The 56,339-nt window shown below is 71.0% G+C and carries 53 protein-coding genes and 1 pseudogene; 20 read left to right on the top strand and 34 right to left on the bottom strand.

The window, feature by feature from the left end:
- Together EF387_RS00265 and EF387_RS00260 are read left to right on the top strand one after the other, a co-directional pair.
- Complete coding sequence (locus tag EF387_RS00265; protein ID WP_128374405.1) at positions 1-474, top strand: ATP-binding protein; 474 nt, start codon at positions 1-3, stop codon at positions 472-474.
- Between the two features lie 116 nt (positions 475-590).
- Entirely contained in the window at positions 591-1,082 is a 492-nt protein-coding gene (locus EF387_RS00260) for an ATP-binding protein (RefSeq protein ID WP_238431263.1), read from the top strand.
- A 179-nt stretch (positions 1,083-1,261) separates the two neighbouring features.
- Here EF387_RS00260 and EF387_RS00255 read toward each other — a convergent pair whose 3' ends face one another.
- Positions 1,262-2,155, bottom strand: a complete 894-nt coding sequence (locus tag EF387_RS00255; protein ID WP_128374404.1) for an RNA polymerase sigma factor SigF — start codon at positions 2,153-2,155, stop codon at positions 1,262-1,264.
- Between the two features lie 246 nt (positions 2,156-2,401).
- On the opposite strand from EF387_RS00255, the gene EF387_RS00250 reads away from it, so the two are divergent.
- A complete protein-coding gene (locus EF387_RS00250; protein WP_128374403.1) occupies positions 2,402-3,286 on the top strand; it encodes a GAF and ANTAR domain-containing protein in 885 nt (294 codons plus the stop codon).
- A 37-nt stretch (positions 3,287-3,323) separates the two neighbouring features.
- Here the strand turns inward: EF387_RS00250 and EF387_RS00245 are convergent, their stop codons facing one another.
- The 3 genes from EF387_RS00245 to EF387_RS00235 all read right to left on the bottom strand — a co-directional run bounded on the left by EF387_RS00245 (position 3,324) and on the right by EF387_RS00235 (position 6,557).
- Positions 3,324-3,551: a DUF5133 domain-containing protein gene (locus tag EF387_RS00245; RefSeq protein WP_128374402.1), complete on the bottom strand. Its 228-nt coding sequence runs from the start codon at positions 3,549-3,551 to the stop codon at positions 3,324-3,326.
- Between the two features lie 27 nt (positions 3,552-3,578).
- Positions 3,579-3,899, bottom strand: coding sequence for a YkvA family protein (locus tag EF387_RS00240; RefSeq protein WP_128374401.1), 321 nt, complete (start codon positions 3,897-3,899; stop codon positions 3,579-3,581).
- Between the two features lie 63 nt (positions 3,900-3,962).
- Complete coding sequence (locus tag EF387_RS00235; protein WP_238431262.1) at positions 3,963-6,557, bottom strand: SpoIIE family protein phosphatase; 2,595 nt, start codon at positions 6,555-6,557, stop codon at positions 3,963-3,965.
- A gap of 459 nt (positions 6,558-7,016) precedes the next feature.
- Between EF387_RS00235 and EF387_RS00230 the strand changes: the two genes are divergently transcribed.
- Complete coding sequence (locus EF387_RS00230) at positions 7,017-7,682, top strand: TerC family protein (protein WP_338058072.1); 666 nt, start codon at positions 7,017-7,019, stop codon at positions 7,680-7,682.
- Here EF387_RS00230 and EF387_RS00225 read toward each other — a convergent pair.
- Both EF387_RS00225 and EF387_RS00220 read right to left on the bottom strand, forming a co-directional pair.
- Positions 7,676-8,065, bottom strand: coding sequence for a hypothetical protein (locus EF387_RS00225; RefSeq protein WP_128374400.1), 390 nt, complete (start codon positions 8,063-8,065; stop codon positions 7,676-7,678). The two genes, EF387_RS00230 and EF387_RS00225, sit on opposite strands and share 7 nt — an antisense overlap.
- A gap of 509 nt (positions 8,066-8,574) precedes the next feature.
- Complete coding sequence (locus tag EF387_RS00220; RefSeq protein ID WP_128374399.1) at positions 8,575-9,498, bottom strand: MurR/RpiR family transcriptional regulator; 924 nt, start codon at positions 9,496-9,498, stop codon at positions 8,575-8,577.
- A gap of 182 nt (positions 9,499-9,680) precedes the next feature.
- Here EF387_RS00220 and EF387_RS47330 point away from each other — a divergent pair, with 182 nt between their 5' ends.
- From EF387_RS47330 to EF387_RS00210, 3 genes are all read left to right on the top strand, one after another.
- Complete coding sequence (locus EF387_RS47330; protein WP_202918100.1) at positions 9,681-9,851, top strand: hypothetical protein; 171 nt, start codon at positions 9,681-9,683, stop codon at positions 9,849-9,851.
- A 6-nt stretch (positions 9,852-9,857) separates the two neighbouring features.
- Positions 9,858-10,259: a DUF3662 domain-containing protein gene (locus EF387_RS00215; RefSeq protein WP_128374398.1), complete on the top strand. Its 402-nt coding sequence runs from the start codon at positions 9,858-9,860 to the stop codon at positions 10,257-10,259.
- A gap of 263 nt (positions 10,260-10,522) precedes the next feature.
- The gene (locus tag EF387_RS00210) at positions 10,523-11,842 is read left to right on the top strand and encodes an MFS transporter (protein ID WP_238431261.1); all 1,320 of its coding nucleotides are present in this window, start codon (positions 10,523-10,525) and stop codon (positions 11,840-11,842) included.
- Between the two features lie 343 nt (positions 11,843-12,185).
- On the opposite strand, the gene EF387_RS00205 is transcribed toward EF387_RS00210, so the two are convergent.
- Positions 12,186-12,974, bottom strand: coding sequence for an IclR family transcriptional regulator (locus tag EF387_RS00205; protein ID WP_128374397.1), 789 nt, complete (start codon positions 12,972-12,974; stop codon positions 12,186-12,188).
- Positions 12,975-13,158: 184 nt separating this feature from the next.
- Here EF387_RS00205 and EF387_RS00200 point away from each other — a divergent pair, with 184 nt between their 5' ends.
- From EF387_RS00200 to EF387_RS00190, 3 genes are all read left to right on the top strand, one after another.
- Positions 13,159-14,496: a gluconate:H+ symporter gene (locus EF387_RS00200; protein WP_128374396.1), complete on the top strand. Its 1,338-nt coding sequence runs from the start codon at positions 13,159-13,161 to the stop codon at positions 14,494-14,496.
- A gap of 40 nt (positions 14,497-14,536) precedes the next feature.
- Positions 14,537-15,865, top strand: a complete 1,329-nt coding sequence (locus EF387_RS00195; protein WP_128374395.1) for an enolase C-terminal domain-like protein — start codon at positions 14,537-14,539, stop codon at positions 15,863-15,865.
- 105 nt (positions 15,866-15,970) lie between these two features.
- Positions 15,971-17,455, top strand: a complete 1,485-nt coding sequence (locus EF387_RS00190; protein ID WP_238431260.1) for a glycoside hydrolase family 3 N-terminal domain-containing protein — start codon at positions 15,971-15,973, stop codon at positions 17,453-17,455.
- A 15-nt stretch (positions 17,456-17,470) separates the two neighbouring features.
- Here EF387_RS00190 and EF387_RS00185 read toward each other — a convergent pair whose 3' ends face one another.
- Entirely contained in the window at positions 17,471-18,487 is a 1,017-nt protein-coding gene (locus EF387_RS00185; protein ID WP_338058068.1) for a glycoside hydrolase 5 family protein, read from the bottom strand.
- A 295-nt stretch (positions 18,488-18,782) separates the two neighbouring features.
- On the opposite strand from EF387_RS00185, the gene EF387_RS00180 reads away from it, so the two are divergent.
- Together EF387_RS00180 and EF387_RS00175 are read left to right on the top strand one after the other, a co-directional pair.
- Positions 18,783-19,772, top strand: coding sequence for an N-acetylglucosamine kinase (locus tag EF387_RS00180; protein WP_128374392.1), 990 nt, complete (start codon positions 18,783-18,785; stop codon positions 19,770-19,772).
- A 203-nt stretch (positions 19,773-19,975) separates the two neighbouring features.
- A complete protein-coding gene (locus EF387_RS00175; protein ID WP_238431283.1) occupies positions 19,976-22,258 on the top strand; it encodes a glycoside hydrolase family 3 N-terminal domain-containing protein in 2,283 nt (760 codons plus the stop codon).
- Here the strand turns inward: EF387_RS00175 and EF387_RS00170 are convergent.
- The 6 genes from EF387_RS00170 to EF387_RS00145 all read right to left on the bottom strand — a co-directional run bounded on the left by EF387_RS00170 (position 22,222) and on the right by EF387_RS00145 (position 31,760).
- Positions 22,222-23,163, bottom strand: coding sequence for a carbohydrate ABC transporter permease (locus EF387_RS00170; RefSeq protein ID WP_128374390.1), 942 nt, complete (start codon positions 23,161-23,163; stop codon positions 22,222-22,224). The genes EF387_RS00175 and EF387_RS00170 overlap by 37 nt on opposite strands.
- Positions 23,160-24,164, bottom strand: a complete 1,005-nt coding sequence (locus EF387_RS00165) for a carbohydrate ABC transporter permease (RefSeq protein ID WP_128374389.1) — start codon at positions 24,162-24,164, stop codon at positions 23,160-23,162. The genes EF387_RS00170 and EF387_RS00165 overlap by 4 nt, the downstream gene beginning before the upstream one ends.
- A 14-nt stretch (positions 24,165-24,178) precedes the next feature.
- A complete protein-coding gene (locus tag EF387_RS00160; RefSeq protein WP_128374388.1) occupies positions 24,179-25,555 on the bottom strand; it encodes an extracellular solute-binding protein in 1,377 nt (458 codons plus the stop codon).
- Between the two features lie 180 nt (positions 25,556-25,735).
- Positions 25,736-26,344, bottom strand: coding sequence for a peptidyl-prolyl cis-trans isomerase (locus EF387_RS00155; protein ID WP_128374693.1), 609 nt, complete (start codon positions 26,342-26,344; stop codon positions 25,736-25,738).
- Between the two features lie 62 nt (positions 26,345-26,406).
- Entirely contained in the window at positions 26,407-30,732 is a 4,326-nt protein-coding gene (locus tag EF387_RS00150; RefSeq protein ID WP_128374387.1) for a glycoside hydrolase family 38 N-terminal domain-containing protein, read from the bottom strand.
- A gap of 143 nt (positions 30,733-30,875) precedes the next feature.
- Positions 30,876-31,760 (bottom strand): MurR/RpiR family transcriptional regulator, encoded by an 885-nt coding sequence (locus EF387_RS00145; protein ID WP_128374386.1) that lies wholly within the window; start codon positions 31,758-31,760, stop codon positions 30,876-30,878.
- 161 nt (positions 31,761-31,921) lie between these two features.
- On the opposite strand from EF387_RS00145, the gene EF387_RS00140 reads away from it, so the two are divergent.
- The 3 genes from EF387_RS00140 to EF387_RS00130 all read left to right on the top strand — a co-directional run bounded on the left by EF387_RS00140 (position 31,922) and on the right by EF387_RS00130 (position 33,966).
- Positions 31,922-32,686 carry a sugar isomerase domain-containing protein gene (locus tag EF387_RS00140; protein WP_128374385.1) on the top strand — a complete coding sequence of 255 codons (765 nt, stop codon included), beginning with the start codon at positions 31,922-31,924 and terminating at the stop codon, positions 32,684-32,686.
- Between the two features lie 74 nt (positions 32,687-32,760).
- Positions 32,761-33,180 (top strand): hypothetical protein, encoded by a 420-nt coding sequence (locus tag EF387_RS00135; RefSeq protein ID WP_128374384.1) that lies wholly within the window; start codon positions 32,761-32,763, stop codon positions 33,178-33,180.
- Positions 33,181-33,249: 69 nt separating this feature from the next.
- Positions 33,250-33,966, top strand: coding sequence for a DUF3105 domain-containing protein (locus tag EF387_RS00130; protein ID WP_128374383.1), 717 nt, complete (start codon positions 33,250-33,252; stop codon positions 33,964-33,966).
- 302 nt (positions 33,967-34,268) lie between these two features.
- Here the strand turns inward: EF387_RS00130 and gndA are convergent, their stop codons facing one another.
- The 3 genes from gndA to EF387_RS00115 form a co-directional block, all read right to left on the bottom strand.
- Positions 34,269-35,708 (bottom strand): NADP-dependent phosphogluconate dehydrogenase, encoded by a 1,440-nt coding sequence (gndA, locus tag EF387_RS00125; RefSeq protein ID WP_128374382.1) that lies wholly within the window; start codon positions 35,706-35,708, stop codon positions 34,269-34,271.
- 282 nt (positions 35,709-35,990) lie between these two features.
- Positions 35,991-36,200 carry a heavy-metal-associated domain-containing protein gene (locus EF387_RS00120; RefSeq protein ID WP_128374381.1) on the bottom strand — a complete coding sequence of 70 codons (210 nt, stop codon included), beginning with the start codon at positions 36,198-36,200 and terminating at the stop codon, positions 35,991-35,993.
- Positions 36,201-36,324: 124 nt separating this feature from the next.
- Positions 36,325-37,662 carry a jacalin-like lectin gene (locus tag EF387_RS00115; protein ID WP_128374692.1) on the bottom strand — a complete coding sequence of 446 codons (1,338 nt, stop codon included), beginning with the start codon at positions 37,660-37,662 and terminating at the stop codon, positions 36,325-36,327.
- A 670-nt stretch (positions 37,663-38,332) separates the two neighbouring features.
- Here EF387_RS00115 and EF387_RS00110 point away from each other — a divergent pair.
- Entirely contained in the window at positions 38,333-38,800 is a 468-nt protein-coding gene (locus EF387_RS00110; protein ID WP_128374380.1) for a hypothetical protein, read from the top strand.
- 96 nt (positions 38,801-38,896) lie between these two features.
- On the opposite strand, the gene EF387_RS00105 is transcribed toward EF387_RS00110, so the two are convergent.
- The 11 genes from EF387_RS00105 to EF387_RS47895 form a co-directional block, all read right to left on the bottom strand.
- Positions 38,897-39,310: a DUF2267 domain-containing protein gene (locus EF387_RS00105; RefSeq protein WP_128374379.1), complete on the bottom strand. Its 414-nt coding sequence runs from the start codon at positions 39,308-39,310 to the stop codon at positions 38,897-38,899.
- A 102-nt stretch (positions 39,311-39,412) separates the two neighbouring features.
- Positions 39,413-39,997: a nucleotide exchange factor GrpE gene (gene grpE, locus EF387_RS00095; RefSeq protein WP_128374377.1), complete on the bottom strand. Its 585-nt coding sequence runs from the start codon at positions 39,995-39,997 to the stop codon at positions 39,413-39,415.
- A complete protein-coding gene (gene dnaK, locus EF387_RS00090; RefSeq protein WP_128374376.1) occupies positions 39,994-41,907 on the bottom strand; it encodes a molecular chaperone DnaK in 1,914 nt (637 codons plus the stop codon). The genes grpE and dnaK overlap by 4 nt, the downstream gene beginning before the upstream one ends.
- Before the next feature lie 195 nt (positions 41,908-42,102).
- The gene (locus EF387_RS00085) at positions 42,103-42,351 is read right to left on the bottom strand and encodes a hypothetical protein (protein ID WP_128374375.1); all 249 of its coding nucleotides are present in this window, start codon (positions 42,349-42,351) and stop codon (positions 42,103-42,105) included.
- A 220-nt stretch (positions 42,352-42,571) separates the two neighbouring features.
- Positions 42,572-42,727, bottom strand: a complete 156-nt coding sequence (locus EF387_RS47325; protein ID WP_202918099.1) for a hypothetical protein — start codon at positions 42,725-42,727, stop codon at positions 42,572-42,574.
- Between the two features lie 47 nt (positions 42,728-42,774).
- Positions 42,775-43,167, bottom strand: coding sequence for a hypothetical protein (locus EF387_RS00080; protein WP_128374374.1), 393 nt, complete (start codon positions 43,165-43,167; stop codon positions 42,775-42,777).
- A gap of 121 nt (positions 43,168-43,288) precedes the next feature.
- Positions 43,289-44,020: a YqjF family protein gene (locus tag EF387_RS00075; RefSeq protein WP_128374373.1), complete on the bottom strand. Its 732-nt coding sequence runs from the start codon at positions 44,018-44,020 to the stop codon at positions 43,289-43,291.
- A 279-nt stretch (positions 44,021-44,299) separates the two neighbouring features.
- Positions 44,300-45,001 (bottom strand): DUF3618 domain-containing protein, encoded by a 702-nt coding sequence (locus EF387_RS00070; RefSeq protein WP_128374372.1) that lies wholly within the window; start codon positions 44,999-45,001, stop codon positions 44,300-44,302.
- Entirely contained in the window at positions 44,977-45,402 is a 426-nt protein-coding gene (locus EF387_RS00065; RefSeq protein ID WP_128374371.1) for a phage holin family protein, read from the bottom strand. The genes EF387_RS00070 and EF387_RS00065 overlap by 25 nt, the downstream gene beginning before the upstream one ends.
- Before the next feature lies 1 nt (position 45,403).
- Positions 45,404-46,015, bottom strand: coding sequence for a hypothetical protein (locus tag EF387_RS00060; protein ID WP_128374370.1), 612 nt, complete (start codon positions 46,013-46,015; stop codon positions 45,404-45,406).
- 404 nt (positions 46,016-46,419) lie between these two features.
- Positions 46,420-46,725: a hypothetical protein gene (locus EF387_RS47895; protein WP_128374369.1), complete on the bottom strand. Its 306-nt coding sequence runs from the start codon at positions 46,723-46,725 to the stop codon at positions 46,420-46,422.
- 169 nt (positions 46,726-46,894) lie between these two features.
- Here EF387_RS47895 and EF387_RS00050 point away from each other — a divergent pair, with 169 nt between their 5' ends.
- The 3 genes from EF387_RS00050 to EF387_RS00040 all read left to right on the top strand — a co-directional run bounded on the left by EF387_RS00050 (position 46,895) and on the right by EF387_RS00040 (position 49,463).
- Entirely contained in the window at positions 46,895-47,599 is a 705-nt protein-coding gene (locus tag EF387_RS00050; RefSeq protein ID WP_162467055.1) for an acetoacetate decarboxylase family protein, read from the top strand.
- A gap of 157 nt (positions 47,600-47,756) precedes the next feature.
- Positions 47,757-48,311 (top strand): TetR/AcrR family transcriptional regulator, encoded by a 555-nt coding sequence (locus EF387_RS00045; RefSeq protein WP_128374367.1) that lies wholly within the window; start codon positions 47,757-47,759, stop codon positions 48,309-48,311.
- Between the two features lie 132 nt (positions 48,312-48,443).
- Positions 48,444-49,463, top strand: a complete 1,020-nt coding sequence (locus tag EF387_RS00040; protein ID WP_238431259.1) for a CoA transferase — start codon at positions 48,444-48,446, stop codon at positions 49,461-49,463.
- 114 nt (positions 49,464-49,577) lie between these two features.
- On the opposite strand, the gene EF387_RS00035 is transcribed toward EF387_RS00040, so the two are convergent.
- The 6 genes from EF387_RS00035 to EF387_RS49900 all read right to left on the bottom strand — a co-directional run bounded on the left by EF387_RS00035 (position 49,578) and on the right by EF387_RS49900 (position 55,947).
- A complete protein-coding gene (locus tag EF387_RS00035) occupies positions 49,578-50,618 on the bottom strand; it encodes a LacI family DNA-binding transcriptional regulator (protein ID WP_128374366.1) in 1,041 nt (346 codons plus the stop codon).
- 191 nt (positions 50,619-50,809) lie between these two features.
- Positions 50,810-51,394, bottom strand: coding sequence for a Gfo/Idh/MocA family protein (locus EF387_RS00030; protein ID WP_128374365.1), 585 nt, complete (start codon positions 51,392-51,394; stop codon positions 50,810-50,812).
- Positions 51,395-51,519: 125 nt separating this feature from the next.
- Positions 51,520-52,314 (bottom strand): TIM barrel protein, encoded by a 795-nt coding sequence (locus EF387_RS00025; protein ID WP_238431258.1) that lies wholly within the window; start codon positions 52,312-52,314, stop codon positions 51,520-51,522.
- A gap of 235 nt (positions 52,315-52,549) precedes the next feature.
- Positions 52,550-53,914 (bottom strand): pyridoxal phosphate-dependent decarboxylase family protein, encoded by a 1,365-nt coding sequence (locus EF387_RS00020; RefSeq protein ID WP_128374364.1) that lies wholly within the window; start codon positions 53,912-53,914, stop codon positions 52,550-52,552.
- Between the two features lie 73 nt (positions 53,915-53,987).
- Positions 53,988-55,694: an aldehyde dehydrogenase family protein gene (locus EF387_RS00015; RefSeq protein WP_128374363.1), complete on the bottom strand. Its 1,707-nt coding sequence runs from the start codon at positions 55,692-55,694 to the stop codon at positions 53,988-53,990.
- Between the two features lie 4 nt (positions 55,695-55,698).
- Positions 55,699-55,947, bottom strand: a complete 249-nt coding sequence (locus tag EF387_RS49900; RefSeq protein ID WP_420802502.1) for a hypothetical protein — start codon at positions 55,945-55,947, stop codon at positions 55,699-55,701.
- 166 nt (positions 55,948-56,113) lie between these two features.
- Here EF387_RS49900 and EF387_RS00005 point away from each other — a divergent pair.
- Positions 56,114-56,339 (top strand): annotated as a pseudogene (locus EF387_RS00005) (oxidoreductase); the annotation flags it as partial.

The following is a 56,339-nucleotide window of genomic DNA, read 5'->3' as shown; positions in this document are numbered from 1 at the left end:
ATGATCAAAGACCTGGACGGGGCAGTGATCTCAGCCGGCTATGACGTACCCGTGGACCCCCTTCGCCGCACCACGCACTACACGGGTGAGCCGGGCTGCATCGCCGACGCCCGCTCCTTCGCCGAGGCCTTCCTGGAACAGTTGCGCTCCGAGTGGTGCGCGGCGATCAGCCGCCGGACCACGGGGGATCTCCTCCTGCTGGTCAGCGAGCTGGTCACGAACGCGGACCGGCACAGCCACGGCCCCTACATATTGGAGCTGGAGGGCACGGACGCCTCGGTGAGCGTCACCGTGTACGACAGCAGTTCCTCGCTGCCCCGCCGTTTCCCCAAGGACCCGCAGCGCATCGGCCGGCACGGACTGGAGATCGTCCACGCCGTGGCGGCCTCGGTGACGGCCGAGCTGGTGCCCGTGGGCAAGCGGGTCCGGGCGGTGCTCGACCTCGGGCGAGGGGAAATCGCGGCGAATCCCTGACGGCGGGAGATAGCCGTACGAATTCGGTGAAATCCGGCTTGCGTCCGGCGGACCCGGGGCACCCGTACACAAGGGGACAGAAAGGGAATTAGCGGTACGAGTGGGGAGTGCAAGGCGTGCCTGTGTCACCGTCCAAGCCACCGCATCACGCGACGGATGTGCACCGTCACCGAGCAACGGGACCGACCCGCCAGCTCGCGACGGAGGCGCACCATCACAACGGAGCGAAGGCGCACCCCCTGCCACGCAGCGCCGCCGAGGCCCGCGCCGTGGTGACGGCGGTCCTGGCCTCCTCCTCCCGGCCCCGGGACGACGAGGTGGCCATGGACGCCCTGCTGGCCACCTCCGAGCTCGCCACCAACGCCATCCTGCACGGCGGCGGCATCACCGCCTTCGACGCGACGATCACCGCCGAGGGGCTGGACGTCACCATCGCGGACAAGAGCGAGGAACTTCCGGCACTGTCCGGTGAGCCGGGCGACGATTTCCCCCGCCTCGGCGGGTACGGCTGGGCGGTCATCCGACGCCTCGCCAAGATCATTCAGATCACGGTACGCCCGGGCGGCGGCAAGACACTGAGTGTGCTGCTCCCGCTGTGCACCCGGTGAAACGCGGCCTCCGCGAGTCGGGGCCCGGGAAGCCCCGCCGAGGACAGCGCGGCCCATGAAGCACGGCCAGGGCAGCACGGCCGGCCCCGCCGTCACGGCGGGGCCGGCCCGTGCTGCGGTGGCTCGGCGGGAGCTTTCGGCTCAGCAGTGGGAGCGTTCGGCCCGGCGGGAACGTCGGCTCAGCCGGAAGCAGCCCGGGTATCCTCCAGCATTCCGCTGCGCAGCCGCGTCAGAATGCGCTTGATCAGGCGTGACACATGCATCTGCGAGCAACCGAGCTGCTCGCCGATCTCCGCCTGGGTCAGCTCCTCGACGAACCGCATATGAATGATCTGCCGGTCGCGCTCGTTCAGTTCCGCGACCAGCGGAGCGAGGGTGTGGTAGTCCTCGACCAGCTGGATCGCCTCGTCCTCCACGCCGATGAAGTCGGCCAGCACCGTCTCGCCGTCCTGCCGGTCGTCCCCGGTCAGCGCGGCGTCCAGGGACGCGGAGTTGTAGCCGTTGGCGGCCAGCTGCGCCTCGACCACCTCGTCCTCGGACAGGTTCATCAGCGTGGCCAGCTCAGCGACGGTCGGCTCCCGGTCCAGCCGTCCGGCCAGCTCCTCCCGCGCCCGGGCCAGCTCGACCCGCCGCTCCTGCAGACGCCGGGGAACGTGGACGGCCCAGGTGGTGTCCCGGAAGAAACGCTTGATCTCACCGACGATGTACGGCAGCGCGAACGACGTGAACTCCACCTCGCGCGACAGCTCGAACCGGTCGATCGCCTTGATCAGGCCGATCATGCCGACCTGGACGATGTCCTCCATGTCGTCGCCGCGGTTGCGGAACCGGCCCGCCGCGAACCGCACCAGCGACATGTTCATCTCGATCAGCGTGTTGCGCGCGTACTGATACTCGTGCGTTCCTTCCTCGAGTTCGGTGAGGCGCTGGAAGAACTGCCGCGACAGTTCCCGCGCGTCCCGGGGAGCGACCTTCATCGGCTCCTCGATCCCGGGCAGCTCCTCAACCTCCGCACCCGTCGTGGCCTCCGCAGTCTCACTGAGGTTCTGCGACCAGCTCATGGCGGTGCTCATGACCCCTCCCTCGCAACGCACGGTCCGTCCGGTCAAAGCTTCGTGCTCCTGCGGCTACCCCGGAAGCCGCGCTTCATGTTCCCCAATTCGTACGAGCGGCCGAAGCACGTCACGCGGACGATTTCCCCGGTGCGGGGGCTGTGCGGGCGGAATGTGGGCAGGAGCGCGGCGACGGCGAACTGATCGCCCGAGCGGCGGACCGAGATCGTCGACCGGTCGGCCGAACATGAGAGAGGCAGAAACAGCGTGGCAGAGAACCCGGCCCGGCATGACGAGAACGACCCCACCTCCTCGGGCGGAGCGCTCCACCCGTCCGAGAGAGACGACCTGCGCCGGGAGATCGAGCGGTTACGGCGCGAGGTACGCGAACTGCGCGGCAAGGCGCGCTCCCACCCGCTGATCTCCCAGGCCCAGGGCATCCTCCAGGAGCGCTACCGGCTGCCGGACGCGGACGTCGCGTTCCTGCTCATGAGGGGCAGTTCGCAACGGCACAACGTGAAGCTGCGGAGCCTCGCCGCGGCGGTGGTGTCCGCACCGCGCCCCGAGGCCGGCGCCCAGCAGTGGTTCCCGCGCCGGGCGCGCCGGCCGTCGCCGACGCTCCGGTTCCTGCCCGGCACGCGGCCGGACCGCCTCCACCGCAGTACCGTGCTGCGCACCGTCCTGGCCAGTGCCCTGGCCGTCACCGACACCGAGATGGGCAACCTGCAACTGGTCGACCAGGGCCTGGGCGGTCTGCGCCTCGAGGAACAACGCGGGTTCAGCGCCGAGTTCCTGGACTTCTTCGCCCTCGTCGACGACAAGCGGACGACCTGCGCCCTCGCGGCCGAGCGGGGCGTCCGGGTCACCTCGGAGATCGCCACCGAGCCGGTGTTCAGCGAACCGGCCCGCGAGGTCATCCTCGCGACGGGCAGCCGGGTGGCGCACAGCGTCCCCATGATGGGCGGTTCCGGTCACTGCGTGGGTGTCTTCTCCCTCCACCAGCCCGGGCCCCTACGCGATTTGACGGACAGCCAGGCCCGGCAGCTCGAAGGCATCGCTGCGCAGGCCGGCCGGTGGCTGGAGTGGCACCAGCGCACCGTAGTCCTGGACGCCCTGGAGGACCTGCACCGGGAGGCGTCGGCACCGCGCTGAGCGCCGCACCAGAGATTGTGCGGAACCCCGCTGGACGTCAGGGCGCCACCACGGAGTCGTCGAACGTGCGTGCCCCGGGCAGCCGGTGACGGGCCGCGATGAGCGCGGCGTCCACGTCGTGCGTACCGGTCGCGACGCACAGGCTGTACGCCACGTCGTCCAGGCGCTGCCGGACCTCCGTGTCCCCGTTCTCGGCGTGCAGGGTGCGCAGGGTCTCGTACTGCTCGACGAGCTGCTGCAGGAGTACGGGGTGGGCCATCAACACGGTTTCCTCCCAAGTAGCCTGACGCTGTCACACGGTTCGGTCCCGGCTGCGGGTACCCGAACCGTCATCGCGTACGCCCGGCAACCCGGCGGAAGATCGCATCGACCTCAGGGCCAGCAGCAGAACGCCGATGTCGTCGAGATAGACGGGGTCGGGCAGCAGGTCGGCGGGCAGCACCAGATAGAGGACGGCACCCCAGAACACCCAGCGCGGTCCCGACGGCAGCCCGGCGCGGCGCAGTTCACGACGGGTACGGACCAGCCGTATCAGCACCGTCACCGCCACCGCGAGCACCGCCGCGGCGAGAGCGGCGACCACGAGGACGACCACCCATGTCCCGGAATCCATCTGTCATGTCCTCCCCGCCGCAGAACCGGTCGTCTCAGTTTCGGATTCCCACGGGAGCGGTTCTCATGGACGGCCCCCTGCGTCGTCCGCCGGGAGATGGAGGCCGAGGACGCACACGTCGTCGCGGCGCTCGCCCTCCAGCATCCGGTCCAGCAGCACGTGGAGCGGCTCCGTCCCGGCGGTGCGGAGGCTCCCCGCGGCTTCCGCGAGACGTTCGAAGCCCCGGTCGATGCCCTCGGAGGGCCGCTCGACCAGACCGTCGGTGTAGAACAGCAGACGGTCGCCGGGTTCCAGGCGGCACTCGGCCTCCGCGAAGGAGGGCGCGGCCGTCGCGCCGAGCAGCATGCCGCTGGGGCGCGGCAGATAGCGGACCTCGCCGTCCCGCAGCAGCAGCGGCGGCGGGTGTCCTGCCTGCGCCCAGACCAGACGCCGCTCCTCGGGCGTGTAACGGGCCAGGACCATGGTCGCCGTGGCGTTGGTGTCACGGGTGTGCAGCAGCAGCGAATTGAGCCGTGCCAGCGCCCCCGTGAGCGACGAGCCGGTGATGACCATGCCCTTCGCGGTGAACCGGAGCTGGGCCATGGTGGCGACCGCGTCGATCCCGTGCCCGGCGACGTCACCCACCACGAACAGCGCCGAGCCGTCGGGCAGTTCGATGGCGCTGAACCAGTCCCCGCCCACGTGGATGCCCGACTGGGCGGGCAGATAGGCGATGTCGACGCGCAGTCCCGCCAGCAGTTGCGGTCTGCGGGGCAGCGGAAGCAGCGCGTGCTGCAGCCGGGCGGCGAGCGTCCGTTCGGCCTGCAGCACTCCGTGCTGGGTGAGCATGGCGCGTTCGCTTTCGATCAGTGCGAGTTCCGCGCTGCGCTGCGCCGTGAGGTCCTGCACGAACCCGTGCACCTCGACGGGTGTGCCGTCTGCGTCGGTGACGGTCTCGGCGACGAACCGCAGGTGCCGGGTCCCGGTGGTGGACCTGATGCGGAACGGAACGTCGACGGGCCGTCCTTCGCGCAGCAGCGCTTGGAGGGCGCGGCCGACCAGGGCGGCGTCCTCGGGCAGCAGATGGTCGGGCAATCCGGTGAGAGGTATTGGACCGAGTTCGGTGGGACGGCCGAAGATGGTGAAGACCTGCGGCGACCAGTTGATCCGCCCGGTCACCAGGTTCCAGTCCGCCCAGCCGAGGTTGCCCAGCCGCTGCACGTCGGCCAGCCGCTGCTCCTGGCGGTCGGAGGGGTCGTGGCGGACCCAGGTGACCACGAGCGCGTCGCCCAACCGGACGGCGCGCACCGAGTACGTCGAGGACTCCGGCACGCCGGAGACGACCTCCTGGTACTCGAAGGGTTCAGCCTCGTAAGGTTCGCCGGTGCGCAGGGTGTCCAGATATCCCTGCCACAGCGGCTCGCCCGCGACCGTGGGGTAGCACTCCAGGACGCGCAGGCCCACCAGCTCCCGGCCGCGGCGCCCGGCGATGTCCACGGACCGCGGCGCCGCCGCGTCGATCCGGAAGTCCTCCACCGCCCCGGACGGCGAACGCAGCGGGGTGAGCAGGACCGCCGGCTCCGCGAGCGTCTCGAACACCGACTGGACGAGCTCCGCGACTTGGCCGGCGGCCCGCTCGTAGGAGGTGTCGAATGACTGGATCCGGCCCGCGCACAGCCGGGCCACTTCGAGCAGCAGGCTCCGGACGGACGGTGTGAACGGTTCGTCCCGCGTGCGCAGGATCCCGAACGACGTGGTGACCGCGTCGCCGGTGACCACGGGCAGCCACGCCCGGGAACGCCAGCGCTCGGGCGGATCGCCGATCAGCAGGTACTGCTTCCGGTCCCGCTCGAGGTTCTCCAGCCAGCACGGGGCCTGCGTCCGGATGACCTCCAGTGCCGCGATACCGCTCAGCGGCGGCACCTGCGCCCACTGCGTGGCGAGCGTCTCGCCGATACCCGCGTGCCCGACGAGCTCCAGGCCCCCGGAGCGCCCGGCCGAGAACACCATGACCGCGTCGGCGCCCACCGGATCCGCCAGCAGCTCCAGCAGACACCCCGCAAGGTCCTGGGGCGTACGCACCCTCAGCAGGGCCTCGCCGATCCGGCGCAGCACCTCCGCGTGCCCGTCGCCACGAGCCCCCTCCGCGGCCGTGCCCGGCCCACCGGGTGCGGACTCGGGTGTCGCCGAGGAGCCGCCCTCCCGGAGAGAGCCGCTGCGGGAGCCACCGGACGCCGTCCGCGCACCGGCCACGCCGGAGGTGGAGGACGCGGTACTTGCGTCGCCCGCGGGGGTGCGGACGGTGGAAGGCGCGGTGCTCGCGCCGGCCGAGGAGGATGCGGTGCTCGCGTCGCCCGCGGGGGTGCGGGCGTTGGAGGGCGCGGTGCTCGCGGCGCCCGCCGGGGTGCCGACGCGGATGCTCCCGAGCGTGACCCAGCACTCCTCGATCAGGCTTCGACCCTGTGCCGCGGCCCGGCGCGCAAGTTCCTCCTGGGCAGTGTCCGCCGGACACCCGGTCAGTGCCATCAGGGCGCCCTTGGCCCGCTCCACCACGGCCGATGCGGCCACTTGGTCACGCAGGACAGCCAGCTCGGCGCGCTGTTTGGCCACTACCTTGGCCAACGCGACCACGTCGGGCAAGGGGCCCGGCCCCCCGGGGATGGCGGACTCGCTCGTCACGCGACGAGCATGTCACAAACCGATGTGTCCGATCACAGCTCGTCATCCGGAATTTACGCTGGAAGGCTCGACCGGTGGCGACGGCCAGGGCGGTGGGGACTCCTGTCGCCGGAAGCGCACCGTTACCTGAACCTGATCCCTGGTTTACCCGCAGGGGGTGGAAGCGCCCACGCTCGGTGACAACGCTGTCGACTGGTCGCACTGCCCCAGGAGGAACAGTGAACGTGTCCTTGGGCGTCTGGGCGCTGACGGTCACCGGACTGTGCGCGCTCATCGCCGTGGATTTCTTCATCGGACGCAAGCCCCCATGAGGTCTCCCTCAGGAAGGCGGGCATCTGGAGTTCCGTCTGGGTCGCCCTGGCCGTCGCCTTCGGACTCGGTCTGCTGGGCCTCTCCGGCGCGCAGCCCGCGGGGGAGTTCTTCGCGGGATTCGCGCCCGAGTACCAGCAGCGCGTGCTCATGGTCGGCGTACTGGTCGCCCTGGTGTTGCGCACGGTGTTCATCGCGGCCGGCGCCGCGATCATCTCGGCCTTCTCGTGGGTCTGCTACCTCTTCGGCGCCTTCCTCATCTGGACCGCGTGGAAGCTGATCCAGGACGCCCGGGCGGGTGCGCAGGAGGAGTACCAGGAGAACAAGCTGCTGAAGGCGGTCGAACGGCCGTTCGGGGTCGCCGACCCGCTATCACGGCACCAAGCTGTGGATCAAGCAGAACGGCAAGCGCGTCATCACGCCGATGCTGGTGGTGATGCTCGCGGTCGGCTCGACGGACGTGCTGTTCGCGTCGACTCCATCCCCGCGATCTACGGCCTGACCGAGGACCCGTACCTCGTCTTCACCGCCAACGCCTTCGCCCTGATGGGCCTGCGCCAGCTGTACTTCCTCATCGGCGGCCTGCTGGAGCGGCTGGTGGACCTCGGCCACGGACTGTCGGTCATCCTCGGTTTCATCGGCGTCAAGCTGGTGCTGCACGCGCTGCACGAATCAGGAGTGCACGTACCGGAGATCAGCATCCCGTTCTCGCTCGGCTTCATCGTGCTGGTCCTCGCAGTGACCACCGCGACCGGTCTGTGGACCTCCCGGCGCCGTGCCGGGACGGAGGCGCCCGGGGAGGCCGCCGCTCAGTGAGGTGTGCGTGCCGTGTTGCTGTCCACCAGCGCCTGCGACACCGCCCTGATGCTGCGGGCGATGTGCTGCAGTTGGAGGACCTCGGCCGCGTAGAGCTTCACGGTGTGCTCGATGACGGACTCCGGCATGCCGATCCTCGGCAGCTCGGCCCGTGCCGTCTGCAGGGCCGTACGGGCCACGCGGATCTCGTGCTGCACCTGGATCTGGGCGTGCCGGGCGAGCAGTACCGGGTGGCGCAGGAACGCCGGATAGCTGGCGTAGCGCGCCGGCACGAGCTCGCGCAGCCACTTGACCGCCGACCGCTCCCAGTCGTAGCTGCCGGGGGTCTTGACCTGGCACGGCCAGTCGGAGCTGATCGGGGAGTACGTCGTCGTCAGAGCCATGGTGATCGCTTCCGGGGAGCTACGGTGCAGCGGCAACGGACAGGGCATCGCGACGGCCCCGGCCTAGGGGATGGCCGGGGCCGTCACCACGGGCGCCCGCACAGGACGGGACCCGTCCGAGCGCCCGGAACGCCAGTGGGTAGGAGCTGACGAGGCCGGATGCCCGTGATTCGCAAGAAGTATTTATATATACCGTCGAGTAGGCAAGGACATGAAAACATTCATGAGTGATGTGGGATGAATCGTCCTGTGTTGGGGTGGTGGCGGGGGTAGCAGTAAGCGATTGTGCCGACCTGCGGCAAAGGCGCGTTCCTGGGGGTGGCGAGGTCTGGTCCGGCGCCGACCGGCCGTTTTCCCGGCCGCTTCCGGTCGGGCCGTGGGGTGCCCGGGAGGATCTGGTCGCCGCTCGATGGTCGCCGCTCGAGGTTGATGTGGGAAGTTCTCGGGGAGGGGCGGGTCGGTTGTTGACAGGGCGGGCGAACGCGTTCCGCGGTCAACGGCCCCGCCGTTCAGTCCTTGAAGAAGAAGTGGTGCTGCTCGGCCACCTGTTCGTACTCCTCCAGGCGTGCCTGCGTACGCTCCGGGTCGGCGTCCGTCATGGCCTGGAGCAGCGCCGCGCACATCACCACGGGTGCGGCGTAGGAGTCGAAGACCAGCCGGGAGCCGGTGCCGGTGGCGAAGGTGACGTCGGCCTCGTCGGCCAGCGGGCCCAGCGCCAGATCGGTCACCAGGGCCACCTTCAGCCCCGCCTCCCGCGCGACCTGGATGGCCCTGAGGGTCTCCTGCGCGTGCCGGGGCATCCCGAAGGCCAGCAGCCAGGTGCCGCCCGCCGCGCGTGACTGCAGCAGCGCGTCGAAGGCGACGCTCCCGCCCCGGGTCACCAGCCGCACGTCCGGGTGGATGCGCCGCGCGGCGTAGGCGAAGTACTCGGCGAGCGAACCGGAGATGCGCAGCCCCAGTACGGTCAGCGGCGTCGACTCGGACAGCGCGCGGCCGACGGCGATCACCTGGTCCGGGTCGGCGAAGTCCCGCCTCAGGTTCTCCAGGTTCTCGATCTCCGCGTCCACCGCGGCCTGCAGTTCGTTGCTGCGGTGCTCCGCGGCGGTGCCCGGGGTGCTGCCGAGCGTGCTGAGCGCGATGGCCTGGAGCCTCTCCCGCAGTGCGGGGTAGCCGCTGAAGCCGATGGCGGCGGCGAACCGGGTCACCGACGGCTGGCTCACCCCGACCCGGTCGGCGAGATCGGTGATCGACAGGAACGCGGCCTCGGTGATGTGCTCGATCAGATACTGGGCGATACGACGCTGGCCGGGGGAGAGCCGGGGTCCGTCGAAGAGTTCCCTGAGCTGTGAGGTGGGAGCGGCGCCGGCGTCCGGGGCGGTCTTGCCCGAGGTGATCGTGGAAGCCTGTGCGCGTGCCTGCTGCGGCGATGCCACGGACCGCCTCCTTCCTCCCTCTCCCGCAAGGGTTCAACATAGCCCACAGTCAATGCTGGTCAGGGCCGTTACAAAACGATCACCGGACGGGTACGGCTGCCGGGAGTGCGTCCCCGTCTTACGGGAACCCGGCCGCGGAAACCGCACGACACGCGATACGACAGGCAAGGATCCGTTTCGCCATGACCGTTCCCGAAGAGAACCGGCCGAAGACCGGCACTACCGACGAGGTCCTGCAGGAGCCCGGCTCCGGCACGGACCAGAAGCCGCAGTCGCAGGGCGCCAGCGGGCGCACGCTGCGTGAGGCGCTGGAGGAGGCGCATCTGCACCCGGACGATTTCGAGGAGAAGTGACCGCCGATGAGCACGCTCACCGTGTGGGAACAGGCCCTCGAACGTATGGAAGGGGCACTACTGGCACAGTTCTTCACCAGGGAACCCGTCGAACTCCTCCAGGCGCTGCGGCGTGAATGCGACGGCAACGCCGTGGTGTGCAGCGAGAGCCGGGTCGTGGTTCCCAACGCCTACGAGGTCGAACTCGCCGAATCCGTCCACGACGAACTGACCCGCAAGGGCAGCCGCGTCGGACAGGAACTCACCGACAGCCTCGTCCGGCACGGTGAGAAGCAGGGCTATGAGTGGGCCGGCCCGCCGGCCGTGCACATCACCAGGTCCCACCACGTTCCCAACGGCCGTTACCGGGTGACGAGCACGGTGATGCCGAACGTGAGCGCCGTCGGGTTCCAGCAGGCGGGGCACTGACGAGGGCCGCGGAGCGGGCGGGGGCCACGCGCGCCACGGCCTACGCATGCCACGGGCTACGCGCGTCACGGGCTCGCGCGCCTGGGGGCCACCTGGCCGGGGGTTCGCGGGCGCCCCTCCCCGCACTCTTCCCCTCTCCGGTCCGGCGTTCGGCGCCACTCCGCGGCCCGGCTGTCCACGCAACGGGCAACAGAACGGGATCACGGCCGGATGGGGGATAGTGGGCCGGTCCTGATAGATGTAATCAGCAACCAGGAAGCCCGTTGGACAGCAGCAGGAGCGGCACCGACCACGACGAAGAGGCGCACGGCACCGGCGGGCAGTCCGCGGACGCGCCGGCCGACAGACCCCGGGGCTGGCGGCGGTGGGCGATGGACACGCGCCCGCTGCGGCGCCCGGCCTACCGCCGGCTGTGGTCCTCGACCATCGTCACCGCCGTCGGCAGCCAGCTCACCGCCGTGGCGGTGCCCAAGCAGATCTACGACATAACCCAGTCCTCGGCCTGGGTCGGCTACGCCTCCCTCGCGGGCCTGCTCCCGCTGGTGGTCTTCGCACTGTGGGGCGGAGCGGTCGCCGACAGCATGGACCGGCGGAAACTGCTCCTGATCACCAACGCCGGGATCGCCGTCACCTCGCTGCTCTTCTGGGTCCAGGCCGCCGCCGGGCTCGACTCCGTGGCGCTGCTGATGACCCTGCTCGCCCTGCAGCAGGCGTTCTTCGGCCTCAACTCCCCGGCCCGCAACGCCTCCATCGCCCGGCTGGTCCCGGCGGAAGAACTGGCGGCGGCGAACGCGCTCGGCTCCACCGTGATGCAGACGGGGCTGGTGGCCGGGCCGCTGCTCGCCGGCGCGCTGATCCCCGTCGTGGGTCTGCCGGAGCTGTATCTGATCGACGCACTGGCGCTGTGCCTCACGCTGTGGGCGGTGGCGCGGCTGCCCGCCCTGCCACCGCTGACCAACGCCGCTTCCCGGCGTGCCGGTCTGCGGGAGATCGCCGCCGGTTTCCGCTACATCGCGGTGCACAAGGTGCTGCTGCTGTCCTTCCTCGCCGACATCATCGCCATGGTCCTGGGCATGCCCCGGGCCCTGTTCCCGCAACTCGCGGCCGAGACGTACGCGCCCTACGGCGAAGGCCTCGCGCTCGGCCTGCTGTTCGCGGCGATCCCCATCGGTGCGGTCGTCGGTGGGCTGGTGTCAGGCGTGTTCTCCCGTGCCCGCCGCCACGGCCTGATGGTGCTCGCGGCGGTGGCTGCCTGGGGCGCTGCGATCACGGGCTTCGGCCTGAGCGGCAGCCTCTGGGTGGCCGTGGTCTTCCTGGCCGCCGCGGGGGTCGCCGACATGGTCTCCATGGTGTTCCGCGGGGCGATCCTGCTGTCGGCAGCGACGGACGAGATGCGTGGCCGGATGCAGGGCGTCTTCACGGTGGTCGTCGTGGGCGGACCGCGGCTGGCCGACGTCCTGCACGGTACCGCGGGCTCGGTGTTCGGGCCGCGCGCGGCCGTCGCGGGCGGTGGCGCCCTCGTCGTCGCCACCACGCTGGTCCTGGCCGCGGCGACCCCGGCCCTGCGCCGCTACCGGGTCTGACCGGCGGGCTCCCGCATCAGCCGCCGACGGTTGGCAGCGGAACGCCGGGGCGTGGTGCGGAAGGGCCCCCGCACGCGACCGCCGATGGTTGGTGGGGAACCGCCGGGGCGCGGCGCGGACAGAATCACCGCACGCGACCGCCGTCGGGCGTCGACGTGGGCGCTCCCGCTCCGGCGCTCGTGCCCGCGTACCGCCTCCGCGAGCCCGTTGTCGAGCGGCTCGAGCAGCGCAACGGAGCCCCCGCCGGCGGAGGACCGGCCGGGCGGTAGGTCTGCGGCGCGGAGACCGCCGGGCACCCTGACGGAACCTCCCTGTGGCGGCGCCTGCCCCGTGTTCGGGCCCGTCAGCGCCAGTCGGGTTCGCGGGAGCCGGGCGGCGGCAGTGACTCGATCTTCGTCCGGATCTCCCGCATGACCGAGACGATCCGTTGCTCGTGCGCGGCGGTCAGTCGCGTCACCGGCACCGAGCAGCTGATGGCGTCCACGGCGGGTGTGTCGTAACGCAGGGCGAAGCCGAAGCCGGCGATGCCGGGCACCGTTTCCTCGCGGTCGATCGAATGGCCGCGTTCGCGCACTGCGCCCAGATCGGCGATGAGGCCGGCGCGATCGGTGTGGGTGTTCTCCGTGAGTGCGGGCAACGGGCCGTCCGGCAGCGGCAGTTCGTCGTCGTCGCGTTCCGCGAGCAGGGCCTTGCCCAGCGCGCCGGCGTGGGCCGGAACCCGGCGTCCGACCCGGCTGATGGTGCGCAGGTACTCGTGGGACTCCCGGGTGGCCAGGTAGACCACGTCCGAACCGTCGAGCCGGGCCAGATGGATGGTCTCGCCGGACGCGTCCGACGCCTCGTCGAGATACGGGCGGACCATCCGCACCCGCCGGTCGCCGTCCAGATAGCTGGTACCGGTCAGCAGCGCTCGGATCCCGATGCCGTAGAGGGACCCGGTCGCGTCGGTGCGCACCCAGCCGTGGTCGACGAGCGTCTGCAGCAGCGCGTACATGCTGCTGCGCGGTACGCCCAACTCCTCGGAGATCTCCCGCAGTCGCGCGGGCCGGTCGCCGCGTGCGGCGAGCAGTTCGAGCACGGCGACGGTACGGACCGCCGACTTCACCTCGGGAACGCCCCCACTTAGCGCCATGGGCCGAATCGTAGAGCCAGTGCCGCGGCCCCGCCCGCCGGCCTGGTCCTCAACAATCCCTCCCCGCACACCCATTGACCCCGATCGTCCACAACCATAGTCTCCATCCTCATACATAGACGTTGTCTTCATATGAAGACAGTTCATCTTCTTGGGGGAGCACAGTTCGAAGGGGAACTGACACATGCCGCTCGTGGTGGTCGGGATCAGCGTGCTGATCCTGCTCTTCCTCATGACGAAGCTGAAGCTCAACGGCTTCGCCGCCCTCCTCCTGGTGGCCGTGGGCGTGGCCCTGGTCCAGGGCATCCCGGTGGCCGAGATACCGGACGTCCTCTCGGAGGGCATCGGGGGACAGATCGGCGACACGATGCTCACCATCGGACTGGGCGCCATGGTCGGCCGGGTGATGGGAGACTCCGGCGCCGCACAACGGGTGGCCGGCCGGCTCGTCGAGATCTGCGGCCCACGCTGGGTCCAGGTCGCCATGGTGCTGACGGCCATGCTCATCGGCGTCACGATGTTCTACGAGGTCGCCTTCGTCATCATCGTGCCCGTCGCGTTCACCATCGTGCGGGTCACCGGCGCGAACCTGCTGTGGGTCGGGCTCCCGATGTCGATCGCGCTGTCCACCATGCACAGTTTCCTGCCGCCCCACCCCGGCCCCACCGCGGTGGCCGCCACCTTCAACGCCTCCGTCGGACTCACCCTGTTCTACGGCCTGTTCATCGCCGTCCCCATCGGGGCGCTGATCGCCCTGGTGTGGCCGCGGCTCCCGTTCGTGCGGGAGATGAGCCCCTCCATCCCCAAGGGCCTGGTGAGCGAACGCGTCTTCACCGACGAGGAGATGCCGGGCATGGGCTGGTCGCTCTCCGTCGCCCTGCTGCCCGTCGTACTGATCGCCGGAGCCGCGGTCACCGACATGGCCGCCTCGTCGGACGGCCCCGCGCTGCACTTCGTCGCCTTCATCGGCTCCGCACCGATCGCCCTGCTGCTGACCCTGCTCGTCGCGATCTGGGCCTTCGGCCCCCGGATCGGCCGAAGCCTGGAGGACGTCAGCGCGTCGTGCCGGTCGGCCGCCCAGGCGATGGCGATGATCCTGCTCGTGATCGGTGCCGGCGGAGCCTTCAAACAGGTTCTCGTCGACGGCGGGATCTCCGACTACATCAAGGACGCCACCGACGGCTGGTCCATCTCACCCATCGTCCTCGCCTGGCTCATCGCGGTCATCCTCCGCGTCGCCCTGGGCTCCGCGACCGTCGCCGTCGTCACGGCCTCCGGCGTGGTGCTGCCGCTGCTCGTGGGCAGCGGAGTCCACCCGGAAGTCATGGTGCTCGCCGTCTCCTGCGGTTCGATCGCCCTCTCGCACGTCAACGACCCGGGCTTCTGGATGTTCAAGGAGTACTTCAACCTGTCCGTCGTCGAGGCGATCAAGGCGCGCACCTCCTACACGACGGTGCTCGCGATCCTCGGCCTCGGCGGCGTACTGGCCCTGGAATGGACGCTCGACGCCCTCAGCCTGTGACCACTCCCAGCCCCTGGCCTTACTCAGAAGGAGACCTGTCTTGAGCCAGCCCACCGTCACCGCGTTCTCCGTCTATCCGGTCGCCGGCCGGGACTCCATGCTCCTCAACCTCTCCGGCGCGCACGGCCCGTACTTCACCCGGAACGTCGTCGTCGTCGAGGACTCCGAAGGGCGCACGGGACTGGGCGAGGTACCCGGCGGGGAGAAGATCACCCGGACGCTCCAGGACGCGGAGTCGCTCGTCGTCGGCGCCCGCGTCGGTGACTACAAGCGCGTCCTGCGCGCCATCGGGGACAGGTTCGCCGACCGGGACTCCGGCGGCCGGGGCGAGCAGACCTTCGACCTGCGGACCACGGTGCACGCGGTCACCGCCGTGGAGTCGGCCCTCCTGGACCTGCTGGGGCAGCACCTTGAGGTCCCCGTCACCGCCCTCCTCGGTGACGGAAAGCAGCGCGACACGGTACGGGTCCTCGGTTACCTCTTCTACGTCGGCGACCCCGACCGGACGGACCTGGAGTACACCCGCGAAGCCGACTCGGCCGTCGACTGGTACCGGATCCGGCACGAGGAGGCGCTGACCCCCGAGACGATCGTCCGCCAGGCCGAGGCCACCTACGACCGCTATGGCTTCCGTGACTTCAAACTCAAGGGCGGCGTCCTGACGGGCGCCGAGGAGGTCGAGGCGGTACGGGCGCTCAAGGAGCGCTTTCCGCAGGCCCGGATCACGCTCGACCCGAACGGCGCGTGGTCGCTCGGCGAAGCCGTCGAACTGTGCCGGCCGCTCCTCGGGACGCTCGCCTACGCCGAGGACCCGTGCGGGGCGGAGGCCGGCTACTCGGGCCGGGAGATCCTCGCGGAGTTCCGCCGGGCCACCGGGCTGCCCACCGCCACCAACATGATCGCGACGGACTGGCGGCAGCTGACCCACGCGCTCGCGCTGCAGTCGGTCTCCATCCCGCTCGCCGACCCCCACTTCTGGACCATGCAGGGCTCGGTGCGGGTGGCCCAGCTCTGCAACGCGATGGGGCTCACCTGGGGCTGCCACTCCAACAACCACTTCGACATCTCGCTCGCGATGATGGCCCACTGCGGGGCAGCCGCCCCGGGCGAGTACAACGCCCTGGACACGCACTGGATCTGGCAGGAGGGCCTGGAACGCCTCACCACCGAACCGCCCGTGATCAGCGGCGGCGAGGTCGCCGTCCCGGACACCCCGGGCCTCGGCATCCAGCTCGACCGGGACCGGCTCCTCGCCGCCCATGAGCTCTACCGGGAGAAGAAGCTGTCGGAGCGTGACGACACCGTGGCCATGCGGTACCTCGTCGAGGACTGGACCTTCGACAGCAAACGCCCCTGCCTCGTGCGCTGACGAACCCGCCCGGGGGCCGCCGGCGGGTCTTCGAATCGACGATCCATGAATCAACGATCCATCTCCTTATTGACTTCCGGCTTGTCGAGCCAGAGGATTCCGGAGGTGATCCCCTCCGCGCACGCACCCGCCGGCCCCGCTCTTCCCGCCGACCTGGACGAAGCCGCCCACCGCTGCCTGGTCGCCGGGTTCCACGGCACCACGGCCGTACCCGACACCCTGAAGCGGCTGATCGAGCGCGGGCTGGGCGGGGTCATCCTGTTCACGCGCAACGTGCGCGACGCGGAACAGGTCCGCGCCCTCACCGACTCCCTGCGCTCGATCCGGCCCGATCTGCTGGTGGCCATCGACAACGAGGGCGGCGGCATCGGCCACCTGGTGAGCGCGGGCGCCCCCGAGGTCCCCGGCTGCGGGGCGCTCGGCGTCGCCGACGACCCCCGGCTCACCGCCCGCTGCGCCGACGCCCTGGCCGGACACCTGGCCTCCCTCGGCATCACCGCCTCCTACGCCCCCGTCGCCGACCTCCAGCACCACCCCGACAACCCGATCGTGCGCACCCGCTCCTTCGGCGCCGACCCCGAGCTGGTCTCCCGCCATCTGCGCGCCTGGATCGCCGCCACCGAGGCGCGCGGCATCGCCTCCTGCGCCAAGCACTTCCCCGGTCACGGCGGCACCGTCACCGACAGCCATCACGAGACGGCCGTCGACCCACGGCCCTACGGCGCCATCGACCGCGACCTCGACCCCTTCCGGGCGGCCGTCGACGCGGGCGTGCCCATGCTGATGAGCGCCCACGTCGTCTTCCCGGCACTGGACCCCGACCACCCCGCCACCCTGAGCCCCCGCGTGCTGAGCGGACTGCTCCGGGACGAACTCGGCTTCGACGGCGTCCTGGTCAGCGACGCCCTGGAGATGAAGGCGATCGCCGACCACTACGGCGAGGCCGCGGGCGCGCGCCTCGCCCTGGCCGCGGGCGCCGACCAAATCATCGTCGCCGTACCCGACCTCGACACCACGCTGGCCTGCCGCGACGCGGTGCTCGACGCGCTGGCCGGCGGCGCGTTGTCGGGGGAACGCGTGACCCAGGCCGCGGGGCGGGTGCGGCGGCTGGCCCAGCGGTACGCGACCGCGGCGGTCGACGTCCCCGGATGGGATGCCTCGGCCGGGCTGGAGGCGGCACGTCGGGCAGTGCGGAGCCGTCCCGTGCCGCCGCCCGCACGCGGTGCCCATGTCGTCGACCTGTTCCCGCCGCCGCACCCCGCGCTCAACTGGGGCGGCGAGGACCTGCTGACCGAACTGGCCGCCGTGGACCCCTCGGCCACCGGTACGGCGGTCCCCGGGCCGCCCGCCGACCTCGCGGGACTCGTCACCACCGTCGTGGGCCGCGCCGAGGGCCTGCCGCTGGTCGTGGCCACGTACGACGCGCGGCTGCACCCCTGGCAGTCGGCGGTGCGGGACGCCGTGCTGGCGGGACGGCCGGACGCGGTACGCGTGTCCACCGGGATGCCGGAGGAGGGCGACGCACTCTGCTCGTACGGGCGAGGACGGGTGAACCTGCGCGCGCTGGCGGAGGTGCTGGCCGGGGACTGACCCGGCACGCTCCGCTCAGGACGCCCGAACGACCTCGGTGATGCCCCGTGCCGTCAGATGGGCGGCGTCCTCCCCCTGTTCGGCCAGGACGACCGCCGGACGCACACCCTTCTCGCGCAGCCGCATCCACGCCTCGAAGAAGGTGCCGCCGGGACCGGACACCGAGCGGGTGGCCGGCGTGCACTCCAGCACCAGGGCCGTCTCCCGCGCCGGCACGGCACGCGGCTCGGCCCGCAGTTCGGCGACGGTGCCGGCGAGGGCGTCGGCGATCGGCTTGGCGCGACCCGAGGAGTCGAACAGGCCCAGGGTGTACTCGAGTTCGGGGTAGTCGGCCAGGGAGCGGTCCACGTCGTGGGAGCACCACCAGGTCACCCCCCACAGCCCCGCGCACCCCGCCGCGTTCAGCAGGGTGGCGCGGGCGAATTCAGGGGCGTCGGCCGCCGGGATGTGCGGCTCGGGCGCTCCGGTCTCCTGGACCCAGACCGGCCGTCCCGGGTCCTGGGCGTACGCCTTCGCCAACTCGACGCCGTACTCCGCGAGATGCAGCACCTGCGGGGAGCGCGGGCCGTAACGGCGGGCGCAGTCGCCCGAGAACACCCACGGGTGGACGGTGGTCAGGTCGCCCTTGCGGGCCGAGGCCCCGGGAGTGAAGGGGTGGTCGTCGCCGTACCAGGCCGCGTCGAAGGCGGAGTGCGTGACCAGACCGCCGGTGCCGAGGCCCTCCCGGGCGGCGGCGAGCAGCGTGTCGAGGTAGTGGTCCACTTCGCGCACCGTCACCGGGTTGTGCTCGACCAGGTTGTTGAGCTCGTTGCCGAGTTGGAGCCCGATGAGGTTCGGGCGGCCCGCGAGCGCGCGGCCGAGCGTGCGCAGCAGCTCCGACTGTGCCTCGATCGCCTCGGGGTCGGTGAACACGTTGCGGTGGTGCCAGCTGCGGGTCCACTCCGGGTAGAAGTCGAAGCTGGACAGATGGCCTTGGACGCCGTCCACGAGGACGTCGAGACCGGTTTCGGCGGCGAGATCGACCAGACGCACCAGCTGGTCGACCGCGGTGGAGCGGATGAGGGTGCGGTTGGGCTGGAGGAGCGGCCAGAGGTGGAAGACCCGGACGTGGTCGAGGCCGAGCCCGGCGATCTGCGCCAGGTCCTCGCGGGCGTGTCCCGCGTCGAAGTCGTGCCAGGAGTGGAACCAGCCGCGGCGCGGTGTGTAGTTGACGCCGAAGCGGAGCGGGGGAGGGGTGGACGCGGGGGGAGCGCTGATGGTGTCCTCCTCGGAGCGTCGGGCCGTCGGGCCTTGTCTTGGGCGAATGTATCAACCACCATGGCCATCGATGAATAGTGATTTGAACCAGGATCGCGGTGACTATGTGCTGGGCCTCGACGCCGGTGGCACCCGCACCCGCGCCGTGCTGGCCACCCACGACGGAAGCGTGGCGGGCGAGGGCACCTCGGGTCCTGGTAACGCTCTGACGGTCGCGGAGCCCGGACTCACCGACCACCTCGCCGAAGCCGTCGCCCGGGCCGTGCCGGAGCGGCTGCGCGGCCGGGTGGCGGCGGTGGCGGGCGGATTCGCGGGCGCGTCGGGGACCGCCGACGAGCCCGGCCGGCTCCGGGCGCGGTCCGCCCTGACCGCCGCACTGCGCCGACTGGGCTTTCCCCCCGTGCCCGTCGCCGTCTGGAGCGACATCGAGGTGGCGTTCGCGTCCGCGCCCGGTCACCCCGCCGACGGCCTCGCGCTGGTGGCGGGCACCGGCGCGGTCGCGGCCCGTATCTCCGGTCGAGGCTGCACGGCGGTCGCGGACGGCGACGGCTGGCTGCTGGGCGACGACGGCAGCGGCTTCTGGATCGGGCGCGCCGCGGTCCGGGCGGCCCTCCGCGCGGCGGACGGGCGCGGCGCCCCGACGGCGCTGACCGTCTCCGTGGGGCGGGCCCTGGGCGTGCCGGAGGACGTCCTCCCCTACGAGGGCACGGCCTGGACCCGTTCGCGGCGGGAGGCCTACCGCAGACACGTCCTCCCCGCCGTCATGGCCGAGGAACCCATTCGCCTGGCCCGGCTCGCGCCCCTGGTGGCCGAAGCCGCCCGCGACATGGACCCCCCGGCCGAGGCGATCCTCGTCGAAGCCGTCGGCCAACTGACCGAGACCGTAAGGGCGTTGCAGCCTCATCCGGGGGAGCGGGTGGTCGCCACCGGAGGACTGCTCGGACCGGACGGCCCGCTGACCGTGCTCCTCACCGCCCGTCTGGACGCCCTGGGGCTCACCCTCGACTGGGTGGCCGACGGCTCCGCGGGCGCCGTGGCGCTCGCCCGACTCGGTATCTGACCGGGCGACCCGACCGCGGTGTCCGGACGACCGCGGCAAGCATCCGTACGCACACGAAAGGGACCGGACGCATGCCGACTCCGGAAAACGCGGCCGCCACCGCCGCCCCGGCCGGACATCCGGCTCGCGCCGAGGACGACCACCCGCTGTACCGCGACCGCACCGCACCCGTCGACGCCCGGGTTCGCGACCTGCTCTCCCGCATGACCCTCAAGGAGAAGACGGGACAGCTCAACCAGCGGATGTACGGCTGGGACGCCTACCGCCGAACCCCCGACGGCGGCTTCGAACTCACCGAGGCGCTGTACGCCGAGACCGAGCGGTTCGCCGGACTCGGCGCTCTCTACGGACTGCTGCGCGCCGACGCCTGGTCGGGCGTCGACCACTCCACCGGACCGGACGCGGGGCACGGCGCGGCCCTCGCCGACCTCGTCCAGCGGCATGTCGTCGAACGAAGTCGGCTCGGCATCCCGGCGCTGTTCGTCGAGGAGGTGCCGCACGGGCTCATGGCCCTCGACGGCACCGTCCTGCCCGTCAACCTGACCGTCGGTGCCACCTGGGATCCCCCGCTGTACCAGCGGGCCGCCGCCCACGCCGCGGCCGAACTGCGCGCCCGCGGCGGCCATGTCGCCCTCGTCTCCGCGCTGGACATCGCCCGCGACCCCCGCTGGGGCCGTACCGAGGAGTGCTTCGGCGAGGACCCGTACCTGGCGGGCCGGCTCACCGAGGCGCTGGTACGCGGTATGCAGGGCGAGCCGGCCGGCGCGGACGGGTTCTTCGCCGCCGACAAGGCACCCGTGGTGCTGAAGCACTTCGCAGGCCAGGGCGCCACCGTCGGCGGCCGCAACTCCGCCGAGTCCGAACTCGGCCCGCGCGAGCTCCACGAGATCCACCTGCCCGCCGCCCGGGCCGGGATCCGCGCCGGAGCCGCCGCCGTCATGGCCGCCTACAACCAGGTAGACGGCCTGCCGTGCGCCGGTAACCGCGCCCTGCTCACCGACGTGCTGCGCCGACGCTGGGGCTTCGACGGGCTGGTCATGGCGGACGGCCTGGCCGTGGACCGGCTGGCCCGCATCACCGGCGACAAGGTCTCCGCCGGAGCCCTCGCGCTGGGCGCCGGGGTCGACCTGAGCCTGTGGGACGAGGGTTTCACCCACCTCGAGGAGGCGGTCCGGCGCGGGCTGGTGAGCGAGGCGACCCTGGACGCCGCGGTCGCCCGGGTACTGCGTCTGAAGTTCCGCCTGGGCCTGTTCGAGCAGCCCTACGCCGGACACCGGGCCATACCGGACCCGGACCACGGTCGCGAGCTGAGCACCGCCCTCGCCCGCGCCGCCGTCACCCTCCTCCACAACGACGGCGGCGACCTGCCCATCACGCCCGCCGTGTCCCGCATCGCCGTGCTGGGCCCGCACGCCGCCACCACCGCCCACCAACTCGGCGACTACACGGCCCCGCAACGCCCCGGCGCGGGCACCGGAGTCCTGGACGGACTGCGCCGGCTGGCCCCCGACAGTGTCGGCATCCGTCACTCCCGCGGCTGTGCCCTCACCGGGGACGACCGTTCGGGCATTCCCGAGGCGGTCGCCCTGGCCGCCGCCTCGGACCTGGCCGTCCTGGTGCTGGGCGGCAGCAGTGCCCGCGCGCCCGGTACGGACTTCGCCGCCAACGGCGCCGCGCTGACCCCCGTCTCCGAGATGACCTGCGGCGAGGGCGTCGACCTCGCCGGACTGCGGCTGGGCGCCGCCCAGTACGCCCTGCTCGACGCGGTCACCGCCACCGGCACGCCGACGGTGGTCGTCCTCGTCCAGGGGCGCCCGCACGCCGTGCCCGAGGCCGCGGACCGCGCCGCCGCACTGCTCACCGCCTGGTACCCGGGCCCGTGGGGCGGCGAGGCGATCGCCCGGGTCCTGCTCGGCCACGCGGAACCCGCCGGCCGATTGCCCGTCTCCGTCCCGCGCTCGGCGGGCCAACTCCCCGTCTACTACAACCACAAGGACATCGAGTACGGCACGTACGTGGACGAGGGAGCCGAACCGCTCTACTCCTTCGGGCACGGGCTGTCGTACACGACCTTCGCCTACGGCCCGCCGCGCCTGGTCCGGCACACCGCCGGCCAGTACACCGCCGGCCAGCACACCGTCGAGGTCGACATCACCAACACCGGGCGCCGCCACGGCCGTAGCGTCGCCCAACTCTACATCCGCCCTCTGCTGACCCCCGTCTGGCCGCGCACCCTGGAACTGCGCGCCTTCCAGGGCGTAGAGCTGGCTCCGGGGGAGTGCCGCACGATCACCTTCCGCCTCGGCGCCGACCAACTCGCGCAGGTCGGCGCCGACTTGGAGACGGCCGTGCTGCCCGGAACGCTGGAGGTCCGGGTCGCGGAGTCGGCGCGGGCCGCGTCGGCCGCCGTTCCGCTCCTACTTCGTGGCGCAGACGACGTCGCGGGCGCTCAGAACTTCACGGCCCCCGACGAGACGCCCTTGTAGAACCACCGCTGCGTGATCGCGAACAGCACCAGCACCGGAATCAGGGAGATCACCGACCCGGCCATCACCACCCGCTGGTCATAGCCGAACGACGAGGTCTGCAGCCGGGCCAGACCCAGCGTGAGGGTGAGGTTCTCTTCGGAGCGCAGCACGATCAGCGGCCACAGGAAGTCGTCCCAGGCGGCGATGAAGGTGTTGATGGCGACGACCGACATCGCACCGAAGGCGCTCGGAAGGTACAGATGCCGGAAGCGCTGCCATTCCCCCGCCCCGTCGAGCATGGCCGAGTCCTCGATCTCCCGGGGGACGGCGAGGAACGCGGCCCGCATGACGAGGACGTTGATGGCCCCGACGAAGCCCGGGAGCCACACGCCGACCAGACTGTCGACCAGTCCCAGGTCCCGGATGCTGAGGAAGAGCGACACCATGATCGCTTCGAAGGGGAACATCATCGAGGCGATCAGCAGCAGCCAGACCCCCTTTCTGCCCCGCCATGCCGGCTTGGAGAGCATGTAGCCGGCCATGGTCGAGAACAGCAGCTGGCTGACGAGCGACAGCACCACCACGATCACGCTGTTCCAGATGTACGTCGCCACCGGCACCTGGTCGAAGACCTGCTCGTACGCCCGTAGCGTCGGGTGCCGCGGCAGGAGGGTGGCGTTCTCGCCGAAGACGTCCTCCGTCGTCGACTTCAGCGAGGTCAGCAACTGCCACAGCAGCGGGCCGACGGTGATCGCCAGCACGAAGAGCAGCAGGAGATAGCGGACCACGAGCTCGCGGGGCCGTCCGTAGTCCCGCCAGCGGAAGGTCCGCCGCGCGGGCCGCGGGGCCGCCGGGGTGTCCCCGCCGTTCGTGGCGCCCGGGGTGCCCGCGGCATCGGTGGCGGCCGGGGTGCTCGTGGTCATTCCTCATCTCCCCTGGTGAGGCGCTGTGCCAGCAGCGTGAGGCCCAAGGTCAGCAGGAAGAGGGCGACGCTGACCGCGGATCCGTACCCGGCGTTGCCGCTGAGCGGATCGAGTCCGACGTCGCGGATGTAGAAGGGCAGGGTGCGGGCCTGGCCGCCCGGGCCGCCGGTGGGGCTGCCGAGCATGTAGATCTCGGTGAACACCCGCAGCGAGCCGATGCCGGTGAGCACGCCGACCAGCAGCATCGTCTGCCGCACGCCCGGGACGGTGATGTGCCAGAAACGCCGCACGGCGCCCGCGCCGTCCATGGCCGCCGCCTCGTGCAACTCCCGCGAGACGTTGCCCAGGGCGGCGAGGTAGAAGATCATGTACCAGCCGAGTCCCTTCCACAGCGTCAGGCCCATCGCGGACAGCAGGATCAGCCACGAATCGGACAGGAAGGGGATGGCATCCCTGATCAGATGTGCCTTCTCCAGCCAGGTGTTGATCAGTCCGTCGTCCTTGAGCAGCCACTGCCAGCTCAGCCCGACGACCACGCTCGAGGCGATCACCGGCGTGTAGAAGGCGGACCGGAAGAACCCGATGCCGGGCAGCTTCTTCTCCACCAGCACGGCGAGCAGCAGCGGCAGCAGCACCATCAGCGGCACCACGATCACCGCGTACAGCAGGCTGTTGCGGGTGGCCAGCCAGAAGTCGTCGTCGCCGAGCATGCGGGTGTAGTTGGACAGCCCGACGAAGTTCGCGGCGCCGCCGAGCGGCTTGGCGTCGGTGAACGACAGCACGATGGTGTTGAGGAACGGGAACACGCCGAAGACCGCGGCGCACACGATGGCGGGGAGGGCCCACAGCCACGGCAGCCACCAACGGCGGTAGAGGGCGGCGCCGTTGGCGTCCGGTCCGGGGCCGGGCAGCACCGCCCGGCCGAGACGCCGCAGGCGGCCCGGGGCCGGGCGGGATACGGCGATGTTCACCGTATCCGGCCCGGCCGCCGGCTTCTCCATCTGTGTCACCACGGTCAACTGCCCTGCGTCAGCAACTCGTTGGCCTTCTGCTGGGCGTCCTTCACTGCCTCTTCAGGGCTCTTCTTGCCCTGCATGGCCAGCTGGACCTCGGCCACGATCGCGTTCCGCTGCGGGTCGGAGAGGACGACCTCGTCGGCGGTGGCGGTCTTGAGCTGCTCGGCGACCACCTTGCGGGCCTCGGCGAAGGGGTCGTTTCCGGCCACCGTCTGGAAGAACGGGTCGTCCAGCGACGCGGCGGTCGTCGGGAAGATCACCACGTTCGGGTCCTTGCACCAGGCCGTCTGGTTCTCGGCGTTGGTGAGGAACTTGGCGAAAGCGAGTGCCGTCGGGGCGTTCTTGCTGGTCGAGGCCACCGATATGTACTGCGGGGCACCGGAGGTGTGGCCGAGCTTGTCGAACGGGTACTGGCCCACACCGGTCTTGGTGTAGACCGACGGGCTGTTCTGCTTCACGAAGCGCACGAAGCTCGGGTTCGTCGATCCGTAGGCCACCTGGCCGTTGCCGTAGGGCGTGGACGGGTCGTCGCTGGACGACAGGGAGTCCTTGGGCATGGCGCCGCCCTGGTAGAGCCTCTTCATCCAGGCGACCCACTCGGTGGTCCGGGGGTCGTCGGCGAAGACGAAGGACTTGCCGTCGTCGGAGTAGATCTTGATGTCCATCTGCTGCCAGTCGGCCGGGAGGCGCCAGATCGGGTTGGCCATCGTGGCGTAGTACTTGCCCTTGGCCGATTTGGCGATCTTCTCGTAGTCCTCGAACAGCCCGAAGATGGTCGTCGGCGGCTTCTTGGGGTCGATCCCGGCCTTCTCCAGCATCTCGGTGTTGTACGTCAGGTTGATTCCGCCCGTGTACCAGGGCAGCACCGTGTGGATGTCGTTGCCGGAGGGGTCCTTCAGGGCGCTGGAGTCCCAGAACGCCTTAACGAACGGCTTCGACGCCTCGGGGTCCTTCGCGTCCAGGTTGAGCAGATAGCCGGCCTTGGTGAGGGCCGTGGCGGTGACCTTGTTCAGGTTGATCACGTCGGGCAGCTCACACGCCTGGGCGTTGGCGACGTTTCTCTCCGAGAACTTGGCGTCGCCCGGGTCGTCGATCCACTTGACCGACGTGCCCGGGTTGGCCTTCTCGAAGTCCTTGATCACTCCGTTGAAGAACCCGCCGAAGTCTTTCTTCAAGTTGGTCGTCTGGAAGGTGATCTTGCCCTTGACCTCTCCGGAGAGCTTGCCGGAGCCGACGTTGGCCTTGTCGACCTTGCAATTGCCCACCGTGGCCTCACTGCCGTCGCTGGAGCCGCCCCCCGACAGGCCGCAGCCCGCCAGGGCCAACGACAGGGTGATGAGACAGGTCAGGGATCCGGTCAGTCGTCTTGCGCTCATTGCTGCCCTCCTGGCGACCAGCGTTGCTGGTTCAAATCACCAACTTGGACTTCGATTGATGAAAAGGTGGACCAGAATTCATCGGAGGTCAATGGTTTGCCATGTTGCGTTTCGGTTCCGGGTGCCGACCCGCCGGTACCGTGCGCCGACGGGCCGTTGACCGGTGCCGATCAGTGGCGATCAGTGCCGGTGCTCGTGGTCCGGGTGCGAGGGGTCGCCCGGGTGCTCGTGCCCGGGCGCGTACACGACCCCGGCCCTGGCCCGGTCCAGCCAGTCGAAGAACGCCCGCCGGCCCGCCGACCTGCGCAGTTCGCGCGCGATGCCCTCGCGCACGTGCCCGTACGGCAGGAAGTCCCCCGGCCCCGCACCGCCGTAGGGGTCGACACCGCGGCGCAGCGCCTCCCGCGTCAGGAAGCGGTCGCGGTTGCGGTCGTAGTAGTCGCGAACAGCCGTCTCGGGCACCTCCTGTTCGCTCTCCAGCTCGGTCAGCAGCATGCGCGCGGCCGGGGAGTGGACCAGCGCCACGGCGACGATGCTGCCGAGGTCCGCCACGTCGGCCCCGTCCACCGTGACCACCTGCGACGACGGCACCGACCTCGGTGGCGCCAGCCCGCGTTCGGCGCAGGCCCGGCGGGCCAGTTCGTCCGTGACGACCACCTGCGTCGCCCACCGCCTGCGCTGCCGCTCGGCCCTTGCCAGGCCCTCGGGCCGGGTCGGGCCGTCGCGCGCCGGAACGGCCTGGAGCAGGGCGTCCACCCGCTGTCCGGCGACGCCCTCGCCGTGCACCATGGCCGCGTGCACCCCGCCCGCACTCGACGGGGACGTGTGCACCGCGTCCCCGTGATCGTGTGTCACGGCGTCACCTCCAGTGCGACCGCCTCCGTGTAGGCGACACAGCCGTTCCAGGCGACCTTCGCCATCAGCCAGTACGACCCGGGTGGCACCGCCGCGCCGTCCACCTCGATCCCGTACTCCGCCCGCTCCCCGGCGCCCACGGTGAAGCCCTGGCAGCCCGGCGAGACCCCCGCCCAGGTGCCCCAGGACGACACCGCCCACAAGGTGCCGCCGACCGGCCCCCGGGTGGTGTTGTGCACCGTCACCGGGACCCGCACCCGCTCACCCCCGCGCACGGTGACCTTCTCGACTCCCAGGCTGGTCACCAGAGTCGGCCCCGTACGTCCGTCCGGTTCGCCCTCCGGCACCGTGCCCGGCACGTCCAGGGCGACGACGTCCTCGTACACCTGACCGCCGTGGGACAGGCGGGCGGCCAGCCAGTGGCGGCCGGGTGTCGCGTCGGGCGGCGGCGTCACCGTCACCTCCGAGAGCGTGAACCCGCCGGGGCCCAGCGCGTACGGCAGTTCGGGCGGCTCGGCCGTCCAGCCGGACGGCACCTCGAAGGTCACAGCCCCCGACACGGGAGCGTCGGTGAGCTCCGAACTCACCCGGACGGTGGCGGTGACGGGGCCGGAGGCGGTGAGCGCGGTAGGGGAGACGTACACCGCGACGGGCATGTTCCCGCGGGGGGCGGGGCCGGAGTTGTGCAGCCAGTAGCGCGTGTGGACCGGCTGGGCGGGCTCGTGGGCGGCGATACCGGGGCTCGGCGTGGTCGAACCGTCGTCCGGCCCGGCGGGGCCGTCCGCGGATTCGGCGAGGACGGTGGCCACCTCGAAGCCGGTGAGATCCAGCGTGAACGCCCCGTCCTCAGCCGGGGTGAGGGTCGCTCTGGGCGTCTCCAGTACGTCGGCACGGGAGCCGGCCGTCCAGCCGCGGGGCCCGCGCACACTCACCCTCGTGGGCCGTCCGTTCACCTCGTGCATCCGTACGACGACGCCGCGCCGGGGATCCGCCGCGGCCGCGCTTCCCCGGGCGAGCGGGGACCCGGCCGGCTTGAGCGCGTCCAGCAGCACCTCGCCCGCGGGCTCGAGCGCCAGCAGGGTCGCCGTCCTCGGCAGGGTGACCTCCCCGGCCCCGGCGGCGTCCTCGCCGTCCTGCGGCGACCGCCTGAGCCGCGCGGTGAGCGGATGGTTGAAGGCGTGCCCGGCCTGCGGGAGCCGCAGCTCCCGCCAGTCGCCCGGGCCCGCCACGACGGCGTACTCGAAGGTGTGGGACCAGCGCTGGAGCTGGAAGGCCGAACCGTCGGGGGCGGTTCGGCGCGGCGGGTCGATCCAGATGCCGGACGGCCAGCCGGTGCAGGACCGCATCAGGGACATGTAGAGGTCACCGCAGGCGGTGACCACACAGCCCGGCGTACCGCGGTTGAGGACGGCGAAGCCGCGCCCGTCCCAGGAGTCACCGGGCGGCAGGGCCTCACCGCCGCCCGCCGCCGTGGCCCGCAGGGTCGCCGCCTGGTCCAGGTCGGCGATCAGCGCGTCGACCGCCTTCGCGTCGTCCTCGGGGCGTGCGCCCGCCACCACGAGCAGCGGCAGCCGTTCCAGATCGCGCAGATCGGCACCGGGCACCCACTCCTCCCGCAGTCCGGCGCGCGGTGCGACCCACACGGCCGCCACCCCCGACTCGGCCAGCTGCCGGCGCATCTCCCGGCCCGCCGCCGGGTCCCAGCCGAGCGCCTCGGCGACCAGGGAGTTGCGCTCAGGCGCGCCCACGGCGATACGGATGTCGGGGAGGTTGGAGTCGACTTCGAGGTCGCCGTAGCGGGGGCCGCCCGCGATCGTCGACGTCGCGGTGACGCCCGCCCGGACCAGCGCCGCGGCGAGCTCGGCGCCGAGTTCCCCCGCGTCGTCCCAGGAGGAATACACCAGCTCGGCAACGCCGATCGACCGGTGCCCGAGGAACGCACCCGAGTCGTCGTGGACCGCGACCCGCGCGGTGGAGCCCAGCGCGAACCAGGTGTTCGCCGGGTTGTCCAGCGTCCACGGGAACCGCTCGCTGTCCACCTCCACGAACCCGAACCCGCGCCCGATCACGGCGTCGGCGACCTCGTGCACCGGCAGTCCGCCCCGCACGTCGGACGGCCAGCGCACCCGGATCAGCCGGTCGGCGCCGTCGTAGCCGTCGACGGTGGTGGACACGTCCAGCCGGTCGACGCCCTTCCACAGGGTCAGCCGCTGTGTGTACCGGAACAGGCCGAGATCGCCGCGTACGGTGATCCGCGAACCCGCGGGGGAGTGCTCGACATCGACATCCGCCCGCACGTCCCGGCTGCGGGCGGCGGTCGTGCCGGTCGGTGTGAGATGCCAGGGGCCCTCGCCGAAGCGCGGGTGCCTCGGGTACTCCTCCTGTACGACCAGTTCGTTGCCGATGTCGCCGGGGCGCAGGAGCTCCCGGCCGCCCTCGGTGAGTCCGCGCAGCCCGCTGACCCCGCCGCCGCGCGCCGGGTCGACCGTGACTTCGTAGAACTCGTTGCGGATGGTGGTGCCCTCGCCCGCGGACCACCGTGCCACCGAACCCTCGGCGACCGGCAGGGCCTTGAGCCCCAGACCGGGCACATCCGGTACGACGACACGGAGTTCGCCGTCCTCGCGCACCGCGGGCAGCGGCAGGCCGGTGGAGTCGTCGAGCGGGACGAGGTCTCCCGGGTCGTCGACGGTGAGCACGTCCCGGCGGCCGAAGGCGGCGGAGTTGAAGACGACGAGGTCGGTGCCGCCGCCGGGCAGCGGGGTGACACGGTCGGCGAGCGCGCCGGTCGCGTCGGCGTGCACGGTTCCGGCGAGGTCGTACAACTCCCGCCAGCCGGTGAGCAGATCGATGTAGACCTGGTCGGACTCGGAGCCGGTGACGGCGTCGTGGTGGGCGCCGTAGACCAGCTGCCGCCAGGCCTTGTCGAGGGCCGCCTCCGGATACGGGCGCCCGGTCGTGAGCGAGGCCAGCGTCGCCCAGGCCTCGGCGTCGGCGAGCAGCGACTCGCCGTACCGCTGGGCCTGCTTGGTGTCGATGTAGGACACGTCCTTGCCGGTGTAGACCGGGTTCATGTCCCGGGTCTGCGGGGATGCCCTGCGGCCCTCCTCGTCGAGTTGGGCGCGCACCGCGGCGAAGAAGTCCCTGGGCAGCGCGCTGATGAACCGCGGCCACACGTAACGGGAGTTCCAGTCGCGGTGGATGTCCATCACCCAGCGGCACGGCGGCGCGTAGTCCCCGCCGACCGGGAGCAGCACGTTGCGGGTGAGCGCGACCTTCTTCAGCCCCTTGAACAGCTTGTGCGCGGCCGCCTCCGCCTCGGCGAGTGTCGGCGCGTTGTCGATCGCCCAGCCCGCGCCGTAGTGGTTGACCATGTAGGCGGTCAGAAGGCCCCGCCCGGACGGGGCGATCCAGTCGAACTCGGCCGGGAACTGCATGCGTTGGGGGTCCCTGGGTTCCTCGCCGAACACCGACAGTGTCGGCCCCCACTGGTGGAACGGCCCACGCGCCCACGAACTGGAGGTGACACCGGCGTCCGCCATCAGTCCGGGGAACTGCGGATCGTGCCCGAACGCGTCCAGCTGCCAGGCGGTTTCCGGCGCGGCACCCATGATCCGGCGCTGGAACCCGTCGCCGTACAGGGCGTTGCGTACGGTGGCCTCGGCGCCGGTGAGATTGGTGTTGGGCTCGTTGTAGGTGCCGCCCATGATCTCGACCCGCCCGGTGCGGATCAGTTGCCGCAGGAACGCGCGCTCCTCCGGGAAGGCGTCCCAGTACGGCTTGAGGTAGTCGACCTCGGCGAGGACGAACGTGTAGGCCGGGTCGCGGCGCGCCAGGTCGCAGTGGGCGCGCACCAGGCTCATGCCGGACTGGCCGCGGGAGTCGAAGGTGCGGGCGGGCAGCCCGGTGGCCGCGGGGTCGTCGGCCATGTCCCAGGTCTCGGTGTACGCGGCCTGGGTGTTCCACCACACCGGGTCGTAGTGGAAATGGCTGACCATGAACATCGTCCAGCCGGGTTCGGCGACCGTGAACTCCGTGTTGAGCCGGGCGACCTTGGCTCCGATCGCGTCTTCCGCGGTGACCGTCACCTCAAGACGGTCGCCGGGGACGAGGCCGTCGCAGGTGACGGGTATCTCGGCGCGTGCGGTGCCGTCGTCACCCGTCGTGGCCAGGGTCTCCCCGACGTCGCGGACGCCCGGGCCCGCCACCGTGAGGCGGACCGGCCGGCCCGGAACGTGCGCGATCTCAACGATCAGGACCTGCCGCGGCTGCTCGGGGGTACCCACGAAAAGCTCGGTCGACTCGGCGGAGATGACGCGCATGAGGCTCCCAGGAGTACTCGGCGGAGCCCCATCCTGACATCGAGGGATGGTTCAAACAACCACTCGTATGTTTGCCCGGTGGTTCATCCATGCATGTGTGCCCGTGCCCGGACGGCGGACGGGGTACCGTCGGCCGGCTCTTCTCAGCGTGAGCGCCGGGATTTCACCGCGTGCTGCCCCGCGATGTGGTCGGTCAGCGCCAGCGAGGCACTCGCGCGCTGGTAGGACAGTTGGGCGACCCGGACGTACACGCAGTCGATGAGCACCAGTACGGAGTGCCGGGCGCCGATGCTGCCGGTGCGGAAGCTGGTCTCCGACGAGGCGGACAGGAGGCGGATGTCCGCTGTCCGCGCCAGCGGTGAGCGCGGGTCCGCGGTGATCGCCACGGTGGTCGCCCCGCGCTCCTTGGCGAGCTCGACCGGCTCGAGGGTCTCGCGGGTCGCCCCGGAGTGGGAGATGCCGATCGCCACGTCGGCCGGGGTGAGCAGGGCGGCGGAGGTGGCTGCGGCGTGCACCTCGGTCCAGCCGCGGACCGCGCAGCCGATGCGGAAGAGCCGGGTCTCCGTCTCCTGCGCCACCGCACCGCTGCCGCCGACGCCGTAGACGTCGATGCGCCGGGCGCGGGCGACGGCCTGGGCCGCGCGTTCCACCGCGTCGAGGTCGATCCGGTCGATGGTCTGCTGGACGGCGCGCAGATCCGCGGTGCCGACGACCTGGACGACCCGTTCGAGGCTGTCGTCGGGGGAGATGTCCGGGCCGATCTCCGCGGTGCCCCAGTCGGAGACCTCGCCACGGCCGCGCTCCTGGGCCAGCTCGATCAGCAGGTGCTGATAGGAGTCGAGACCGATGGCGCGGCAGAAGCGGGTCACCGTGGCCTGGGAGGTGCCGGTGCGGCGCCCCAGCTCGGCGGCCGAGCAGTGGGTGACGGCGGCCGGATCCTCCAGGATCAGCTCGCCGACCTTCCGCAGGGAACCGGCCAGCCGGGGCAGTTCGGTGCGGATCAGGGTGGTGACGTCCGTCGGGGGCATGCACAGAAGGTACCAGCCACCGTTCATGGCGCGAATTGAATACCAGGACCGATGCGGGAGGTCCCGCCGACGGCTCGTTGCTCACGGAGCGGGCGTGTGATTTATTGATTCACCGATAGAGTTGTGTGAGGTGGTTCAATCCACCAGTGGGGAGTGTCCGCGTGCCCGCAGAGTCTGTGAGCGCCAAGGCGTTCGCGCGCGAGAGCCTTGCCGTCCTCGACCGCATCACCGGGTCCGCCGGTGACGACGTGGCACGCGCCGCCGGACTGATCGCCGACTGCGTACGGTCGGACGGCGTCATCCAGGCCTTCGGCACCGGCCACTCCCAGGCGATCGTCCTCGAAGTCGCGGGCCGGGCAGGGGGGTTGGTGCCCACCAACCGGCTGAGCATCGCGGACCTCGTCCTCTACGGCGGCGAGGCCCCGAGCGTCCTCGACGATCCGCTGCTGGAGCGCGAGTCCGGGGTCGCCGCCCGGATCTACGATCTCGCCGGCCCCAGCCCCCAGGACCTCTTCGTCGTGATCTCCAACTCCGGGGTCAATAACGTGATCGTGGAGATGGCCCTGCACGCCAAGGAGCAGGGCCACCGCCTCCTCGCCGTCACCTCGCTCAGCCACACCCGGGCCGTACCCGCCGCCCACCCGAGCGGCAAGAAGCTCGCCGACCTCGCCGACGTAGTCCTCGACAACGCGGCACCTCGCGGCGACGCCCTCCTCGAACTCCCCGGCGGCGGCTCGGTCTGCGCCCTGTCCACGCTCACCGGGGTGATGCTGGTCCAGATGGCGGTCGCCGAGGCGGCCTCCCTTCTCCTCGCCTCCGGGGAACAGCCGCCGGTCTACGTCTCGGCCAACGTGCCCGGCGGCTTCGAGAGCAACCTGGAACTGGAGAAGCGCTACGCCGGCCGGATCCGCCGCCGCGCGAGCTGAACCACGACCGACCGCCGCCGGGCCCCGGGCCACCCGACGCACCGAGCACCTCTTCATGCTCATATGATTCTCAAATGCTCAAGGTGTGGCGCGGCATTGACCGCCGGGGGGTGCAGCCGCGCAGCGGATTCGTGCTGTGGGCCCTCCTGGCCGCCCTCGCCACCGTTGTCGGCATGTCCTGCCTGTGCTCGGACGGTCACGCCGTGCGGCCCGTCCATGCCGCGGAGCCCTTCACCGCCGTCTCCCGCGCCTACGACGCGACGGACGGCGAGCGCGAGCGCCGCGAGCACCTCTGTGCCGCGCCCCGACACGACCAGTGCGGGGGCAAGGCGGCAGCGGACACCCCGGCCACCGGGCCCGGCGCTCACCCCTACCCGCAGGCGGTGCCCGCCCGTGTGGAGGTCCGGCCGGCCCACGCCGCGACCGCGGTCACGGCGCGCCCCGCGCCCCCGCGTCCCCCGAACCTCCATGTGCTGCAGGTGCTGCGGACCTAGACCGGATGCCCCGCTCCCTTCCGGAGCACAGCCACCCATCATTCCCCGCTGTACGAAAGGCACTTCGCCATGGCATCCGGCAACTCCAAGACCAGCACCGATAAAAGCAAGGACCCCAGCAAGAACCCAAGCAAGAACACCAACAAGAAGAGCGGCAAGGAGAGGGCCGCGGAACGCCGCGCCAAGATCGAGGAGCAGCGCCGCGCCGAGCAGGCCCGTGAGCGCCGCAATCGCATCATCACCATCGCCGCGTCCGCCGCGATCCTGGCGGGCGTCGCGTTCGGCGGCTGGTACCTGGTCGACTCCGCCAACGACAAGGAGGCGGCCGAGGTCGCCGCGAAGGCCGCCCCGATCGCCGGTGTGAAGACCTTCAAGAAGCTCACGCAGAACCATGTGGACAAGCCCGTCGACTACCCGATGACGCCCGCCGCGGGTGGCGACCACTCTGCCGCCTGGCAGAACTGCGACGGCGACGTCTACACCACGCCGATAGCCAACGAGAACGCCGTGCACTCCCTGGAGCACGGCGCCGTCTGGGTGACCTACAACGACAAGGCCTCGAAGGCGGACGTGAAGGCGCTGTCGGCGAAGGTGGACAAGACCCCGTACACCCTGATGAGTCCGCTCGCCGAGCAGTCCTCGCCGATCACGCTGACGGCGTGGGGTGCCCAGCTGAACGTGGAGAAGGAGTCCGACCCCAAGGTGGGGAAGTTCCTCGAGAAGTACGTCCAGGGCGAGCAGACCCCCGAGCCCGGTGCCCCCTGCACCGGCGGCAAGTCCGCGTGAGCCGGCTGTAGCGCGGGCCGGTGTGCCGGTGTCCGGGGCGACCGGACACCAGCACACCGACGAGACCGCGGTGTCGATGGCACTGCGGGACCGACGAGACTGCGGGACCGACGAGACTGCGGGGTTGATGGGACCGACGAGACTGCGGGACCGACGAGACTGCGGGGTCGATGGGACCGACGAGACCGCAGGACCGACGAGACCGACGGGACCGACGGGGCCCTGGGGTGGTGAAACGCTGAGGGCCTCACGGTCAGGAAGCCGTGAGGCCCGAAGCAAGTGCGCCCGTTACTGGGGACCGATCAGGCCTCTGTCTCCGCGCGGCCCGCCTCGCCCCACAGCGTGTGGAAGCTGCCCTCCCGGTCCACGCGACGGTAGGTGTGCGCGCCGAAGTAGTCGCGCTGCCCCTGGGTCAGGGCCGCGGGCAGGCGGTCGGAGCGCAGGGTGTCGTAGTACGACAGGGAGGCCGAGAACGCGGGCACGGGTACACCGCGGCGGGCGGCCATGGCGACCACCTCGCGCCACGGCACCTGGGCGTCCTTGACCTCGGCCGCGAAACCGGGGTCGGACAGCAGGCTGACGAGGCCGGGGTCGACGGCGTAGGCGGCGCGGATCCGGTCCAGGAACGCGGCGCGGATGATGCAGCCGCCACGCCAGATCTTCGCCACCGCGCCGAGGTCGATCTTCCAGCCGTACTCCTCGGCCGCGTCCAGGATCATCTTCCAGCCCTGGTCGTACGCGATCAGCTTCGACGCGTACAGCGCGTGCTCCACCTGGGCGGTGAACCGCTGGGCCTCGGTCTGGCTGAGCACGGGGGAGGTGCCGCCCGGCAGGTCGCGGTAGGCGGCGCGCAGCGCGGACTGGCTGGAGGCGGCGCGGGCGAAGGTGGCCTGGGCGATCGCGGTGACCGGGGACCCGAGGTCCAGCGCAGTCTGCACCGTCCAGCGGCCGGTTCCCTTCTGCCCGGCGGCGTCCACGACGACATCGACGAAGGGCCGTCCGGTCGACGCGTCCACGTGCGCGAGCACCTCGGCCGTGATCTCGATGAGGTAGGAGTCCAGACGGCCCCGGTTCCAGGTGCGGAAGATCTCCGCGATCTCGGCCGGGGTGTATCCGGCGACCTGACGCAGCAGGTCGTAAGCCTCGCCGATCAGCTGCATGTCGGCGTACTCGATGCCGTTGTGCACCATCTTCACGAAGTGTCCGGCGCCGTCCGTACCGACGTGCGTGGCGCACGGCTCGCCGTCGACCTTGGCGCTGATCGACTCGAACATCGGGCCGAGCGAGGCGTAGGACTCCGCGGATCCGCCGGGCATGATCGAGGGCCCGTTGAGCGCGCCCTCCTCACCGCCCGAGACGCCCGCGCCGACGAAGTGGAGTCCCTGCTCGCGCAGCGCCTGCTCGCGGCGGCGGGTGTCGGCGAAGTGGGCGTTGCCGCCGTCGATGATGACGTCGCCGGGTTCCAGGAGCGGGGCGAACTCCGCGATCACGGCGTCGGTGGCGGCACCTGCCTGCACCATGATCATGAGGCGGCGCGGGCGCTCCAGGGCCGCGACGAACTCCTCGGCCGTCTCGGCCGCCACGAACGCGCCCTCGTGTCCGAACTCGTCCACCAGCGCCTTGGTCTTGGCAGGGGTGCGGTTGTGGACGGCGACGGTGTAGCCGTGGCGGGCGAAGTTCCGGGCCAGATTGCGGCCCATCACCGCAAGCCCGGTGACGCCGATCTGCGCGGTCGCCTTCATGGTCTGCTCCTTGGATCCGGATCTGCCTTACTCGTCCAGGAACGAGCGGCAGACACCTCTCGGTGCGGCTCGCACCCTGTACTGATCACATACGGACGGTGAGACCCAAGGTGTTCAGCGCCGTTTCGGGCCGGCATCGTGCGGCGTGATCGAGCGGCCTAAAGCGTACGGCGTCGTCGTACACCGTCATAGCGCGGACACCGTCATAGCGGGGACACCGTTCACAGCGCGGCGAGGCCCGGCGGCCGATGCCGCCGGGCCTCGCCGTCGTCTTTCGGAGCGTCACAGCACCGCGGCCACCTCGAACCCGGCGTCCGCGATCGCCTCGCAGACCTTCGCCCCGTCGAGCGCATCGCCCGTGACGATCACCGATCGGGTGCTGAGGTCGATGCCCACCCGGTCGACGCCGAGGACCCCCGAGACCTTGGTCTCGATGGATCCGGCACAACGGCCGCAGGTCATGTCGATGACGTGGTAGCGCTGTTCCGCCATGTTCCTCGTCCTCTCGTCTCTGCTCGGCGTGCGGGCACGCAACGTGATGGAGCGACTCCGCGAGCTGATACGCGCCGGGCGACCGCCGCGTTCACTGCCCCGCGCAGACGCGACTGCCGACGCGCTAGCGCTTCGTGTAGATGAAGCCGATCTTGTCCACCTCGTTCCCCGAGCGCCCGTGGAATCCGGCGATCTGCCACCCGGACGGCGCCGTACGCGTCACGCAGTCGGACGTCGTGGTACCGCCCGCCAGGCTGTTGCCGAGGTTGGTCGTGAACTTGGCGTAGAAGACCCGGGTACGGCCGTCCTTCTGAGCGCGGCACAGGTATGCGGTCGTCACGTACTCACCGCTGCCCAGCGTCAGCGAGGAGGCGGTGCCGCCCGTACCGCCGTGGGTGAGCGCGGTTCCGTTCGCCAGCGTGATGCCGACCTGGTCGACCCGCGAGCCGGCCCGCAGCGAGATCTTCGTGGCGCGGGCGCCGGCCGGGACGGCGTCGATGTCCTGGTAGTAGTCGCCGTGCGGGCCGCCGAACTGCTCGCTCAGCCGGAAGTCGGGGTTCCGCGACCAGTTGAAGCCGACCGCGATCGGGTCGTGGTCGGAGAGCATCAGCCCGTCGGAGGTGAGGAACTTGCTGTGCTCGTTGTTGTACGAGGTCGCGTTGAGCGTGACGAGCTTGCTGCCGCGGTAGAGGACCTTGTCCACGACCTCGCAGGTGTTGGGCACGGTGGGCCCGGACTGGTCGCAGCCCAGCGTGGCGCTGCCCTTGGCGGGCGCGACCCCGCCGCGGATCAGCTGCACCCAGGGGTCGGTCAGGCCGTTGGCCGCGGCGAACTCGGCGATGGTGTCGCCGGATCGGGTGTAGCGGGTGTTGGTGTCACCCATGACGACGACCGCGTTGCCCGCCGAGTGGGTCTTCATGAACGCGGTCAGCTGGGCCAGGTTGGCCGCGCGCGCCGCCAGATCGCCTTCGCTGACACCGGCGTTGGTGTGCAGGTTGTAGACGTCCACGTACACGCCCTCGGCGAGCTGCTCGCGCATGAAGGTGAACCCCTTGGGCGTGAGGCAGTCACCGGAGTCGAACTGGCAGTCCTTCCAGCGCACCCGCTCGAAGTCGTCCCCGTCCCAGGCGTAGTCGGAGACCGTGTTGAGCCCGCTGCCGATGGCCGCGCCGCCGCTCGTCGCCGTGCGGTACGGGTGGGTGTCCGTGGAGTACAGGTAGGCGTGGTAGTTGAAGTCCTCCTGGACGTTGACGATGTCGTACGGGGCGATGCGCCGGCCTATCTCCGGGGTGGCTGATTCGCGCGGGGTCGGAGCGCTGGAGATCGCCTCCGGCAGGCCCGCGACGTTGTAGGTGAGCACGCTGAACGTGCCCGAGTCCGCGGCCGCGGCGGTGGGCGCCGCCGCGGTGAGACCGCCGAGCGTGGCGGTGGCCGCGGCAAGACAGGCGAGGAGTCTGCGCATGCGCATGGGGTGGCTCCTGGGGGGAAGCGGGTGAAGAGTTCGGTGAACGGGTGTGCGCGAACGGCGAGCGTTGCGTGCATGTCAAAACGTAGCGACAAACCCTTCACCTGCGCACCGCCCCGGCGAACACTTTTCTTACCCCGGGTAACGCCTTGGGTGGCGCCTATGGGCGGGGGTGCGTTCCTGGGGGTGCGGCCCCGCGTCGCCGCGGTGCCCCGCGCGGGCAGGATAGAGGGGGACGGCGCTCCCGTCCGTCGTACCACTCCGGACGGGCCGTCGGTTCACGCGTCTTCTCCCATGAGGCGCCGTCGCCCCCGTAGTGCGGACCCTCGATCCACTGCCGTACGACTTGCGGATCGCGTCGCCGTCCCCACCCTGCCGCCCCCGACCGACAACAAGCGCGTCTCGGCCGCCTCTGAATGCCAGCCCGGTGATGGCACTGGCCCGAATGGCAGCGTATTCGGAGTGCCTCGATCCGACGTAGCATCATGTTTTGAGAAGTCCCGTAAGAATATCCGTGTGAAATCAGGCGTTCTGGTGAAACGGGTGACGGCATGGCCATAACCGGCCTCGTTGCAGGACATTTGCTGTTTCGGTACGGAATTTTCCTGCTCATTCTCATTATCGGTGCAGCTGCGAGTGCTTACTCAGGACGAGCCCGTAAGGGGAGGTGCCGGAGATGATGAGAAGCACCCTTGTAGGAGCAGCCTGTCTTGCCCTTGCTCTTGGAGTGACCCTACCGGCCAACGTTGATACCACTGACGTCAAAATCCGGGCAAGGGACGGCTGGCAGAGAGTTGCATACGTCCAAGCCGGTCAGTTCGTCGACATCTCCGCTGAGGGCAGGTGGACGGTCGATTACCGTCGCGACAAAGAGCTTGGAGGGCGCATAGGTCCTGAGGGGTACGACTGGAACACCGATGAGGAGATAGGGTTCCAGGAACGCTGCCATGTGACCGACGACGCTCCCTACGGAACCCTCATTGGGCGAATTGGCCGTGGCCCGGTATTCGTTGTAGGAGAAGGCGACGCGTTCGACGCCGAACATTCCGGTCGACTGGGGCTGCGCATCAATGACGCCAATGCGTGCCTGGGGGACAATGGTGGCCGTGTGAATGTGACGGTCGATATTGGGTGATGTCGGACAACAAATCGTGTAGTTGGTCGAGCCGGTACCGCTCGACAGGCAACGTCAGCTCACCGGAGGCCAGTTCGGACACCGTCCGTCCCCGCGCTACACGCCGTCCTGCGACACAGATGGGCGCGGTCGGCCGAACAGCAGGTCGTAGCCCGGGGGCAGTTGCAGGAGGACCTTGCTCATCAGGTCTTCGTCGGCGGCGTCGGCCACCACGCTGAGCACCGCGCTGACATCCCAGGTCGCCGTCTGTTCGGTGGCTCCCTCGATCCATGCGGCGGTGGCCCGGATGAATCGCTCCGGAGACAGTGGCTCGTGCGCCTGGAGAGGGTTGAGCAGCAGCATTGCGAACGTCTCCGGAAGCCGGGCGGCCAGCTCGGCGCGAATGTCACCCGCCAGGTGCGCGCCCAGGAGCGCGATCACGACCCGTGCGGACCGCTCGGCCTCCTGCGGTGTGTCGTATTCACCCCGCTCCTGGACCGCTGCCAGGAACGAGTCCCATTGCATGTGCATGGTGTTCCTCCGCGTCGATCGCGAGAAGTGCCGGCATCGGTTGCTTCACCGGTCGTGGCATCACCGGTCAAGGCTCCACTCGTGGCTTCACCGGTCGTGGCATCACCGGTCGGCCGGTGGTTCGGCGACCTCCGTCTGGGCGGGCCGCAGGAGTTGGTCGCCGACCCGGTAGCCGGGGCGCAGGACCGCGGTACAGGTGGGCTGTTCGACACGGTCGGCGGGGGTGCAGGAGACGGCCTCGTGCAGGGCGGGGTCGAAAGGATCGCCCACCGCCCCGAAGGCCTCGAGGCCCAGGGCCGCGAGCTCGCTTTCCAGTACATCGGTGACACGGCGGAAGCCGCCGGTGACCTGTCCTTGCATGCGGGCCTGGTCGATGGCGTCCAGGACGGGGAGGAGTCCGGTGAGCACGTTGGCCACGGCTATCTCGCCGACCGTGCGCCGGTCGCGGCGGACTCGCTTGCGGTAGTTGTCGTACTCGGCCGTCACTCGCCGCAGGTCGGCGGTCCGCTCACGGAGCTGCGCCCGTAGGGCGTCGGCCTCGCTCCTGGCCGCTTCGGCCTGCCGGGCCGGCTCGATGTCGCCCCGGTGGCGAGGCTCCAGGCTGCTTCCGGTCTCCCGCCGCCGCTTGTCCCGCAGGATCGTCAGCGGGTGCTCGCCGGGGCGGTGGGTGTCGGTGGGGCGGGTCATCCGGAGCCCTCCTGCCGCTTGTCCTCGTCGACGATCTCCGCGTCGACGACATCCTCGTCCTGCCCGGAGGCGCCCGCCTCGCCGCCGCCCGCGCCGCCGGCGGCCGCACCCCGGTCCTGGCCCTGGTCCTGGTCCTCGCCCTGGGCCTGCGCCTGGGCGTACATGGCGGTGCCGACCTTCTGGGCCGCAGCGGTGACCTTGTCGGTGGCCTCCCGCAGCGCGGCGGTGCGCTCCCCGTCGGCCGGCTCCGCTTCGAGGGCCTGCTTGAGCTCCGCCAAGGCACCGTCGACCTCGCCCCTGACATCCGCGGGGATTCTGTCGGCGTGGTCGGCGAGCAGTCGTTCGGTCTGGTAGGCGACCTGCTCGGCCCGGTTGCGGGTTTCGGCCGCGTCCCGCCGGCGCCGGTCCTCCTCGGCGTGCTGCTCGGCCTCGCGCATCATGCGGTCGATGTCGTCCTTCGGCAGCGAGGAGCCGCCGGTGACGGTCATCTTCTGCTCTCTGCCGGTGCCGAGGTCCTTCGCGGAGACGTGCATGATGCCGTTGGCGTCGATGTCGAAGGTGACCTCGATCTGCGGCACACCGCGCGAGGCGGGCGGCAGACCGGTCAGGTCGAACATGCCGAGCTTCTTGTTGTACGACGCGATCTCGCGCTCGCCCTGGAAGACCTGGATCTGCACCGACGGCTGGTTGTCCTCGGCCGTCGTGAAGATCTCCGACCGCTTCGTCGGGATGGTCGTGTTGCGTTCGATCAGCTTGGTCATGATGCCGCCCTTGGTCTCGATACCGAGGGACAGCGGGGTCACGTCGAGGAGCAGGACGTCCTTGACCTCACCCTTGAGGACGCCGGCCTGCAGTGCGGCACCGACCGCCACGACCTCGTCGGGGTTCACGCCCTTGTGCGGGTCCTTGCCGGTCAACTCGCGCACCAGATCGGTGACCGCGGGCATCCTCGTCGAGCCGCCGACCATGATGACGCGGTCGATGTCGGAGACCTTGGCTCCGGCGTCCTTGATCGCGTTGTGGAACGGGCCCTTGCAGCGCTCGAGCAGGTCCGCGGTCAGCTGCTGGAACTGGGCCCGGGTGAGCTTCTCGTCCAGATGCAGGGGACCCTCCGCGGAGGCGGTGATGTAGGGGAGGTTGACGGTGGTCTCGGTGGCCGAAGACAGTTCGATCTTGGCGCGCTCGGCGGCCTCGCGCAGCCGCTGGACGGCCATCTTGTCCTTGGTCAGGTCGACGCCGTAGTTGTGCTGGAACTGCTTGGCCAGATGATCGACGATCCGCTGGTCCCAGTCGTCGCCGCCCAGGTGGGTGTCGCCGTTGGTGGCCTTGACCTCGACGACCCCCTCACCGATCTCCAGCAGCGACACGTCGAACGTGCCTCCGCCCAGGTCGAAGACCAAGACGGTTTGGTCGTTCTCCTTGTCCAGGCCGTAGGCCAGGGCGGCCGCGGTGGGCTCGTTGATGATCCGCAGCACCTTCAGCCCTGCGATCTCCCCGGCCTCCTTGGTCGCTGTGCGCTGGGAGTCGTTGAAGTACGCCGGGACGGTGATGACCGCGTCCGTGACGTCCTCGCCCAGGTACGCCTCCGCGTCCCGCTTGAGCTTCTGCAGCACCCGCGCGGAGACCTCCTGCGCGGTGTACCGCTTTCCGTCGACGCTCCCGGAGTCCGGGAACCGCCACCGCGCCTCGCCCATATGGCGTTTGACCGAACGCACGGTGCGTTCCACGTTGGTGACGGCCTGGCGCTTGGCCACCTCGCCGACCAGCACCTCGCCGGCCTTGGTGAAGGCGACCACCGACGGAGTGGTCCGCGAGCCCTCCGTGTTGGTGATGACCGTGGGCTCTCCGCCTTCGAGCACGCACACGACCGAGTTCGTCGTACCGAGGTCGATTCCCACTGCCCGTGCCATGGTCCCGTCCTCCCACCTCTTCCGCGATCACTGCCGACTGCGGATTCGGAGCAAGACTTGCTACGTAATGGATAAGATCCAGGGCTCGAATTGTCAAGAAATGTGTTGATTGGTCACAATCAATGCTGCTTCAACCGAAATGCGTACGAGTGCGCGTGCGGCGCTCCGGGGGACGAGCCTCTTCGAACTCATTCCTCAGGCGCCGAGTTGCGCCACGGTGGCGTCCAGACGAGTCGCGATCTCCTCGAGATCGCGCCGGGACGGTGCGTCGGTGCCGAGCTGGTCGACGAGGTCCTGTCGGGAGATGATCTCCATTGCCCCGCGGTACCGGTCGGTGGCCGTCGCCGACGCGGGAACGACCACGGAGGATCCGGCCGCGACGATCAGGACCGGGTCATCGCTATCGGACTCGAGCAGGGCCTCGATGTGCTCAGGTGTGATCACGTCGGTACGTCCTTTCCCGGAACGGCTCTGACCCCGCTCCGGCTCTGCGTCGGGGGACAAGGGTTGGGCAGGCCTGCGGCATGCGTCATGACCGGCAGCGGGACGTGCAGCGGGTGCCCTGGCCGAAGCGCGTCAGTTCAGCGCTTCCGCGGTTCCGGCTGCCGCCCGTGCCGCCCGTGCCGCTCACCGATGCCGTGAGGCGCTGAAGCACCTCCGTTCATCAACCCGCGTCGTCCGCGTCGTCCTCGCGGTCGCCTTCCGCCTGCGAGGGAGTGGTCCGGGGCACGTCGCGGTGTCCGGACTCCTCGGCCTCCTGGTGCGTCGTGGTGTCCTGCTCACGCTCGCCCTCTGCCTGGGACGGGGTCTGCTCACTCATGTCGTCCTCCACGTCTGCTGTGCCGAGCGCAGCCGGTCGCTCATGGTTCATCGTTCGTGGCGTACGCACTCTCTTCGCGGGCCGCGCAGCCAGGCGTTGATCCAGCCCGCCTGCATGGCGGCGTCGAGCAGGTAGGTGGGGCGGATCCGGCCTTTCGGGACGTAGACCAGATCGATGGCCAGCAGGGTGAGTGCGGTGCCCAGGCCCACGCGGCGGGCATGGGCCCGGCCCTGCGGGGTCGCGGCGGCGCCGAGTTGCGCGACGCCCGTGGATACCAGCAGGCCACCCGTCGTCATCTGCAGCCACGTGTCGTTCTTCGGCCCGAACACCCACTCGAAGCTGCGCAGATGCACCAGCGGCCACAGCCCGCCGGCGACGTTGAAGGCGCCGTGCGCGACCGCGAGTGCGCCCGCCGGCGCCCGGTATCTTGCCTCGGCCATGGGGTCCTCCCTTCCTACGAGACGGCCGGGTACCCCCGCAGCCGGGTGAAACACGGCACACGGGCGGCTGGTCAGCACGTACGCGAGCCCGGCACCCTTCTTCAGAGCCCGGCACCCTTCTTCAGGAAGGGCCGGGCCGCGGAGGGCAGGGCCGGGAAAGACCGAGGCGTACGTGCCTGACGCCCGGCGAGAAGTGCACGAGGGGCTCGGCGGTGGGCGCCGGAAGGCCCGCGGCGGTGGTCAGCGTCTCTTCCAGCCCGTCGACGGTGGCAGCGGACAACGGCCAGGGTTCGTGCTCGACCGGCGTCTCCCAGACCATGCCGAACCGGCGCGTGTACGCCCGCCAGCGCGAGGTCAGCCACACATCCCGGTCCGTCGGCGCGATCGGCTCGCCGGGGCGAACGACCAGGCGGTACGACGGCGCACCACCCCACCGGGAACCCGCGTAGGAGACGGCATTCGCCGGGCGGTCCGAGGAGACGCTCAGCCTCCCCTGGTTGTACGGGGCGCCGATGGCGCGGGCTCCCAGCATGACCGGGCAGGCCACCTCGATGGACAGGAACCACAGCCCGTCCCGCCCGTCCGGACCTCGGACATAGGTCCGCAGATTGGTCTCCGCGAACGACGGAAGTCCGGGCATCACGGCGGGTACGCCGGCAGGGCGCACATCCGCCATGACGAAGGGGGTGAGGCTCACCCACGCCGCACCGTCGTACTCGTCCACGACGAGGCCCTCGGGCAGGAGGGCCTGAACCTGATCCGTCGGGAAGGCCCAGTGCACGAACGTCTGAGTCAGCCAGCGGGCCCGCAACGCGGGAACACGGACTCGCTGTTCCGCTCCATAGGCCACCACGGAGGACGGGTCCCCGTCCGGCCTCCGCGGAAACGCGGAGCCGACGGGGCCCGGAACAGCGGCGGTGAGTGTGAGCGGGACGCATTCGATGTGCGGGAGCTGCGACCTCGTTGTTCAGGAGCGGCGACATCGATGCGATGTGCGGAAGCGGCGCCATCGATGTGCAGGAGCGGCTATGCGCGTGCATGCCGCTCGTGCACATCGAGCCGAGACGGGACACAGTCCCGAGGCCGGCCCGTCTCGTTGCCAAGGATCAGGGCCGCTTGCCTCGTCGCCAGGTCAGGGCTGTTCGCGGGTCTTGTCGGCCGTGGTCCGTGCGGACCGGCGGGCCTGGTCGGAGACCTGTCCGGCCCGGTCCTTGGCCTGGTCCGCGGTGCTGCGGGCAGCCCCGGTGGCGGTGTCCTTGACCTCCTCGGCCGCCTGCTGGCCGGCTTGCACGGCGTCCTGCTTCAACTGCTGCGCCGACTCCACCGCGGCCTGCTTGACCGGTTCGACCGCCTCGCCGGCTCGGTCGGCGATACGGGTCGCCGCCTGCTGTTCGGTCTGCGAGGTGGGGAGAAGGGACGCGGTGAGCAGTCCGGCGCCGAAGGCGATCAGACCGGCCGCCAGCGGATTTCCCTCGGTCTGCCGCACTGCTTGCTCGGGGGCCTGCCGAACGGCCTCGCCCGCCTGCTGGGCGGTCTGACGGGCGGTGTCAGTGATCTCACCGGCCGTCTGACGTGCCGTCTCCGCGGCCTGCCCGGTGGTCTCCTGAACCGACTGGGCGGCCTGCCGTGTCCGCTCGGTGGCCTGTCCGGTCACCTCGGAGGCGGTGCCCATCACCCGGTTCCTCACCCCGGACAGCGCGCCGCGGACCCGGCGGGAGCGCCGCCGTACCATCTGGCGCGGCCGGGCGCGGTCCGCGAGCCGGGAGACGTCCTCGGACAGCCGTTCCCGGGTGCTTTCGATTTCGGCCCTTACCTGGTCGGGTGCCGTGCCCATCGCGCGTCCTCCTTGAGTGTCTCCATCGTCTGTTCCGGTTTCGGCGATACGGTCCGCATCCGCTCACGGCCCCTGCGGTACAGAACGGCACCGATCACCGCCCACACCCCGGTGACGATCAGCGCGGCCCAGCCGAGGTCCATGACGTTGGCCAGGGCGAACGTCGCCGCCAGCGAGGCGAACAGGGCCACCATGTAGCCGGCGAACCCGGCGCCGCCGTACATCCCGGCGGCCTTGCCCGCCTTGGTGGCCTCCTCCTGGACTTCGGCCTTGGCCAGCTTGACCTCCTGCCGGAACAGGTGCTGCACGTCCGACGTCACTGTCGACAGCAGCTCACCCACCGAGCTGTCCTGACCGCCCTGCCCGCCCGACTGCGGGGACCGTGGAGAGATCGACGACATGTCAGACCCCCCGGTAACCCGGCAGCTCCGGCGGGACACCCGACGCCGGCACACTCTGCTCAAGCGGAGGCGGGGCCTGCCCCGACGGCGCCTCATCCGATGTGCGTGGGCGGGACCCGTCGGACTTGCTGCCTGCCTTGGCCAGCCGTCCGATGACCAACCCGGCCAGCGTCGCCGCGCCCAGGAACGCGCCCGGCCGTCGGCGGGCGAAGTCCTGCACATCCTGGACCATGCCTTCCACCCCCTGCTTGTCCAGGTAGTCGGCGGCACGGTGACCGCGGTCGGCCACCTGCGCCACCAGGGTCTTCGCGGGGGAGTCACGGCCTGCCTTGTCCACGAGACCCGACAGGTCGTCCGCCCACTGCCGCAGGGTCTCCGCCCCACGCTGGGCCTGGCTCTCGACCTGCTCCGTGACCCGCTCCCGCAGCTCACCGGCGACCGCGCCGACCTGTTCCCGGGCCTCCCCGGTTACGACCTTTGCCTGCTCGGCGGCCGTACCCGCGACCTCGCCCGCCGCTTGCCTGGCCCGGTCGGCAGTGGCCGACGCCTCCTGCTTCGCTGTCCGCCCGGCCTGCTGAGCACGCCCGGCACCCGCATTCGCCATGTCACTCATGAGTCCCTCTTTCTCCCCTTCTCCTGGGGGAACCGCCTGTTCTCCAGGGGCACCACCTGCTTCCTGGGGGCACCACCTGTCTGTCCAACCCGCTCGACCGTGGCCGTTGTCGAGGCGCAAGCACTCGCCCCGGCCATCTGGCGCGGTCAAGCCCACCCTCTTCGGCTAACCACGACGTGAGCGGCAAAACTGTAGATAGCGCTAAAAAGGGTCAAAGAGGACATATTCGGTTCCGGGTGGTGTCGTAGGTCAGGTTGAAGCCGTGACGGATCGGCTGACCGATCCCTGGCCGGGTGTCGTCATCGTGGAGGCGGGCCGACGCAGGCGAACGCGCGGCCTGGGCGGCGGATCAAGCGCCATGGCGACTCAAGCAGCCGACCGGTGGGGCGCGATGTCGTCATGGCTCACGGTCGTGGATTGGTCCGCTGCCACCGCGGGCGGATGTCACTGTCCCTGCGCCCCGCGACAGACGCGCAGCGCCGGCAGTGCCGCTGCACACGGTCGGCCGCGCCACCGGACTCCGGGAAGGTGTCGGGCCACTCGATGTGGGGGAAGCGGGTGAGCCGAGAGCGGCTCAGGGGCACTCCGCACACGGTCTGGTTCCTGCCCGGCTCCCACGCGTGAACCTCTCCCGCGGGTAGTCGGCGCCCGTCTTCGGTGTCCCGCCACTGCGCCGAAGCCGCCACGGCATAGCTCCTGCTGACCGCCATTGCTCATGGGTCCCCCGCCGTCATGGCGTCATGCCGGTTGTCGCCCTGTACGGACCCCCGCGACGGATCATCGTCGGGCAGGGCGCGGCGGCAGGCCGGGCGACGCGTGATGTCCGGGGAGGCGGGCACACGGCCCATGACGGTCCTCGACCACCAGAAGGTGACCCCCGTGAGCGCCGCCCGTTGTCCGCCCGAGCCCTGGCGCCTGCGCGGCGACATGTATGTGTCGTTGTGGCGCCTTCCGCCTGCGCGACTGCCGCGCTGGCCACTGCCCACCGGGGTGCGCCCTTTGGTCACCGGGAAACGCTGCACCCTGCTGTCCTTCTGGGCCGACTACCGGCCAGGCGGCACACTCGCCTACCACGAACTCCTCATCGCCCTGGCCGTCACACACCGCCGCCGTATCGCGGCGACCGCGGTGGAAGCATGGGTCGACGACGAGCAGTCCCTGCTCGGCGGCCGCGCCCTGTGGGGCGTGCCCAAACAATCAGCCGCCCTCGCCCTCACCTTCCCCGGCGGTCCCGCCAACGGCCGACGCCACAGCCGCGAGCCGCTGCACACAGAGATACACCCGGTACACCCCGATGAGGCGGGCGGCGCCTGGGCCCTCGGCGTGCACAGGGAGATCCTTCAACTGCCCGGTCGGCCCTGCGTCCGAGCCCATCTGGTGCAGCAACACGACATCCGCGGCCCGCTGCAGGTGCCCCTCAGACTGAAGGCCGGCGGCATCAGCCTGGTCCGCAGTCGCTTCTCCATCGCCCGGAACGGCCCGCTCGCCTTCCTCGTCGGCCACCAGCCCCGCCTGTCCGTGGCGGTACGCGACTTCCGTGCCGTCGTCGGGCCGGGAGCGGCGGCGCGCCGGACGGAGACCTGAGTCGCTGTCGGCTCCGCCAACTCGCCTCTGTACAAAAGCGGTTGCGGTGCCGCCACTGTGCATGGCGACTGAGTGACCGTCCTTCGCGCGTCTGCATGCCCATCCCGCACAATCGGGATACTCGTCCCGCTTGGATGGAGTCGTAAGGTGCCTCGTCATGCGTGCTGACGCCCAGCGCAACCGCAAGCGCGTCCTGGAGGTGGCGCTGGAGACGTTCGCCGCCGAGGGGCTTTCCGCGCCGGTGGCCGAGATCGCCCGCCGGGCCGGTGTCGGCACGGGGACGGTCAGCCGGCACTTCCCGACGAAGGACGCGCTGTCCGAGGCGATCGTGCTGCACCTGGTGAGCGAGATCGTCGTCCGGGCCCGGGAGTTGGCCGCCACCCGTGATCCGGGCACCGCGTTCTTCGAGTTCTTCGCCCTCATGGTCGAGCAGATCGCGGTGAACCGCGGTCTGTCCCAGGCGATGAGCGGGAGCGGCTTCGATGTCGAGGCGGTGGCCTTCGATCCCGAGCGCAACTTGCTGACCGTGGAGGAGGGACTGCTCGCCGGCGCCCGGAAAGCCGGAGCCGTGCGACCGGACATCACGCGGGCCGATGTCAAGGCCCTGATGGTCGGCTGCCTCGCTCGGGAACAGCACGCCCTCGACCCACAGGCCCGCAAGCGCATGATCGATGTGGCGTGTGCGGGTCTGCGCGCCCAGCGACAGCCGTAGCGGCCGAGCGGTGATGAGCCCGCCCGACGGTGCGCCCCGGGTCGCGGAAGGCGTAGGAGCGCCGGTATGAAGGGCGGCTCCATGGTCACCGCGGTGTAACCTTGCGCCACCACAGGCGAGAAGGTTGTTCGCATGGCAAGGAATGCCGATCTCGGACGGTGGCTGGCCGCCGTCGAGCCCTACCTCGGCCCGCTCACCACGGTCGTGGAGGACTTCTCGGGTCTGACCGGTGTCGTCGTCGACCTGACCACGACCCTGTTCCTCCGCGCCCACCTGGCTGGTTTCGACCTGCCCGGCAGGACGTCGGCGGGCGGCTCCTGCCAGCTCCTCGCAGCCGCCGACGGCTGGGCTGCCGTCAACCTCGCCCGCCCCGACGACCACGCGAACCTTCCCGCCCTGCTCGCACGTCTCGGCACACCGGACAGTGACCTGCACTCGGCGGCGCGGAAGACCACCGCGGCCGAACTCGCCCGCACCGCGCAACTGATGGACATCGCCGCCGCGGCGCTCGGACCGGCTCCGTGGGACCGCGCCCCGGTACGAGTCGAACGCCGCGGAGAACGCCGTCCGCGGGATCTCGCGGGTCTGCGGGTCGTCGACCTGTCCGCGCTCTGGGCGGGACCCTTGTGCGCTCGGCTGCTGGGGCTGGCCGGGGCCCGGGTGACCAAGGTGGAGAGCGAGAGCCGGCCGGACGGGGCACGGTCCGGGCACCCCGGCTTCTACCGGTGGCTCCACGACGGCCACGACAGCCTCGTGCTGGACTTCGCCTCCGGCGCCCTGGCCGCTGTCGTGGCCGAGGCCGACATCGTCATCGAGGCGTCCCGGCCGAGGGCGCTCAAACGGCTCGGCGTGCACCCCGAGGAGTTCCTCGCCGCCCGCCCGGGCCGTGTCTGGGTCTCCATCACCGGGTACGGCCGCGACGACGACCGCATCGCCTTCGGCGACGACGCCGCGGTCGCAGGCGGACTGGCCGGCCGCGACGCACACGGTGACCCGGTGTTCCTCGGCGACGCACTCGCCGACCCCGTCACCGGCCTGTACGCCGCTCATGCCGTCGCCCGCTCCCTGGTGTACGGGGGCGGCGAGTTGCTGTGCGTTTCCATGGCGGACTGCGCCGCCGCGCTCTCCCGGTCCGCCGTACCGCCGTGCTGATCCGGGATGTGGAGGTGGCGGGGCGGCGGGAATCAGGGAGCACCGGGGTGTGCTGCCGGCGGGCATCGCCTGCGAGAACGTGAGCCGGCGCTCCCGTCGGACCAGGGCTGTTGCTCAGCGGGGCGGGGCGGTCGTTCCACGGACGACGAGGTGGGGGGCGATGACATGGTCCCCGACGGCGGTCTCGTCGCTCTCCAGGTCGTCGCTCTCCAGGCGTGCGACGGCCCGGCCGACGGCCAGCTCGGCGAGCCGGGTGATGTCCTGTCCGACGGTGGTGAGGTTGATGTGGGCCAGGCGGGCCAGGTGGCTGTCGTCGAAGCCGACGACGGAGACGTCGCCGGGGACCGCGACGCCGGAGCGGAGGAAGACGTCCAGTACGCCGGTGGCACAGCGGTCGTTGAAGGCCAGTACGGCGGTGGGGCGCGGGCGGGCCGCCGCCAGGGTCCGGGCGGCCGCGGCGCCGTCCTCCTCGGTCAGCCCGCCGGGCAGGACACGGATGTACTCACCCAGACCGTGGCGGTTCATGGCGGTGCGGTAGCCGCGGCGACGGTCGGCAGCGCCCGGGGCCCGGCCGCCGTCGATGTGGGCGATGTCGCGGTGGCCCAGGGCCACGAGGTGGTCCACCGCCTGGCGGGCTCCCTCGTCGTCGGCGGTCCGTACGACCTCCAGGCCCGGGACGGATGCCCGCAGTCGGCGGGCCACCGAGACGACCGGCAACTGCCGGGCGAGTTCCGTCAGTCGTGCGGCGGGGGCCTGCGGACCGAGCAGGATCAGGGCCTCGCAGCGGTCGGCGAGCAGCGTCTCGACGGCGCGCTGCTCGCCGCGCCCGGCGGCCACGGCGCTCAGCGCGACCTGATAGCCGGCCGGTTCGGCCGCCGCGTAGATGCCCTCCAACAGGTCGGAGTGGAAGGGATGCTGGAGGCCGAACTGCACCCCGAGCAAGTGGGAGCGGTGGCTGCGCAGCAGCCGCGCCCGGGCGTCCGGACGGTAACCGATCTCCCGCGCGGCCTCGAGGACACGCTCGCGGGTGGCGGCGCCGGCGCCCTTCGCGCCGCGCATCACGATGGAGACCAGCGCCGTGGACACGCCCGCCCGCGCCGCCACGTCGGCGAGCGTCGGTCGCCTTCCCGCGGGGACCGCTGGGGTCGCCGGCACTCTGTCCTCCCTGGTCGGGATCGTCTGCTGGGCACCGATCCTAGGACGTTCGAGCCTCACGTCGCGGCAGGGAGGGTGCTGGTGGCCGGGGAGGCCGCCGGAGGATGTGCAGCGCCGCCCAGCGCACACACACCCGCCCGCCTCGCCGACCCGGCCGACAAGGCCAGGGCGGTCCACAAGGACGCGTGTGCTCAGCGCGCCGCCGGCACCACGGTCGCGGGGCTCTCCCGGACGTCACCCACCCGCACAGCGCGGCCCGTGGCGATCGAACCGATCGCGGCGAGTGCGATGCCCAGCGCGGCACGCGCGTCCTCGCCGGTCACCGACGGGGTGCGCTTGTCTCGGACACTGTCGGTGAATTCGGCCAGCTCGGCGACGTAGGCCGCGTGGCGGAGGTCCTGGTCGTGCGTGACGCACTCGGCGGAGGCCCCGGCCGGGCCGTACGCCGTGAGATGGGTGCGGCGCAGGTCGCCCATGGTGAGCATGCAGTTGGAGCCGAGGACCTCGCCTCGGACGTCATCCAGAGCGGCATGGGTGTGGGCCGGAGTGACGATGACGACCGCCTCGATCTCCGGGTCGGTGAGCAGGTCACCGATCTCCGTGTACGCCTTGGGGCAGTCGAGACGCGCGGCCAGTGCCTGGGCGGTGCCGGGTGCCGCATCGGCGATGGCGGCAAGTCGCACACCGGGCAGGCGGCGGGCCAGGGTCTCGGCGTGGAAGGCGCCCATGCGTCCGGCACCGATGAGGCCGACCGCGAGGGACTGGAGGGAGGTCATGGCGCTTGCTCCGTGATCTGCCTCGTGGCTTGGGTGGTGGCGGTCGCCGTTGTGCGTGGGTGCGAGGCGGACGGATGTCCCCGCCCGGTCCGCGGGCCGGCAGACGCGTCCCGCGGCGGCTGCGGTCAGAGAGTGAAGGCGGCCCGGAAGCGCTCCAGCGCGGCCTCGCTGTCGGTGGACGCCCATGCCTCCATGGCGACGGTGCCCTCGTAGCCGATGTCCGCCAAAGTCTGTGCGACGGCCGGGTAGTTGATCTCTCCAGTGCCGGGTTCGCAACGGCCCGGCACGTCCGCCACCTGGATCTCCCCGATGAGTCCCGCGCCGTGGGCCCTGCGGACCAGCTCGATCAGATTCCCCTCGCCGATCTGGGCGTGATACAGGTCCAGATTCATGCGCAGCCCCGGCCGGTTCACTGCTGCGACCAGCGAGAAGGTGTCGGCGGCCCTGGCGAAGGGCACGCCGGGGTGGTCGACCGCGGTGTTCAGGTTCTCCAACGTGAAGGTGACCCCGGAGTTCTCGCCGAGCTCGGCGATCCGCGTGAGGGTGCGCAGCGCCGCCATCCACATCGCGCCGGTGGGTTCCCCGGACACCGGCACCACGGGCAGCCCCTGGCCGTCCAGACCGGTCCCATGGAGGTTCAGCCGCGTGCAGCCCAGGTGCTCGGCGGCCTTGAGCGACTCCTCGGCGGTGCGCAGCAGTTCGGCGGCGCCGTCCTCATCGGTGAGGCTGCCACTCACGTACCCCGTCATGGAGACGAACTCGGCGGGAGTCCGGGCCAGGGCGTCGAGGTCGTGCTTGGTCCAGTCCCAGATCTCGACCTGGAAGCCGGCCTCGTGGATGCGCCGGGCCCGCTCGTCGATCGGCAGGTCGCGCAAGACCATCTCCGCGCAGACCGCCAGTGCGTACACCGCGGCTCGCATCACGGCTCTCCTCTCCCCGGACGCCCCGGATACTGGAACGTTCTATAGCCTCTGAGCAGTACGCCAGCCGCCGCACGGTTATGTCAAGAGTCCGAGGGGTCGCGTGAGGTAGAACGTTCTAGTGACAGTGATCAGTAGCCAGTGGCCAGTAGCCAGTAACGGTGGTCAGTGGTCAGTGGTCAGTGGCCAGTAGTGAGTAGCCGGTGACCAGCGGCCAGTGCGCGGCCGCCCGGGGCTACGCGGCGGCCCGGCGGATCGCGTCGAGCGTGCGGGACACGTCGTCGTCGGTCGTCGACCAGTTGCTGACGGCGATCCGCATCACGCGGCGGCCACGCCAGGTGGAGCCGCTGATCCAGGCCGTACCGTCGTCGAGCAGCCGCCCGAGGACCCGTTCGGTGCGCTCGTCGTCACCGAAGTGCGCGCAGACCTGGGTGAACACGACGTCGTTGAGGACGGTGGCGCCGTCCAGCCCGGCGATCCCGGCGGCGAAGGACGAGGCGTGCCGGCACAGCCGCTCGACCAGGTCGGTGACGCCCGACCGCCCCAGGGACCTGAGGGCGGCCCACACGGTGAAGGCCCTGCCGCGCCGGGACAGTTCGGGGACCTTGTCGAAGGGATCGCCCCGCTCGTCCTGGATCAGGTAGTCGCCGTGGAGTCCCATCGCCGCCCGGAGCGCTCCGGGGTCGCGCACGAAGGCCAGGCCGCAGTCGTAGGGCACGTTCAGGGTCTTGTGGGCGTCCGTCGCCCAGGAGTCGGCCTGCTCGCAGCCGGCCGTCAGCCGGGCGTACCGCGGTGAGGCGGCCGCCCACAGACCGAAGGCGCCGTCGACGTGCACCCAGGCCTCTGCCGCGCGGGCGGCGTCGATCGCCTCCGCGAAGGGGTCGAAGGCACCGGAGTGGACGTCTCCCGCCTGCAGTACCACGATCGTCGGCCCGGGCCCGCCGGCTGCCAGACTCTCGCGCAGTTCCTCGGACTTGATGCGCCCCTGGTCGTCGGCCGGCACGAGTTCCGGTTCCCCGAGCCCGAGGTAGCGCAGCGCCAGGTCGACGGCCATGTGCCGGGACTCGCCCGCCAGGACGCGGACGCGTGGCCCGCCCGTGAGCCCGTCACGTGCGACGTTCCAGCCGACCCGGCGCAACACCGCGTCGCGTCCGGCGGCGAGACAGGTGAAGTTCGCCATCGTCGCGCCGGTGGTGAAGCCGACGGCGCTGCCGCGTGGCAGCCCGAGCAGGTCGAGCAGCCACGCCCCGGCGAGGTCCTCCACCGCGGTGTGCGCGGGCGAGACGGCACGCATGACGCAGTTCTGGTCCCAGGCGCTGACCAGCCAGTCGGCGGCCAGCGCGGCGGGTTCGCCGCCACCGACGACGAACCCGTAGAACCGGCCGCCGGGAAACGCGGTGAGCCCCGGCTCACAGGCGGTGGCCAGCAACTCGACGACATCGGCGGGCGTGTCGGCGGGAGCGTCCGGCAGCTCGGCGCCCAGTGCCCGTACGACGTCGTCGACGGTGGCCCCGGCCGGCACCCTCCGGTCGGACAGGCTCCCCAGCCAGCGGACGGCATGATCGTGGGCCCGTTGCAGCGCCGCCTCGCGCACGTCCATACCTTGGACTATGGTCCGCTCACCGTCGGCCTGCAAGGCAGGCCCTTCACCTCGTCCTGGGGGAGCGGCCCGGTCAGGCGTCGACCAACGCGTCGGCGGCAAGAACAGGCAGGCCGGACGGATCCGGTGCCGTGGCGCGCCGCCAGGAGCGCACCGTCCGGAACCGTCCGGTCACGAAGTGGGCGCCAGCTCCCCAGAGGTCGGCCACGGCGGAGGACGGATCGGCGGGCAGGTCGTCGGCGAGGTTCTCCACGAGGTGGACCCCGGCGTCCAGCGCCGCCGTCTCGGCGGCGGCCAGCACCAGTGGATCGGTGGAGTGCACCGCTGCGAACAGCGCGCCATGGCGGCCCACCGTGCGCCGGAACACCGCCAGGCTGTGCAGGATCGACTCGGTGCCCACGAGGAACGAGACCGGTCCGGGCCACTCCCGGGCGTAGACCTGTTCGTCCTCGGCCGCCACTCTCACGACGAGTGGTCCGCGGACGTCGGCGCCCGGATGGTCGGGGTGGCCGAGCGGTTCCGAGGCGTGTACCACCGTGCCGGACCGCGCGGCGTCCGCCAGGCTCGCCCGCACCTCGTCGCCGGTGATCGCGCCGATCAGCCGGGCCACCCTCGCCGGATGCCCGAGCAGCCGGTTCAGCTCCTCGCCGAGGTCGGCGCCGAACTCCCGCGGGGTCTTGCGTCCCTCGTCAGTGCTGATGCCGGTGGCGGGCAGCAGGATGTTCTGGGGGGAGGTGCGGGACGTTCCGCTGCACCGGCACACGGTCACGGCGAGGCCGCGGACCAGGGTCCGATAGTCGTCGGTGGAGTCCACGATCACGGTGTTGAGCCCGGTCCGCTGGGCGAACACCACGGCCTGGCGGGCGTTTCGCTCCAGCCAGTCGGCGAAACGCGCCGGGCCGGTGTAGTCGACGATCCGCACGTCGGGGTCGGTGGCCAGCCGCTCGTGGAGCCGCTCCCCGCGTTCCGCGACGGCCAGGGTCACGATGTCCGGGTCCTGCCCCGCCTCCGCCAGGACCTCGCGGGCGATCCGCACGGTGATCGCCAGCGGCAGCACCGAGCGCGGGTGCGGGGCCACGATCACCGGATTGCCGGTCACCAGACTGGCGAACAGGCCCGGAAGGCCGTTCCACAGCGGGTAGTCGGGACAGCCGACGAGCATCGACACGCCGCGCGGTGCCGCGGCGCAGCTGCCCCGCACCGGCGGCGGCTGCTTGCCGCGCCGGGTATCCCCGGTGTGTTCCCAGCCGAGGTCCTCGGGGACACGCGCCAACTCGGCGAAGGCCTGTGCGATCACTTTCAGGGCGCGGTCCTGGCTGTGCGGCCCGGCGGCCCGGAACGCCGACGCGAGCGGGCGGCCGGTGGTGTGGTGCACGGCGAGCGCCAGCTCATGGCTGCGCGTGTTGAGCCTGCGCAGTATCTCCACGGCGAGTCCGGCCCGCCGGTGCGGCCCGGCGGCCCGCCACCCCGGCCTCGCCCGTTCCGCGGCCGCGACGAGGGCCGCCGGATCGCAACGCGGGTAGCCGATGCCCATGCGGATGCCGTAGGGGGAGGACTCGGTGGACACCAGGCCGAGTTCACCGGGCTGGTCGAGTTCGAAGGGCCGGCCGAGCAGCGATCCGAACACCTTCCCCGCGGTCCGGGTGGACCTCATGCCCACATCCACGGTGGCGGCGTTGCCCGCCAGACCGGCGAAGGGCGCGACGCACTCGCCGGTCGTCAGGGCCCGTACCGCCTGCTCCAGCAGTTCGCGGTGCTGCTCGTAGGGACCGGAGCGCACTGTCTCAGCCTCTCCGGCTCGCCGCGAGCGAGCCCGGCCGGCCCACCGTGGCGGCGACCGGGGCGTAGTAGCACTCCGAGGGGCCGTTGACGACCCGGACACCTGCGCACAGCCCCGGGGCCTCGGAGGGCAGCGGGTCACCGATGGCGTAGTCACAGCGTTCGCTCGCGCGGCGCAGGTGGGTGAGCCCCACTTCCATGGCGCTGACGCACCGGGGCACCGACCCACCTGTCTGCCTGTCTGACAGGTTCACGGGGGTGATACTCCGGGCAGTGAGAGGGCGCTGTCAAGGGGTGGAACAAGAACGGTCAAGGCCAAGTAGGCCCGTTTTTGCGTCAAGTTCCGTATTCTGCGCACGTGGCGAGGAGGGGACGGCCACGTGGCGATGAGGGGGAGTGGTGGGGGCTACAAGTTCACAGGTGCGGCGGGGCACCGTACTTCCGGTCGTTGCGGCGCGGTGGGCGCTGTGGTCGTTTGTGTTCGTCAACGTGGTGATCGTCGAGGTGTTGTTCTTCACCGTGGGTGAGGGCAAGAACGGGGTGCTCACGGTCGCCAAGTTCTTCGGGCTGCACGCAGCGGTGCTGATGCTGTTCCAGCTGCTGCTGGTGGCCCGGCTGCCGTGGCTGGACCGCCGGATCGGCATGG

This window comes from Streptomyces cavernae (assembly GCF_004023625.1).
In the GTDB taxonomy this organism is placed as follows: Bacteria; Actinomycetota; Actinomycetes; order Streptomycetales; family Streptomycetaceae; genus Streptomyces; species Streptomyces cavernae.
This window is presented reverse-complemented; position numbering and strand designations above follow the sequence as displayed.

What these genes read in the sequence shown, in the direction of transcription:
- EF387_RS00265 (WP_128374405.1), top strand. Translation starts at nt 1, where the DNA reads ATGATCAAAGACCTGGACGGGGCAGTGATCTCAGCCGGCTATGACGTA.
- EF387_RS00255 (WP_128374404.1), bottom strand. Translation starts at nt 2,155, where the DNA reads ATGAGCACCGCCATGAGCTGGTCGCAGAACCTCAGTGAGACTGCGGAG.
- EF387_RS00240 (WP_128374401.1), bottom strand. Translation starts at nt 3,899, where the DNA reads ATGGATTCCGGGACATGGGTGGTCGTCCTCGTGGTCGCCGCTCTCGCC.
- EF387_RS00230 (WP_338058072.1), top strand. Translation starts at nt 7,017, where the DNA reads ATGGTCGGCGTACTGGTCGCCCTGGTGTTGCGCACGGTGTTCATCGCG.
- EF387_RS00225 (WP_128374400.1), bottom strand. Translation starts at nt 8,065, where the DNA reads ATGGCTCTGACGACGACGTACTCCCCGATCAGCTCCGACTGGCCGTGC.
- EF387_RS47330 (WP_202918100.1), top strand. Translation starts at nt 9,681, where the DNA reads ATGACCGTTCCCGAAGAGAACCGGCCGAAGACCGGCACTACCGACGAG.
- EF387_RS00215 (WP_128374398.1), top strand. Translation starts at nt 9,858, where the DNA reads ATGAGCACGCTCACCGTGTGGGAACAGGCCCTCGAACGTATGGAAGGG.
- EF387_RS00205 (WP_128374397.1), bottom strand. Translation starts at nt 12,974, where the DNA reads ATGGCGCTAAGTGGGGGCGTTCCCGAGGTGAAGTCGGCGGTCCGTACC.
- EF387_RS00200 (WP_128374396.1), top strand. Translation starts at nt 13,159, where the DNA reads ATGCCGCTCGTGGTGGTCGGGATCAGCGTGCTGATCCTGCTCTTCCTC.
- EF387_RS00180 (WP_128374392.1), top strand. Translation starts at nt 18,783, where the DNA reads ATGAATAGTGATTTGAACCAGGATCGCGGTGACTATGTGCTGGGCCTC.
- EF387_RS00175 (WP_238431283.1), top strand. Translation starts at nt 19,976, where the DNA reads ATGACCCTCAAGGAGAAGACGGGACAGCTCAACCAGCGGATGTACGGC.
- EF387_RS00170 (WP_128374390.1), bottom strand. Translation starts at nt 23,163, where the DNA reads ATGACCACGAGCACCCCGGCCGCCACCGATGCCGCGGGCACCCCGGGC.
- EF387_RS00165 (WP_128374389.1), bottom strand. Translation starts at nt 24,164, where the DNA reads ATGGAGAAGCCGGCGGCCGGGCCGGATACGGTGAACATCGCCGTATCC.
- EF387_RS00160 (WP_128374388.1), bottom strand. Translation starts at nt 25,555, where the DNA reads ATGAGCGCAAGACGACTGACCGGATCCCTGACCTGTCTCATCACCCTG.
- EF387_RS00155 (WP_128374693.1), bottom strand. Translation starts at nt 26,344, where the DNA reads ATGGTGCACGGCGAGGGCGTCGCCGGACAGCGGGTGGACGCCCTGCTC.
- EF387_RS00150 (WP_128374387.1), bottom strand. Translation starts at nt 30,732, where the DNA reads ATGCGCGTCATCTCCGCCGAGTCGACCGAGCTTTTCGTGGGTACCCCC.
- EF387_RS00145 (WP_128374386.1), bottom strand. Translation starts at nt 31,760, where the DNA reads ATGCCCCCGACGGACGTCACCACCCTGATCCGCACCGAACTGCCCCGG.
- EF387_RS00135 (WP_128374384.1), top strand. Translation starts at nt 32,761, where the DNA reads ATGCTCAAGGTGTGGCGCGGCATTGACCGCCGGGGGGTGCAGCCGCGC.
- EF387_RS00130 (WP_128374383.1), top strand. Translation starts at nt 33,250, where the DNA reads ATGGCATCCGGCAACTCCAAGACCAGCACCGATAAAAGCAAGGACCCC.
- gndA (WP_128374382.1), bottom strand. Translation starts at nt 35,708, where the DNA reads ATGAAGGCGACCGCGCAGATCGGCGTCACCGGGCTTGCGGTGATGGGC.
- EF387_RS00120 (WP_128374381.1), bottom strand. Translation starts at nt 36,200, where the DNA reads ATGGCGGAACAGCGCTACCACGTCATCGACATGACCTGCGGCCGTTGT.
- EF387_RS00115 (WP_128374692.1), bottom strand. Translation starts at nt 37,662, where the DNA reads ATGCGCAGACTCCTCGCCTGTCTTGCCGCGGCCACCGCCACGCTCGGC.
- EF387_RS00105 (WP_128374379.1), bottom strand. Translation starts at nt 39,310, where the DNA reads ATGCACATGCAATGGGACTCGTTCCTGGCAGCGGTCCAGGAGCGGGGT.
- grpE (WP_128374377.1), bottom strand. Translation starts at nt 39,997, where the DNA reads ATGACCCGCCCCACCGACACCCACCGCCCCGGCGAGCACCCGCTGACG.
- dnaK (WP_128374376.1), bottom strand. Translation starts at nt 41,907, where the DNA reads ATGGCACGGGCAGTGGGAATCGACCTCGGTACGACGAACTCGGTCGTG.
- EF387_RS47325 (WP_202918099.1), bottom strand. Translation starts at nt 42,727, where the DNA reads ATGAGTGAGCAGACCCCGTCCCAGGCAGAGGGCGAGCGTGAGCAGGAC.
- EF387_RS00080 (WP_128374374.1), bottom strand. Translation starts at nt 43,167, where the DNA reads ATGGCCGAGGCAAGATACCGGGCGCCGGCGGGCGCACTCGCGGTCGCG.
- EF387_RS00070 (WP_128374372.1), bottom strand. Translation starts at nt 45,001, where the DNA reads ATGGGCACGGCACCCGACCAGGTAAGGGCCGAAATCGAAAGCACCCGG.
- EF387_RS00065 (WP_128374371.1), bottom strand. Translation starts at nt 45,402, where the DNA reads ATGTCGTCGATCTCTCCACGGTCCCCGCAGTCGGGCGGGCAGGGCGGT.
- EF387_RS00060 (WP_128374370.1), bottom strand. Translation starts at nt 46,015, where the DNA reads ATGAGTGACATGGCGAATGCGGGTGCCGGGCGTGCTCAGCAGGCCGGG.
- EF387_RS47895 (WP_128374369.1), bottom strand. Translation starts at nt 46,725, where the DNA reads ATGGCGGTCAGCAGGAGCTATGCCGTGGCGGCTTCGGCGCAGTGGCGG.
- EF387_RS00045 (WP_128374367.1), top strand. Translation starts at nt 47,757, where the DNA reads ATGCGTGCTGACGCCCAGCGCAACCGCAAGCGCGTCCTGGAGGTGGCG.
- EF387_RS00040 (WP_238431259.1), top strand. Translation starts at nt 48,444, where the DNA reads ATGGCAAGGAATGCCGATCTCGGACGGTGGCTGGCCGCCGTCGAGCCC.
- EF387_RS00030 (WP_128374365.1), bottom strand. Translation starts at nt 51,394, where the DNA reads ATGACCTCCCTCCAGTCCCTCGCGGTCGGCCTCATCGGTGCCGGACGC.
- EF387_RS00025 (WP_238431258.1), bottom strand. Translation starts at nt 52,314, where the DNA reads ATGCGAGCCGCGGTGTACGCACTGGCGGTCTGCGCGGAGATGGTCTTG.
- EF387_RS00020 (WP_128374364.1), bottom strand. Translation starts at nt 53,914, where the DNA reads ATGGACGTGCGCGAGGCGGCGCTGCAACGGGCCCACGATCATGCCGTC.